Here is a 46,169-nt window from a genome sequence, read left to right on the forward strand (position 1 = left end):
GGGTACCGGCTCAGGCCCCGGCGGGGCTCCGACCGGAGCCGGCGGCGCGGCCGGCACCGTCGTCGGCGGGCCCCACGGGATGGTGATACCGGGAGCGATCTCCAGCGTCGGCTGGATCACCGTCTCCGAGGCCGGCGGCGGGGGCTCGGTTTCGGTTGGCGAAGGCGGCGGTGGCGGCGCCTGCGGCACCCCGGCGTAGCCGCCGATCTCCTCGGGCTTGGGGAACGACTCGTCGTCGGTGCCCTCGAGCGCACCGTCCATCGTGGCTTTCCAGATCTGCCCGGGCAGCCCCGAGCCGTACACCGACGAACCCGACGCGGTCACGAGGGGCTTGGTGCCCTCGGTGGTGCCGACCCACACCGCGGTCGACAGCGACGGCGTGAAGCCGACCATCCACGCGTCGCGGTTGGCGCCGGTGTCACCGAGCTGGTTGGTGCCGGTCTTGGCGGCCGACGGGCGCCCGCCCGCCAGCGACCTACCGGAGTACCCGGCGATCGGCTGCATGGCCGCCGTGACGTTGTCGGCCACGTTCTTGTCGATGCGCTGCTCGCCGGAGTTGTCCTCCTGGCCGGCGTCGAACAGCACGTCACCCTCGGCGTTGACGACCTTCTGCACGAAGTGCGGCTTGTGGTAGACGCCCGAGGCGGCCAGCGTCGCGTAGGCCGACGCCATGTCGAACACCCGGGACTGGTACTGACCCAGCACGATGCCGTTGTTCGGCGGGCCGCCCTGACCGTCCTCGGACAGCGTGTGCTCCACCCCCGGGAAGCTCTCCGCGATACCGGCCTGGTGCGCGGCGTCGGCGACGTCCTGCGGCCCGTTCTCCAGCTGCAGCATCAGCCGGTAATAGCTGGTGTTCAGCGACCGCTTCAACGCCTCGGCGATGTTGCAGGTACCGCAGCCACCGCCTTCGACGTTGGTGATCTCGATGCCGTTGACGCTGACCGGCGAGCTGTCCACCTGATAGCCCAGCCCCATGCCCTGCTGCAGCGCCGCGACCAGCGCGAACACCTTGAACGACGAGCCCGTGGGCAGGCCGGCCTGCGCGAAGTCGAAGCCGGTGGCGTCCGACCCGCCGTAGTAGGCCTTGACGCCGCCGGTCCTCGGATCGATGGACACCACCGCCGAACGCATGTCGGGGTCCTGCCCGTCCAGGTACTCCTCGACCGCGTCCACCGCGGAGGCCTGCGCCTGCGGATCGATCGTCGTGGTGATCTGCAGCCCCTCGGTGTTCAGCGTCTGCTCGTTGATGTTGAAGATCTCGAGCAGTTCGTCGATCACCTGCCGCTCGATCAGACCGTTGGGTCCGGTGGTCTGGTTCTGCATGCTCGCCAGGTCCGGTCCGACGGTCGGCGGGTACACCTGCGCGTCGCGGTCGGCCTGCGACAGCGCACCGATCTCGACCATGCCGTCGAGCACCCAGTTCCACCGCACCGCCGACGCTTCCGGATCCACGGCGGGATCCAGCACCGACGGCCGTTGGATGAGCGCGGCCAGCAGCGCGCCCTCGGCGACGTCGAGCTCCTCGACCGGCTTGTCGAAGTAGGCCCGCGACGCGGCCGCCACCCCGTAGGCCCCGCGGCCGAAGTAGATGATGTTCAGATACGACTCCAACACCTGGTCTTTGGACCAGGCGCCGGCCATCTTGGTGGAGATCACCAGTTCCTTGGCTTTGCGGACCAGGCCGCCGACGCCGGAACGGGCGTCGCCCACCAACGCGTTCTTGACGTACTGCTGGGTGATCGTCGACCCGCCCTGCAGATCCTCGCCGAAGATGTTGTTCTTGGCGGCGCGCAGGAACCCGGTGAGGGAGAAGCCCGGGTTGGAGTAGAAGTCCCGGTCCTCGGCGGCCATCACCGCGTCACGCACGTGCACCGGGATCTGGTCGATGTTGACGTCGATGCGGTTGCCCTCGGGCGGAACGATCTTCGACAGCTCGCTGCCGTCACTGGCCAGAATCGTCGACACCTGCGCGGTGCGGATGTCGCCCGGCTTGGGGACGTCGACGATCATGTAGGCCATACCGAAGGTCAGCAACGGCAGCACGATCAGCACGACCACCGCGGCGGCCAGACCGCGTCGAACCCACTTCCAGTTCACCTCACGGCGATGACCCGGGGGTTGGTCTGATCCGCCCCCGGTCGGTCCACCGCCGCCGGGCGGGCGGCCCGGTGGCGGCGGCTGCTTGGGCGGAGAGCCGTCGAGCGCACGCTTGACGGCATCGATCGGGTCTCGCAGATGCGCCGGGGTGCCTTCCCGTACCGGGGGCAGGATCGCGGTCTTCCGGTCGTCGGGGGCGCGGTGGTGTGGACGGCGCGGCGGTTCCTGTGCCGACGGGCGCGGTCTGCCACCCTCGGCAGGGCCTCGAGGCGGACCGGCGTCCCGGTGCGGGGGTCTCGCGCTCACGCCTTCAGCCATCTGCGCCTTCCGGGCGTCGTCGGCTGACCGGTCGTGGCGCCCTTCGCTATTCACTGGCCGTGCGCGCACGACCGCGCGCCGCCTGGGTGCCTCGCGGTCCGCGCGAACCCTTCGGGGGTGGCACTTCTCCGAGCTTGTACGACTTGACCAGATGGTTCCAGCTGCAGGTGCGGCACACCTCCACCACGTGGACGGAGAACTCGTCGTAACGGGTTGCCAGCATCACCAGCTCCTCTGCGGTGCGCGCCGAACCGGAGACCGCACCCAGGTGCTCACCGAACACCCAGGACACCAAGGTCAGCTGTTCCTTTCGGCAGATCGGGCAGATCACCGAGCTGGGCTTGCCGTGGAACTTCGCGGCCCGGAGCAGATACGGATTGGCGTCGCAGACCTCCGTGACGCCGGTGCGCCCCGAATAGACCTCGGCCAGCAGGGACCGCCGCCGCAGGGCGTAGTCCACCACCTGTCGCTGCAGTCGCACGAGGACCAGAGTACGTCGACCCCACAACCACCGAGGCGTGACGTGCGTCCCGGGAGCGCGGCGATCCAGTTCGTCGACGGTCCAGATCGCGCCTGGCCTGCGCAGTCGCCGGGCGAACTCCTACGATCATCGGCGTGGCTCCGGGCAGCTCGACACGGCGGACATCGTCGACGCGCGCAAAAGACAGCGACCGCAACGACACGTGCCAGATCCTCGACACCGCGCTGGCGGAAGGCCAGCTGTCCATGGCCGAGCACGGCGAACGGGTGAAGGCCGCGACCACCGCCGCGGCGCTGGGCGAACTGCAGCACCTGGTCGCCGACCTGCAGACCGCCGCCTCGCCCGTGCAGTTGCCCGACCTGAGCAGCCGCCGGCTCCCCACGATGCCGGGCGGCTGGGGATTGCGCGCCGCAGCCGCCGGGGTGCTGGTGGTGCTGGGCATCGCCATCGGCTGGGGGTTGGACGGCAACACCCCGTCACCGCTGAACTTCACCTCCGACCCGGGCGCGAAGTCGGACGGCATCCCGGCCAAGGTGCTCACCCCACCCCGGCAGCTGCATTCGCTGGGCGGTCTCAACGGTCTGTTCGAGCAGATGGCCCAGAAGTGGGGCGACACCATGGGGTACTCGCTGACCGTCTACCCGGACTACGCATCCCTGGAGCGTCCCGATCCGGACGACGAACGGCGGGTGTTGCGTTACGTCTACCGCGGTGGCTGGGGGGACCCGTGCTCGTCGACCTGGCGGCCTTCGACGTGCCGACGATCGTGGGGATCATGCGCGGAGCACCGGAAACGCTCGGCATCAAAGCCGTCGACGTGGACAACGTCTACCTGTCGATCGATCCGAGCAGCGATCAGACGGCCGCTCCCGGGACCGTCGGCCTCGCCGTCCATGTGTCCAGTGAGTTCGGCAGCGGCTATCTCGAGATGAATCCCGACGGGACCCTCAAACACGTCAACTACCCCAGCAACTGAGCGTCGCCGGTGGTGCACTGGTGGCACCGATGTAGCGGCGAATATATCGGCGCGATACACTTGCCCGACGTGTTGAGCTGTCGTAGCGACAGCCCGGTTGTGCGAGGAGGTGGCCCGAATGCTCGAACTTGCCGTTCTGGGTCTGCTGCTCGAATCCCCGATGCACGGCTATGAGCTGCGGAAACGGTTGACGGGCCTGCTCGGTGCGTTCCGCGCCTTTTCCTACGGCTCCCTCTATCCGGCGTTACGGCGGATGCAGGCCGACGGCCTGATCGCGGAAGACTCAGCCCCGGAGGGCACCGTCAAGGTGCGCCGGGCCCGCCGCGTCTATCAACTGACCGACGCCGGCAAGCAACGCTTCACCGAGTTGGTGGCCGATACCGGGCCGCAGAACTTCTCCGACGACGGCTTCGGGGTTCACCTCGCGTTCTTCAACCGCACGCCCGCCGAGGCGCGGATGCGGATTCTCGAGGGGCGCCGTCGTCAGGTGGAGGAACGCCGAGAGGGCCTGCGCGAAGCAGTCGCACGGGCAAGCAATTCGTTCGATCGGTACACCCGTCAGCTCCACCAGCTCGGGCTGGAGTCCAGCGAGCGGGAAGTCAACTGGCTCAACGATTTGATCGCGGCCGAGAAGTCGGCACAGGGACGTGCAGAGCAGACCTGAGCACGTCGGCAAGCACAGCAGTGAGCAGTACCAAACAGCAGTCGGAGTAGGACAAGAGGAGAAAACGTCATGACCGCAAGCAATGACGTCCGGGTCGCGATCGTCGGCGTGGGCAACTGCGCGTCCTCGCTCGTGCAGGGCGTGCAGTACTACAAGGACGCAGACGAGAACGCCAGCGTTCCCGGCCTGATGCACGTCAAGCTCGGCCAGTACCACGTGCGCGACGTGAAGTTCGTCGCCGCGTTCGACGTGGACGCCAAGAAGGTCGGCTTCGACCTCTCCGAGGCCATCTTCGCCTCCGAGAACAACACCATCAAGATCGCCGACGTGCCGCCGACCGACGTCGTGGTGCAGCGCGGCCCGACGCTCGACGGCATCGGCAAGTACTACTCCGAGACCATCGAGATCTCCGATGCCGAGCCGGCCGACGTCGTCAAGGCGCTCAAAGACGCCGAGGTCGACGTGCTGGTCTCCTACCTGCCGGTGGGCTCCGAAGAGGCCGACAAGTTCTATGCCCAGTGCGCCATCGACGCCGGTGTGGCGTTCGTCAACGCGCTGCCGGTGTTCATCGCCTCCGACCCGGTGTGGGCCAAGAAGTTCGAAGACGCCGGCGTACCGATCGTCGGTGACGACATCAAGAGCCAGGTCGGCGCCACCATCACCCACCGCGTGATGGCCAAGCTGTTCGAGGACCGCGGCGTGCAGCTCGACCGCACCATGCAGCTCAACGTCGGCGGCAACATGGACTTCCTCAACATGCTCGAGCGGTCGCGGCTGGAGTCCAAGAAGATCTCCAAGACCCAGGCCGTCACCTCGAATCTGCAGCGCGAGTTCAACACCAAGGACGTCCACATCGGCCCGTCCGATCACGTGGGCTGGCTCGACGACCGCAAGTGGGCCTACGTCCGCCTGGAAGGCCGCGCCTTCGGCGACGTGCCGCTGAACCTGGAGTACAAGCTCGAGGTGTGGGACTCCCCCAACTCCGCCGGGGTGATCATCGACGCCGTCCGCGCCGCGAAGATCGCCAAGGACCGCGGTGTCGGCGGCCCCGTCGTCGCCGCCTCGGCCTACCTGATGAAGAGCCCCCCGCAGCAGCTGGCCGACGATGTCGCGCGCACGCAGCTGGAAAACTTCATCGACGGCAAGTAGTCGTTTCCGCCGGAACTGTATTCCAGCACAGCCTCTCTCGAGGTTCTTCGCCTGGAATACAGGTCCGGCGAAGAGCTAGCTAGCTAGAGCTAGAAGCCGTAGCCGAGCTCTGCCGGGACGTCGGCGGCGAACGCCGCATCCAGAGCGGTCACCACAGCAGAGTCGCTGCAGCGCAACCGTTCCGCGGTCCCGAACGCCGAGGCCCGATGCGCGCCCATGTACAGGCTGCCGAGCACCGACAGATCCAGGTGCGCGTCGGCGGGGGCGTCGGTGGGCACACATCGGGCCCGGCCACCGCTGACCTCCAGCGCGAACCTGCCGCCACCGCCCAGCACCCCGTCGGAGACATCGAGCACCACGGACAGTTCCGCTGAATAGCTGCGCGCCTGCAGCACCGCGGGGATGTCGAGCATCCGCAGCCACAGGGCGTCCTCGACACCGGTGGTGCGCACCAGCCTCTGATCGGTCAGCAGGTAGGGCAGCACGTCGTCTCGAGTGGTCACGACGTTGATCGTCGCCATCAGGTCCATTCCGAGAAGGGCGCGCCACAGCGCGATGTGGGCCTGCGGTGTCACCGCGGTGAGCTTGGTGACCTCCACCGTGCTCTTCTGATCACCGCTGTGTACTCGGTACATCGCGAAACCGTCGGCGTGCAACAGACAGAAGTACGCGCTGCCGCCGCCACGGAAAGCCTCCCGATCGGCCAGCACCTCGTCCCACAGCGCGCGCGGGCTGTGCAGACCGCCGGGGGTCTGCAGCCGCCACCGCTCATAGATCTCCTCGAGTCGGTCACGGTGCTCGGCTGTGTGGACGACGCGCACACCCCCGGGGTCGGGCACGCCGTGGTGGAAGCCGGCGGCACTCCGGTCGACGGACCGCCGGTGCAGCACCGCCGTCGGCCCGTAGCCGAACCGGCCGTAGATTCCGGCCTCGCTGGCCTCCAGGCCGGCCAGCGGGTACCGCTTCGCCGCCATGCGGACATGCAACTCCTCGAACATCTTTCGCAATGCCCCGCGCCTGCGATGGGTGGGCAGGACCGCCACCCAGGAGACCCCGGCCATCGGCAGCACCGCCCCGCCCGGCACCGTCACGCGCAGGTCCAGGAACAGCGCCGTCCCGACGACGTCGGGACCGTCGCACACGACGACGGCACTGTCGGGCGGCATCATGCTGCGCCACGCCTCGACGGCCTCCGGCGGTTGCCGTACGCCGAAACACGTTGCGGCGACCAGCGCCATCGCCGGCCAGTCCGCCTCCTCGGCGCTGCGGACGGTCAAGTCGTTCTGAGTTCGGGAGGTGTGCGAGGTGTCAGCCACACCCCAGACGGTGACACAGAGGTGCGCTCACCGCACCTGAGTTCCCCCGGTAGGGTCGCACCATGGACGATGCCGACGACGAGCTGGCCAGCCTCTCAGAGTTCATCTTTCTCAAGGAGAACGCCCGCCAGGCCGATGTCACCGGGCCGCTGCCGAGTGCGACGCGGGTCGACGCCGGCCCGGTGAGCGCGCTGAAGTTCGGCGACGACGCACCCCGCGCGGTCTTTTTGCACGGCGGCGGTCAGAACGCCCACACCTGGGACACCGTCGTCATCGGCCTCGGGCTGCCCGCGTTGTCGGTGGACCTGCCAGGGCACGGCCGCTCCGCGTGGCGCGAGGACGGCGACTATGGGCCGCACCTCAACGCGGTCGCCGTCGAACCGCTGATCCGGGAGCTGGCACCGGACGCGGAACTCGTCGTGGGCATGTCGCTGGGCGGACTGACCGCGCTGCGTCTGGCCGTCTCCGCGCCCGAGCTGGTGCCAAGGCTCGTCCTCGTCGACGTCACCCCGTCGGCGCCGGAGCGGCACAACGAGATGACCGACGCCCAGAAGGGCACCGTCGCCCTAGTCCAGGGTGACCGCACCTTCCCCACTTTCGACGCGATGCTCGAGGTCACCGTCGCGGCTGCTCCGCATCGCGACCGCGAGTCGTTGCGGCGCGGTGTCTTCCACAACGCCAAGCGGCTGGATGACGGGACCTGGACCTGGCGGTACGACACGATCCGCAAGGGTGAGGGCTTCGAGGGCCTCTGGGACGACGTCCCCAAGCTCACCACGCCGACCACGTTGATCCGGGGCGCGAACTCGTTCTTCGTCAATGACGACGATGCGCGCGAGTTCGCCCGCATCGCGCCGGGCTTTCAGGGTGTGCACATCGTCGAGGAGTCCGGGCATTCGGTGCAGAGTGACCAGCCGCGCGCGCTGGTCGAGCTGCTGCGGGGAGTGCTTGCCGACTGAGTCGCTCAGCGCCTGGCGGACAGTGTCTTTCGTCGCCGCAGTCCGACGAGGAGCAAACCGCCGAAAGCCGCCGCGTACGGCGGTGATTGAGGCATGGCGACGTTGTAGCCGAGATCCTCGAGGATTCCGAGCTCTATCGCATTCAGCACCCGAACACCCGGCCCGGTGCCCGCCGCCGCGTTCATCAGCATCTGGTTGTCGCCGGTGAAGGTGTCGTCATCGAGGTGACTCATCGAGCTGCCCTGCGACCAGGGGTCGGGGGTGAACAGCGGAACGAGCCCGCCGTAGGCGGCGATGGCGTTGGCGCCCCCGAAGAACAGCCCGCCGTCGTCCCCGATCAGCTTGGGGTCATCGGAGCTACGCCACCGGTAGAAGGCGCCGATCGGCCTGATGCCCTCCTCGGTCACGAGGAATCTGTCGAAGAACGCCCAGTTGCGTTCGGTGTTCTCACCGGGCGGTTCCGCGTGCGACAGGAACCCGAACGAATGCAGTAGTTCGTGAATGGCAGTCGATACGAAGTCGTACTCTTCGCTTCCGACCTCGTCACCAAGGCCCCACGAGTAACCCGACCAGTTCCAGTCGATCTCGCCGTCGGCTTTCGCACCGTTGGAATCGATGCCTGTCACCAGCTTGTTCTGCACCACCGTCCGCCAGTAACCCGCCGCTGTGCTGACCAAGTCGCTTCCTGCGCTGGCGAGAACGCCGTCGCGTTCGTCCAGACCGACGGTGTAGGTCAGCGTTACCGGGGACGTCACGACGAAGTACTCGGTCATCTGATCGGCCAACTCGCGAAGAACCAGCTGACGCTCTGGCGTCCAGCCTGCTCCGCCGTCGGCGAACGTGAAGTCGAAACTGATGGCACGCTGGTTGATCAGCGAGTTCGCGCTCGTCCCGAGCGGCCGGAACAGATCGAGCAGGTTGATGTGCAGGCCGGCGTCGATCGCGACGACGCGGAAGGTGTCGACGCCGTCGAAGTGGAATCCGGTGTGTAGGTGTAGGTGCCGTCCTCGTTGAGCATGAGCGAACCCGTCTTGGGTGCACTGGTCAGCCGGTAGACGAGTCGGTCGCCCTCGGCGTCGATCGCACCCACCGTGCCGGTGATGGGGCCGGTGAGCCGGCCGCTGATCTGGATCGGCGCCACGGTCGGCGCCTGGTTGAAGAACGTCCGCCGAAGTGCCAGGAACGAGGCTTCCAGCTCAGCCTTGCGCTCGTCGTCGACGTCCAGTGAGTCGATCCACGCCTGGTTCCTGGCAGCCCACTCATCCATGCCCTGGGCGACAACCTCGTCCCAGCTGCGCCGCGGCGCCAGCGCCGCCGGCACCGGAACCGGTTCGGCAACCGTCTCGACTGTCGACGTGGTCGATTGCGGTGCCTGCAACGGGCGGGGGCTGTCGATGACGGGCTGCTCGGCCGTCGTGGAGTCGGCGACATCGGATTCGCCAGCGCGGGTGTCGGGTTCGGCGTCGTCGGTGTCGATCTCGTCGGCATCGGCGTCCTGGGCGTTTGCGTCGTCGTCAAGGTCGACGTCGGCGGCGGCGGCGTCATCAACGTCGTCGGGCGCGTCGGAGTCGTCATCAGCGTCGTCGTCATCGGCGTCGACACTCGGTGACCTCTCCTCGCCTCCAGGCGAACGCTTCGCGGCTCCCGAGGACACCCCGGCGTCCGAACTCGATTCACTCGACGAAGCAGAGGCTGACTCCGACCTGTCGGCGGTCGCGACTGCGACCTGCGGTCCCGCCAGTGACAGCCCCCAGAGTGCCGCGCCCATTCCCGCCGAAGCCACGCCGAGCTGCATCCATCGCCTGACGGCAAAACCCTCTGCCCGACGTCCGCGCTTCGAAGCCCTCTTCAACGCTGCAGCCACTATTAGCTCCCCCGTAAACGCCGCCGTTTGCAGCAGACTACGCGCGCGCACCGGTTTGCTGAGCAAATCTGCCGAGGAACTTTTTGTGCCAACGTGTGCGGTCAGACCCCGTTCATCTGTTGGTCGCCTAATGCTCGCCCTGCTGCCGTAGCTTTCCGCTGGTCTGGCCGACAGCCCCGGCCGGGATCGACCGTGGAAGGAATCGGACCGTCATGTCGCTTGTGCCGCTCAACCTGTTCGTCAACCACAACGGAAAATCCAAGCGACAGCACATCACCTGCGTGTACAAGTGCGGCGACGCCTGCTCGAGACCGGCGCCCAACCGCAGCGACAACGAGTACTTGGGTGACGTCGCCAAGGCGGTGTCGAGGCGGTCGATGCTGCAGGTCGGTGGTGTGGCTGTGCTGGCAGTCGGCGCGGGATCGGTGCTGGCCGCGTGCTCGTCGGACACGCAACCCGCCGAAACCTCGGCGTCGTCCGCCGCGCCCGCCGAACCCCCCGCCGGCATGAACTTCGCCTCGGTCGCTCCGAACAGTGAAGACCTCGTGGTCGTTCCGGAGGGTTACGAGCAGGCGGTGGTGATCGGCTGGGGCGATCCGGTGCTGCCCGACGCACCGGAGTTCGATGTGGCGGCGCAGTCCGCCGCCGCGCAACGGCGACAGTTCGGCTTCAACAACGACTTCGCGGCCCTGCTGCCGGTTGACGGTGCACCGAACCGCTTCCTGTTGGTCGTCAGCCACGAGTACACCACCGAGCAGTTCATGTTCCCCGGATACGATCCGGACGCGCCCACCCGCGAACAGTTCGACATCGCGATGGCGGCGCACGGACTCAGCGTGGTCGAGGTCGAGCGCACTCCCGCGGGTCTCGAGCCCGTGATGGGTCGCTACAACCGGAGAATCACCGGCGATGCCCCGTTCACCCTGGTAGGCCCTGCGGCCGGCAGTGAATTCGTCAGGACCGAGGCCGACCCCGCGGGCCGCGCCGTGGCAGGCACCCTGAACAACTGCGCTGGTGGCGTTACCCCTTGGGGCACCGTGCTTTCCGGCGAGGAGAACTTCAACCAGTACTTCGGGGTTCCCGAGGGGACGCCGGAACCGTCCCCGACTGTTGCTGACCAGATGGATCGCTACGGCATCGCCTGGGAGGCCAGTGAACGCGACTGGGAGGGCTTTGATCCTCGCTTCGATCTCTCGGCTACACCCAACGAACCCAACCGGTTCGGTTACATCGTCGAGGTCAATCCCTGGGATCCCGCGTCGACGCCGGTGAAGCACTCGGCGATGGGCCGGTTCAAGCACGAGGGTGCCACGCTCCATGTCACCGACGACGGCACCGTGGTCGCCTACATGGGCGACGATGAGCGCTTCGACTACATGTACAAGTTCGTGTCGTCCAAGAAGATGCAGCCGGGAACAGACCCCGCGGCGATGGCGCACAACATGACGATCCTCGACGAAGGCACCCTGTACGTGGCCAAGCTCTCCAGCGACATCCCGGCCGCGGAGATCGACGGCTCGGGAGAGCTTCCGGCAGCTGGTTCGTTCACCGGAAGCGGCACCTGGATTCCGGTGCTGCGCAGCGGTCCTGACGGCCAGGGTGAATCCCTGGTGGCCGGGATCACGGCGCAGGAGGCCGCCGTCTTCACACGCTTCGCCGCCGACAAGGCCGGCGCGACGAAGATGGACCGCCCCGAGGACTTCGAAGCGAACCCGACGACGGGCAAGGTGTACCTCGCCCTCACCAACAACAGCAAGCGCGGTGCGTCCGGTGAGCCCGGACCCGACGCCGCCAACCCGCGCAACGACAACAAGAGCGGACAGGTGCTCGAACTCACCGATGACCATGCGGGCACGGCCTTCACGTGGGATCTGCTGCTGGTGTGCGGGGACCCCGCCGCTGCCGACACCTACTACGGCGGATTCGACAAAACGAAGGTCAGCCCGATCTCCTGCCCGGACAACCTGGCCTTCGACAGCCACGGCAACCTGTGGATCTCCACCGACGGCAACGCCCTGGACTCCAACGACGGCTTGTTCGCGGTAGCGCTGGAAGGGCCGAACCGCGGCGAGACCAAGCAGTTCCTGACCGTGCCGATCGGTGCAGAGACGTGTGGACCCATCATCACCGACGAACTGGTCACCGTCTGCGTGCAGCATCCCGGTGAGAACGACGACAGCAGCATCGACAACCCGCAGTCGCGCTGGCCCGAGGGTGGCAACGGAACGGCGCGGCCGGCAGTGGTGGCGGTGTGGAAGAACAGCGGTCAGATCGGCGTCTGAGCGCTTGCGCGAAGACGAAACAGCCGCAAGCAGGTTTCGGGATACGTTGAGATCATGACTTCCTCCACCCGCTGCATCCGGATCGGCGTGCAACTGCAGCCCCAGCACGCACCTGTGTACACCCACCTGCGCGACGCGGTGCGTCGCTGCGAGGACATGGGCGTGGACATCGCCTTCAACTGGGACCACTTCTTCCGTTCACCGACGCCACGACCTACCCGGCCAAGGCCGAGGTGCTCGATCGCCACTGCGCCGACGTCGGCCGCGATCCGGCGGAGATCGAGCGCTCGTCCGGAGTGCCCGAGCGCAGCGTCGATCGCCACTGCGCCGGCGCGGATTCGCTCGTCGGCCTGGGCGTGACGCTGCTGACGGTCGGCGTCAACGGACCCGACTACGACCTGACCGTCGCGCAGGCGCTGTGCCGAACAGCTCCACCAGGTGCGGCAGCCGTGAGACACTGGCGCCGCCATGCCCAAGAAGTACGGGGTCAAAGAGAAGGATCTCGTGGTCTCTCACGTGGTCAATCTCGTCCTGACGGGGAAGCTGCGGTCCGGAGATCGGTTGGACCGCCACGAGATCGCGCACGAGCTCGGGCTGAGCCGGGTGCCGGTGCAGGAAGCGGTGATCCAGCTCGAGCACGACGGCATCCTGTCGACCCGATATCACCGTGGCGCCTTCGTCGAGCGGTTCGACGAATCCGCGGTCCGCGAGCACCACGAGCTCTACGGGTTGCTGAGCGGGACTGCGTCGGCGCGGGCGGCCGCCGCCACGGACCCGTTGATCGTCTCTGAACTCGACAGTGTGTTGACGCTGATGCGCAACGGCAAGGACTCCCGGGTCTTCGACGCGCAGGCACGGCGGTTCCGCGCGGTCGTCAACGCCGAGTACGCGGGACCCCGGCTGCAAGCGGCGATCGACTCCTCGCAAACCTTGATCCCCCGGCCTTCTGGGCCGGCTACCGCGAACACCACGACGCGTTGCTGCCCTCCTACGAAGACGAACTGGCCGCGATCCGCGCGGCCGAGCCGGAATCGGCGCGGGCGGCGTGCATGCATCGCGCCGAGGTGATGGCCGGAATCCTGACGTCGGAGCCGGTTCGACGCGGCGTGCTGTGCGCCTCACGAGCGGATTGATCAGGGGTCGCAGCCGCGGCGGAGATTCCCGGCAAGTTTCTGACGCCATAACTGTCGTCCACGCAACTTGCAGCTTCAGACAGGTTAGACTGGCTGAATTATGGGGACTGAACCGCAGGTCAGCGAGCTGGCAGGGGAACTGCAGCGCGTGCTGTCGAAGGTGCTGTTGGTTCTCCGTCACACCGGCAGGACCTCGACCTCCGGCGACCTCACCCTGGCGCAGTTGTCCATCCTGTTGACGCTGTTGGACCAGGGCCCGATCCGGATGACCGACCTGGCCGCCCATGAGCGGGTCCGCACCCCCACGACCACGGTGGCGATCCGCAGGCTCGAGAAGCTGGGGCTGGTCAAGCGTTCCCGTGACCCGTCGGATCTGCGGGCGGTCCTGGTGGACATCACTCCCGAGGGTCTGGCACAGCACCGGGATGCGTTGGCCTCCAGGCAGGCTCATCTGGCCGCACTGCTCAGCAAGCTCAGCGAAGAGGAACTCGATGCGCTGGCCGAGGCGCTGGCCCCGCTCGAGCGGATCGCCGAATAGCGCTCAGCCCAACCAGTCCAGCACCGCGGCCGCGGTCCACGACTGTTGCATGCTGCCCAGCGGTTCGCCGGTGAACGGCTCGTAGTACTCCGCGAAGGTCCCGTCGCTGGCTTGGCGCAAACCTTCGCGGCGCAGGATCGACGAGCGCTCGGCCCAGCCCCTCCTGGCGAAGCACCAGGAGAACAGCCAGGTCATCACCGGCCACACCGGTCCACGCCAGTACTCGCGCGGCCTGAAGTCGCGCGACACCGGCGACGTCGACGGGATCAGCGCGTAGGCGAGATCGGGGTGACCGCAGAACCGCGGGCCCTCCAACAGTCGCAGCAGCGCCCGCTCCCGGTCGTGGGGCAGGCCGCCGCACAGCAGCGGCGCGAACTGCGCGACCGTCTCGGTGGCGATCCACCGTCCCCCACGAACGTCGTAATCCTTTGCCGCACCGGTGCGTTCGTCGGTCGTCGCGATGACACCGCCGCGGAACCGATCGGCCCACCCGTACAGGTCCTTCACATCGGCATGCGACCGCTTGTGGTCCTCGCCGATCTCGGCCAGCACCTGACAGGCCACCGACAGGATTGCCGAGACGAACACGTCCTCCACGGCGAAGCTGACCGCCTTGGGCAGCAACTCGTCGTCGTAGCGGGCCGCCTTCATCTCCTCGACGAGCCAGAGGTAGCGGTCGTACTCGACGTCGCTGGGCCGCTGGGTGGCGTCGGTGTTGATCTTGTTGTCCTCGCGCTGGTACTCCGGTACTTCGCCGGGCTTCACGTTGGCGTAGGCGCTGTCCCACCGTGGCGAGTTGTCCATCCCCGACTCCCAGCCGTGGTACACCGTCACCCGGCCGTTGCCGTTCTGGTCCCGGCACTCGGCCAGCCAGCGGTGCCAGCGCACCAGATCGTCCCAGCGCCGGTCCAAAAATGACTCGGCGACCGCGCGGGTCGAGCGGCCGCGGGTGCGCGCATGGTCGAGGATTCGTTGCACCGCGATGGCGTGCACCGGCGGTTGCGTGATGCCCGAGGTGTGGCGAGTTCTCGGAGCGTCCGAAGACAGCGCCGAACACGCCCACCTCGCCGGGCCCGGGAAGTAGCCGTCCACACCGTTGGCGAACACGATGTGCGGAATCATGCCGTTGCGCCACTGGGCAGACAGCAGCGTGTCGAGTTCGACGACCGCACGTTCCACCGACAGCGGGGCCAGCCCGATCGACACGAAGGCCGCGTCCCAACTCCACATGTGCGGGTAGAGCAACGGCGCCGCGGTGGTCATCGCACCGAGGTCGTTGCCGCGCAGCAGGTACGCAGCGCGGGCCGCCAGTTGCGTCGGGGCGAAGCTCGGATCGGGGGGCATCGCATCAATGATGCGACCTTCGCGCCCGAAATGCAGGGTCGGTAGGGTTCCAGTGTGCCCACCGCCATGATCACCGGGGCCTCCGGAGGGCTCGGAGCCGCCCTCGCCGACGCACTGGCCCCGACGCACACGCTGTTGCTCGCGGGCCGGCCGTCATCACGGCTCGACGCCGTCGCCGAGCGTTTCGGCGCCACCACCTGGCCCATCGATCTCGCCGATCCGGACGCCATCGCCGCCGTCGTCGAGCCCCTGGTGGAACTCGACGTGCTGATCCACAACGCCGGAGTGGCCTACCCGGGTCGGGTGGCGGAGTCCTCTGTCGACGAGTGGCGGTCCTCCATGGCCGTCAATGTGATTGGCGCGGTTGCTCTCACACTCGAGCTGCTGCCCGCGCTACGCGGCGCGGGCGGGCATGTGGTGTTCATCAATTCCGGATCCGGGATCAAACCGTCCCCAGGTCTGGCGTCGTACTCGGCGAGCAAGTTCGCGTTGCGGGGGTTCGCCGACGCGCTGCGCAACGACGAACCGGCGCTGCGCGTCACGTCGGTGCACCCGGGACGAATCGCGACCGCGATGCAGGAGGATCTGGTCGCCTACGAGGGCCGTGAGTACGATCCCCAGCAGTTCTTGAGTCCGCAGACCGTCGCGCAGGTGACCGCCGACGCGATCAACGCGCCGCGCGACGCCCACATCCACGAGGTCATAGTCCGCCCGCGGTGATTCAGCTCCGGTCGGGTTCAATCCGCGGGCCGAACCCCTCCGGGGACTCCCCTGCTGTAGCGTGCCGCCCCACGTGAGCCTCCGCGCGCATCCGACCGACCATGTGCGGAAACCAGAAGTAGATGCCACCGAAGGTCGCGAACACGATCGTTCCGAACAACACGTAGTGGAAATGCGCCACCACGAAATACGTGTCGGTGACGTGGAAATCCAGCGGCGGGCTGGCCAGCAGGATGCCGGACAGGCCCCCAAGAAGGAACGTCACCAGGAAGCCGACCGACCACAGCATCGGTGTCTCGAACGTCAACTGGCCCTTCCACATCGTGCCGATCCAGTTGAAGAACTTGATGCCCGTCGGCACGGCGATCAGGTACGTCATGAACGCGAAGAACGGCAGCAGTACCGCGCCGGTGGCGAACATGTGGTGGGCCCAAACCACGACCGAGAGCGCGCCGATGCCCAGGGTGGCGTACACCAACGTGGTGTAACCGAAGATCGTCTTGCGGCTGAACACCGGGATGATCTCGGTGACGATGCCGAAGAACGGCAGCGCCACGATGTAGACCTCCGGATGTCCGAAGAACCAGAACAGATGCTGCCAGAGGATCGCGCCCCCGTTGGCGGCGTCGAAGACGTGCGCTCCCAGATGGCGGTCCGCGGCCAAGCCGAACAACGCCGCGGTCAGGATCGGGAATGCCATCAGCACCAGGATGGAAGTCACCAGGATGTTCCAGGTGAACATCGGCATCCGAAACATCGTCATCCCTGGTGCCCGCATGCACACGATCGTCGTGATCATGTTGACCGCCCCCAGAATGGTGCCGAGACCGGCGACGATGAGCCCCGCGATCCACAGATCACCGCCGGCCCCCGGCGAATGCATCGCGTCGCTCAGCGGCGTGTACGCCGTCCAGCCGAAGTCGGCGGCACCGCCCGGGGTGATGAACCCCGCGATCGCGATCAGCGCACCGAACAGGAACAGCCAGAAAGACAACGAGTTGAGCCGCGGAAACGCGACGTCGGGGGCGCCGATCTGCAGGGGCAGCACCAGGTTCGCGAATCCGAACACGATCGGCGTCGCGTAGAACAGCAGCATCACCGTGCCGTGCATGGTGAACAACTGGTTGTACTGCTCGTTGGACAGGAACTGCAGTCCCGGCACCGCCAGCTCGGTCCGGATGAACAGCGCCATCAGCCCGCCGATCAGGAAGAAAGCGAAGCAGGCGACCACGTACATGATGCCGATCAACTTGTGATCGGTGGTGGTGATCAACTTGTAGATCAAATTGCCCTTGGGGCCCAGCCGCGCCGGGAACGGCCGGCGCGGCGTGATGTTCACGAGGTTCGGCGTTTCGACAGCCATGGACGCTCCTCAAACAGCCGGCGGCGGCCCGCCACGCGTAGGACCGGGCGCTTGCCGGGTGCGCGCGCTGATACCCGCGACGAGCGCTGTTAAACGTCCGCCGGTTGCGGACGGCGTCGCGGCGTCAGAGGACCACGTTGACGAGCCGGCCCGGGACGACGATCACCTTCTTCGGCGTCCGCCCGTCGAGGAACCCGAGGACCTTCTCGTCCGCCAGGGCCGCCGCCTGCACCGTGTCACCGACCGCGTCGGCCGCGACGGTGACCCGACCGCGCACCTTGCCGTTGACCTGTACCGGGTACTCGACGGTGTCCTCGACCAGGTACTGCTCGTCGGCGACCGGGAACGGCCCGTGCGCCAGCGACGCCTCGTGGCCGAGACGGGACCACAGCTCCTCTGCCAGGTGCGGCGCCAGCGGCGCCACCATCAGCACCAGCGGCTCCAACGCCGCCCGCGCCGTCACCGACTGCTTCGTCAAATAGTTGGTGTACTCGATCAGCTTGGCCGCCGCCGTGTTGTTGCGCAGCGCGGCGTAGTCCTCGGCCGCGCCGGCGATCGTGCGGTGCAGCAGCCGCAACGTCGCGTCGTCCGGCTCGTCGTCGGTGGCTACCGTCGCTCCGGTCTGTTCGTCGACGACCAGCCGCCAGACCCGCTGCAGGAACCGGTGCGCGCCGACGACGTCCTTGGTGGCCCACGGCCGCGACGCCTCCAGCGGGCCCATCGACATCTCGTAGACACGCAGTGTGTCGGCGCCGTAGTTGTCGCAGATCTCGTCGGGAGACACCGAGTTCTTCAGGCTCTTACCGATCTTCCCGAACTCCTGGTTGACCTCGATCTCACCGTCGGGGCCGGGCCAGAAGAACGTGCCGTCACGCTCGACGACCTCGGCGGCCGGGACGTAGGCGCCGCGGACGTCGGTGTAGGCGAACGCCTGGATGTAGCCCTGGTTCACCAGGCGCCGGTACGGCTCACGGGAGCTGACGTGGCCCAGGTCGTAGAGCACCTTGTGCCAGAACCGCGAATAGAGCAGATGCAGCACCGCGTGCTCGACGCCGCCGACGTACAGGTCGACGCCACCGGGATCCTGCGGGCCGTGCTCAGCCGGCCGGGGACCCATCCAGTACGCCTCGTTCTCCTTGGCGCACAACTGTTCCTTGTTGAACGGGTCGGTGTAACGCAGCTCGTACCAGGAACTGCCCGCCCACTGCGGCATCACGTTGGTGTCCCGGGTGTAGGGCTTGAACCCGTCACCGAGATCGAGTTCGACGTTCACCCAGTCGGTGGCCTTCGCCAGCGGCGGCGACGGCTCGCTGTCGGCGTCCTCGGGGTCGAACAACACCGGCGAGTAGTCCGGCACATCCGGCAACTCGACAGGTAGCAGCGCCTCCGGCAGCGCCTGCGCGCGGCCGTCGGCGTCATAGACCACCGGGAAGGGTTCCCCCCAGTACCGTTGCCTGGCGAAAAGCCAGTCACGCAGCTTGTATTCGACGCGCTCCCGGCCGCGGCCGTCGGCGGTCAGCCGCTCGGTCATCGCGCGCTTGGCGGCGGTCACGTCCATGCCGTCGAGGAAGCCGGAGTTCACCATGACCCCGTCACCGGTGTAGGCCTCCTGCGAGATATCGCCTCCGGCAACCACTTCGATGATGGGCAGGCCGAACTCGGTCGCGAAGTCCCAGTCCCGCTGGTCCCCACCGGGCACCGCCATGATCGCGCCGGTACCGTAACCGGCCAGCACATAGTCGGCGATGAACACCGGGATCTGTTGCCCGTCGGCGGGATTGGTGGCGTACGCGCCCAGGAACACGCCGGTCTTGGACTTGTTCTCCTGGCGCTCCAGGTCGGACTTGGCCCTGATCGCGCTGCGGTAGGCGGCGACCGCCTCGGCCGGTGTCGCCGCGCCGAAGGTCCAGCGGGGATCCACGTCAGACGGCCAAGCCTCCCCGACCAGGCGGTCCACCAGGTCGTGTTCGGGAGCCAACACCATGTACGTCGCGCCGAACAGCGTGTCCGGGCGCGTGGTGAACACCTCGATGTCGCCCGCGTCGGGTCCCGAACCTGCGGCGAAGAACACAGTCGCGCCCGTGGAGCGGCCGATCCAGTTCCGCTGCATGGTCTTGACCTTCTCCGGCCAGTCCAGCACGTCCAGGTCTTCGAGCAGCCGGTCGGAGTAGGTTGTGATGCGCATCATCCACTGCCGCAACCGTTTCCGAAACACCGGGAAATTGCCGCGCTCGCTGCGACCATCCGAGGTCACTTCCTCGTTGGCCAGCACCGTGCCCAGACCCGGACACCAGTTCACCACCGAATCGGCCAGGTAGACCAATCGGTGTCCGTCGACCACGTCTGCCCGGCCGCCGCTGTCCAGGTCCGACCAACTGCGCCCGTCGCCGACGGATCGGGTCCCGGCGTCGAACTCGGCGATCAGTTCGGCGATGGGGCGGGCCCTGCCCGCGGCCGGGTCGAACCAGGCGTTGTAGATCTGCAGGAAGATCCACTGGGTCCACTTGTAATAGTCCACGTCGGTGGTGGAGAAGCTGCGCCGGGAGTCGTGGCCGAGTCCGAGGCGCCCGAGCTGGCGCCGGAAGTTGACGATGTTGGCCTCGGTCCGGCTCCGCGGATGCGTGCCGGTCTGGATGGCGTACTGTTCGGCGGGCAGCCCGAAAGCATCGAAGCCCAAGGCGTGCAGGACATTACGACCGGTCATCCGGTAGTAGCGGGCGTACACATCCGTGGCGATGTACCCCAACGGGTGGCCGACGTGCAGCCCCTCCCCCGACGGGTACGGGAACATGTCCTGGACGAACATCTTGTCGGCGGGCACCGGGGCGCCGTCTGCGGGCGCCAACGAACCGACAGGATTGGCCACGTCGAAGGTCCCCGACTGCACCCAGCGCTGCTGCCACGCCTGCTCGATCTGGCCCGCCATTTCCGCGGTGTAGCGGTGCTGCGGGATGTCGGCGGCAGCGGCGGGCTGTCCAGTCGGCGTTTCGGTCACGCCACCAGGGTATAAGCCGCCCGATCTCCGATTTCCCGGCCTCGGCTTGGTCTCGGTTCCGTTGCGGATGAGTCAGGGGTTGGTTCCAGGTCGATCCCGGGCCTGGCAGCGACACGTCCGCCGTGGATACATTCGTCGCCTGACGCGGGACCGACATTCCCGGACGGTCGGGAAGAGGATTCGGAGGACTTCAGTCGATGAGCGAAATCGCCCGCCACTGGCGGGTTCTGGCAGTTGGCATCGGCGCCACGGCAGTCGGCGCGGCCGGCGTGCTGGGCTTTGCGGGTACCACCGCGTCGGCCCAGCCGATCGTCCCGCCGCCGCCGCAGCCCGCCCCGGCCACCGTGACGCAGACCGTCACGGTAGCGCCTAACGCCACCCCACAAGCCGTCGGCCAGCCCAGTGTGACGACCGCCACCGGCCCGGCCGCGGTCCCTGCCGGCGTCACTGCCGCAGTGCCCGCCGCGCCCGCCCCGCCGACGGTCACCATCACCCCGGCCACCTCCGGAACGCTCACCGAGTACTTCGCCTCCAAGGGCGTCACGATGGAGCCCCAGTCCAGCCGGGACTTCCGCGCCTTGAACATCGTGCTGCCGATGCCGCGGGGCTGGGAGCACATCCCCGACCCGAACGTGCCGGATGCGTTCGCGGTGATCGCGGACCGGGTCGGCGGCAACGGTCTGTACTCCTCCAACGCGCAGGTGGTGGTCTACAAGCTTGTCGGACAGTTCGACCCCCGAGAGGCCATCAGCCACGGCTTCGTCGACAGCCAGCAGCGGCCGGCCTGGCGATCCACCGACGCGTCGTTCGCCGACTTCGGCGGCATGCCCTCGTCGCTGATCGAAGGCACCTACCGCGACAACTCCCTGACGCTGAACACGTCCCGGCGCCACGTGATCGCCCCGTCGGGCCCCGACCACTATCTGGTGTCGCTGGCGGTGACCACCAGCGTCGACCAGGTGCTGCCCGCGGCGGACGCCACCGACGCCATCGTCACCGGCTTCAAGGTCAGCGCGCCTTCGGCGGCCCCGCCGGCACCACCGGCACCGGAAGCCGCCCCGGCGGTGGCAACGCCCGGTCCGCCGGCACCCCCAGCTCCCGCAGTCCCGCTGATGGCCCCGCCATCACAGCCCCCGGGACTGCAGGGATAAGACGACGTCCCCCGGGCGAAGCCTGGCGCCCGGGGGGCGCCCCAATCCGCAGGACGTATTCTGTGGCCCATGTTGGTCGCCGCCGTCCTGTGTCTGGTCGCGGCGGTCGTGACCGCCGCGCAGGGCGTGTGGTCGCTGACGCGCCCGCCGTCGGCGGACTACGTCCGACAGGTGTTGCGCGCCGTGGCGCCGGTCCAGGTGGCCGCGGCCGTCATGCTCGCCGCAGGCGCGCCGGTCGCACTGGCCGCAGCGCCTCCGGTGTCGACGCTCGTGTTGATCGTCTGCGTCGTCGGGGCGGTGGGCACAGTGGCGGCGGGCTGCTGGCAGAGCGCCAAGGCCGTGCTGCGCGAGGAGCAGCGCACGCTGGCGGCCGCCGACCCGTCGAGCTGCGGCGGCGGCGCCTGCGCGACGTGCACGCTGTCCTGCGGGAGTTAGTTCCGGCTGATGTCGATCGGGTGGGTGGCCCGCAGCGACAACGGCATCGGCTGGCGCCGCAGCACCTTGGACCACAGATCGACGCGGGGTTCGACCAACACGTCAGCGGGCAACGCCGACAGCACGATCCAGTCGTCCCGCTCGATTTCGCCTTCGAGCTGGCCGATCGTCCAACCCGAGTAGCCGGCGAAAATCCGGACCCCCTCGACCATCGGCGCGATCGTGTCGGGTTCGGCGTCGAGGTCGACCATCGCAATGCGGCCCTGCACATGCCGCAGCCCCGGCATCTCGCCGGGGTCGATGCCGACACGCAACGTCGCCAGGCACAGCGCCGCGTCGCGCTTGACCGGACCTCCGATGAACATCGTCTTCGGCTTGGTGGACAGCTTGGCCCACTGCGGCAGGACGTTGAAGACCGCCGTCTCGCTGGGCCGGTTCAGCACCACACCCAGGGTTCCGCCGTCATTGTGCTCGACGACGTAGATGACGCTGCGCCGGAAGGTGGGCTCCAGCAGGTCGGTGTTGGCCAATAGCAGTGTGCCGGCACGCACCCGGTGCGCCGCGGGCGCGACTCCCTCTCTGAAGTCCTCCGGATCCTCTGGGTGAGCCACCCGACCATCATGACACCACCGCTGCTCGATGGTGGCGAACAAGCGCCGCCTGCCCCGATATTTGTACTGTGGGTCGGTCCCGCAGCTCCTCACCCCAGGACGTGAATTCCGTGGCCGACGCCCGTGCACCCGTTGCGTTGTGGCGCACCGTGCGGGCCATGCCCGAGTTCTGGCGGCTGCTGGAACTGCGTGCGGTCAGCCAGTTCGGCGACGGCCTGTTCCAGGCCGGGCTGGCCGGTGCCATCCTGTTCAATCCCCAGCGCGCCGCCGACCCGTGGGCGATCGCCGCCGCCTTCGCGGTGCTCTTCCTGCCCTACTCGGTGTTGGGCCCGTTCGCCGGTGCGCTCCTGGACCGCTGGGACCGACGGCTGGTTCTGATCGGCGCCAACAGCGGACGGTTCGTGCTGGTGGTGGGTGTTGCCGGGTTGCTTGCCGCCGGCGTCGGTGATCTACCAATCCTGTTGGGCGCGTTGATCGTCAACGGCTTCACCCGGTTCGTCTCCTCCGGCCTGTCCGCCGCGCTGCCGCATGTGGTGCCCCGCGCACAGGTGGTGGCGATGAACTCGGTGGCCACGGCCACCGGGGCCGCGGCGGCGTTCTTCGGCGCCAACGCCATGCTGCTGGCCCGCTGGATGTTCGGGGCCGACGACTCCGGTGCTGCCACAATCATTTTCATCGTCACGGCGCCGGTCGCGCTGGCGCTGTGGCTGGCGGTGCGGTTCCCGTCGCGGTCACTCGGGCCCGACGACACCGCGCGCGCCGTGCACGGGTCCGTCGCCTATGCCGTCGCCACCGGCTGGGCCCATGGCGCCCGCACCGCGCTCGCCGTGCCCACCGTCGCAGCCACGCTCGCAGGACTGTCGGCACACCGGATGGTGTTCGGCATCAACACGCTTCTGGTGCTGGTCATGGTGCGCCACAGCGACACCGCGGCGGTCGCCGGCCTGGGCACAGCGGTGCTCTTCGTCGCCGCCACCGGCTCGGGGTCGTTCCTGGCCACCGTGGTGACGCCTGCGGCGGTCAAGAGGTGGGGCCGGTATGCGGCCCCGAACGCGGCGCTGGCGTTCGCCGCTGTGGTCCAGCTCTTCGGCGCGAGCCTGGCGCTGCCCGTGATGGTCGTCTGCGGGTTCTTCCTGGGCGCCGCCGGCCAGCTGGTCAAGCTCTGCGCCGACGCCGCGATGCAGGTCGACGTCGACGATGCGATGCGCGGGCACGTCTTCACGGTTCAGGACGCGCTGTTCTGGATGGCCTTCATCACCGCGCTCGCTGCAGCGGCGGCGGTCATCCCGCCGGACGGTCACGCCCCGGCACTCGCGGTCGCCGGCACCTGCATCTACCTCGTGGGGCTGACCGTGCACGCAACTGTCGGGAGGCGATGAGCGCTCGCGCGAAGAGCAGATGGCAGCGGTGACGACGGCGCCGATAGGGTGCTCGCATGGCCGGAGCAGCCCCCGTGGTCGACGATCTGCGCGCCGAGAGCGATGACCTGGACGCATTGGTCGGCGAGCTGTCGTCGGCGCAGTGGGCCACCGCCACCCCCGCGCCGGGGTGGACCATCGCCCACCAGATCGCACACCTGCTGTGGACCGACCGGGTCCGACCGCGAGCGCGACGTTTTGTACGTCCGATGCGGCGCGGCGACGCACAAACACGCGCGCTCGCGCTAGAGGGTCGCGGCGCTGTCGGCTCGGCCGTCGCCGTCGCTGTCGGCCAGCCGGACATCCCAGCGCCCGTCGCCGTCGGTGTCCACCCACGCCGTCCCGGCTCCCAGTGCCCGGTCCGCCAGACCGTTGCCGTCCACGTCGACAAGCTGCTCCGCAGCCGTCCCGTCACCGTCGAGATCAACCGGCACCGCCGGACCCGCACCCGGATGTTCGGTGCCGTCGAGCCCGAACCAGCGCAACCCGCCACCGCGATCCGCGCTGACCGCCCAGGTGCCCGTGCCGTCGTCGCTGAAGAAACCCTCCGGCAGCCCGTCGTCGTCACCGTCGAGCAACACGTGGTCAGCCACCCCGTTCCCATCGAGGTCCAACAGCGTGTCGTCGGTGAGTCCATCACCGTCGACGTCGACGCCCGCGACCTGTGGACCACCGTCGACCGTCCAGATGGTGGCCGATCCGTCGGGTTCCCCCAGGCAGTACTCCATACCTGATCAGACGCGCGGTGTGCCCTTCTCGTTCCACCACTTGAGTAGTTCCTCGACGGCCTCGTCATGGCCGAGCGGCCCGCGGTCCAGCCTGAGCTCCTTGAGGTGGCTCCACGCGCGCCCGACCTGCGGACCGGCCGGGATGCCGAGGATCCGCATGATCTCGTTGCCGTCGAGGTCCGGGCGGACGCGCGCGAGATCCTCCTTGGCGGCGATCTCGTCGATGCGGTGCTCGAGGTCGTCGTAGTTGGCCTGTAACCGCGCCGCCCGGCGCTTGTTGCGGGTGGTGCAATCGGCACGGACAAGTTTGTGCAGCCGAGTCAACAGCGGGCCGGCATCGGTGACGTAGCGGCGCACCGCCGAGTCGGTCCACCTGCCGTCGCCGTAGCCGTGGAATCGCAGGTGCAGGTAAACCAGCTGCGACACGTTGTCGACCATCTGCTTGGAGTACTTCAGCGCCCGCATCCGCTTGCGGGTCATCTTCGCCCCGACCACCTCGTGGTGATGAAAGCTCACCCCACCGTCGGGCTCGTGCCTGCGAGTCGCGGGCTTGCCGATGTCGTGCAGCAGCGCTGCCCAGCGCAACACCAGGTCCGGCCCGTCGCCGCCCTCCATGTCGATCGCCTGGCGCAGCACCGTCAGCGAATGCTGGTAGACGTCCTTGTGCTGGTGGTGTTCGTCGATCGCCATCCGCATCGCCCCCACCTCGGGCAGCACCACCCCACCCAACCCGGTCTGCACCATCAGATCGATCCCAGCGACCGGATCCGCGCCCAGCAGCAGCTTGTCCAGCTCCTGGGCCACCCGTTCCGCGGTGATGCGGCCCAGCGCCGGCGCCAGTTCCTCGAGCGCGCGGCAAACGCGTGGCGCCACGGTGAACTCCAGCTGGGAGACAAACCTGGCCGCGCGCAGCATCCGCAGCGGGTCGTCGCCGAAAGACACCTCCGGCGCAGCGGGGGTGTCCAGCACCCCGGCCCGAAGAGCCGCCAGGCCGCCGAGCGGGTCCAGGAACTCCGCGGGCCCGCCCGGGGTGATCCGCACCGCCATCGCGTTGACGGTGAAGTCCCGGCGCACCAGATCCTCGTCGAGGCTGTCCCCGAAGCGCACCTCGGGATTGCGCGAGACCTGGTCATACGAGTCGGCGCGGAAGGTGGTCAGTTCCAGCCGTTCCTGATGTCCCGGGGCGCCCTTGCCGACACCGATCGTGCCGAACTCGATGCCGGTATCCCACAGCGCGTCCGCCCAACCGCGAAGGAACCGCTGCATCTGCTCGGGGCGTGCATCGGTGGTCAGGTCGAGATCGGTGCCCAGCCGGCCGAGCAGCGCGTCGCGCACACTGCCACCGACCAGATACAGCTGGTAGCCGTTGTCGGCGAACAACCGGCCGAGCGAGCGCAGCACCTCGCTGTGCCGGTTCAGCGACACCTGCGCAGCGGCCAGCAGTTCGGCTGCGTCTTGCTCGGATGTGGGGTCAGGCACGTCCGAAGACCCTACTGGTCACAGCCGTGTCACCGACCGGCGAGTGCGGCGAGTGCTGCTGTTCATGCCAGCTACTATCGCTTGGGTGTCGGACGGCGAGCAGCCCAAACCCCGACGGCGCCGCGGCCGGCGCCGCGGCCGACGCGCGGCAGGCCCACCCGAGGCCGCCGGTGACCAGTCCGGCACTCATGGGAGACATCCTCCGCCGAACAGCTCCGGTGACCAATCCGCTGCGACCCCCAAACCCCAGAGATCGCGTCCCCGGCGCCCCCCGGAACGGCTCCGCACCGTGCACGAGACGTCGGCCGGGGGCCTGGTCATCGACGGTATCGACGGCCCGAAAGACAGCCAGGTCGCGGCCCTGATCGGGCGTATCGACCGGCGCGGACGGATGCTGTGGTCGCTGCCCAAGGGCCACATCGAGATGGGTGAGACCGCCGAACAGACCGCGATCCGCGAGGTCGCCGAGGAGACGGGGATCCAGGGCAGCGTGCTCGCGGCGCTGGGCTCCATCGACTACTGGTTCGTCACCGAGGGCAGGCGCGTGCACAAGACCGTGCACCATTACCTGATGCGGTTTCTCGGCGGTGAGCTCTCCGACGAGGACATCGAGGTCAGCGAAGTGGCCTGGGTGCCGCTGAAGGAGCTGCCGTCCAAGCTGGCCTACGCCGACGAACGGCGCCTCGCCGAAGTCGCCGACGACTTGATCGACAAGCTGCACACCGACGGACCCGAAGCCCTGCCGCCGCTGCCCCGGACGACTCCACGGCGGCGTGGCCAGACCCATTCGCACACGCGCAAGCACCGAACCGACCCCACCGCTCAACCACAGCCCGGCCGGCGGACGAACGGCTGCGGACCCGGGCCGTGACCGGCCCGCACGTACGGCTTCTTGTTGCGGTCGTCGCGATGCTGCTGGCCGTCGCGCCCGGCGCCGCTCCCTACGTCGCCGACGCCCAACCGGGATCCACCCAGTTCCTGCAGGTGCAGATCGACAGCGTCACCCCCGACATCGTCACCACCACCAGCGAGCCACTGGTGACCGTCACCGGGGAAGTCCGCAACGTCGGCGATCGCCCGGTACGCGACGTCGTGGTGCGGCTCGAACGTGCCGCGGCCACCGCGACCTCGAGCGAACTGCGCACCGACCTCGCCGGCAATGTCGACCAGTACCAACCGGTCGCGGACTTCATCACCGTGGCGCCGGAAATGGCTCGCGGACAAGCGGTTCCGTTCCGGCTCGCGTACCCGCTGCGCTCCGCCGACCAGCCGTCGCTGGACATCGAGGCTCCCGGCGTCTTCCCGGTCATGATCAACGTCAACGGCACCCCCGACTACGGTGCGCCCGCCAGGCTGGACGACTCACGTTTCCTGCTGCCCGTGCTCGGCGTGCCACCGGTCGAGGGTGCGGAATCCACCGCCAGCGAGGCGCTCGACTCCGCCGTGCCGCCGGACACCACCCGACCCGTCGGGCTGACGATGTTCTGGCCACTGGCCGACCGCCCCCGACTGGCCGCCGGCGCCCCCGGCGGCACCACCCCGGTGCGGCTGATCGACGACGTCCTGGCGACGTCGCTGGCCCCCGGCGGGCGCCTGGACACGATGCTCTCCGCTGTCGACTTCGCGACCGGCCCCGAGGTCGACCCCGGCGGCGAGCTCACCCGCGCCCTGTGTCTGGCCATCGACCCCGACCTGCTCGTGACCGTCACCGCCATGACGAACGGCTACGTCGTCAACGACGCCTCCGACGCCGGCCCGGGCACCCCCACCCACCCGGGCGCAGGCCAGCAGGCCGCCATCGACTGGCTCAACCGGCTCAAGGCGCTGACCCAGCGGATGTGCGTGGTACCGACCACCTACGCGCAGGCCAACCTCGACGCGCTGCGCCGCGTCGCCGACCCGGGCCTGTCGGCGATCGCCACCAACGCCGGCGACATCGTCGACCAGATCCTCGGCATCACCTCCGTCCGCGGCGTCAGCCTCGTCGGCGACGGGCCCTTGACCAGCCCCGCCGCTCAGCTGCTGTCCGATCAGGGACCGACCGTGGCGATCGGCGCAGCCGACCTCGCCGCGCCGGGCGACTCCGCCGACGGCGCACCCGAGTCCGCCGACACCACGCCGGTGCGCTACACCCCCAACGTCGTCGCAGCGCCGTTCGACCCGGCGGTGGGAGCCGCGCTGGCCGGCGCGGGCACCGCCCCGGAGTCGCCGTCCTACCTGGAACCGTCCCTCGATCTGGCCCTCAAACAGGATTCCGAGGTCGCGCGGCGCCAGGACGCGCTCGGGTCGCTGCTGTGGCGCAGCCTGAACCCCGACATCGAGCCCCGCACCGAGATCCTGATGCCGCCGCTGATGTGGAACCTGACACCACAGGATGCGCAGGCGATGCTGACCACGGTGGCCACTGGCATCCGGGCCGGTCTGGCCGTACCCCGGCCAGTCCCGGCGGTGATCAGCGAGGCCCGCGCTGCGGCCCGACCCGAGCCGCTGCCCGAGGGACCGCTGGGCAACCCGCGGGGACGGTTCGACGACGGCGTGGTGTCGGGCATCGCAACGGTGACCGCCCGGCTCTGGGGTCTGACCGCCGCCCTGACCACCGACGAGCGCACCGGGCTGACCGGTGGGCAGTACACCGCCCCACTACGTGAGGATCTGCTTCGCGCACTGAGCCTTTCGGTGCCGCCCGACGCACGCAACGGGCTCGCTCAGCAGCGCCTCACGACGGTGGGACGCACGGTGGAGAACCTGTTCAACGCCGTGTCCATCGTCAACCCGGGCGGCTCGTACACGCTGGCGACCGAACGCAGTCCACTGCCGCTGGCGCTACGCAACGACCTGCCGGTGCCGATCCGGGTACAGCTCGACATCGACGCTCCCCCCGGCATGACCGTCACCGACATGGGAGAGATCGTGCTGCCGCCCGGCTTCCTGCCGCTCAAGGTGCCGATCGAGGTGCACTTCACCCAGCGGGTTGCCGTCGACGTCACGCTGCGCACCGCGGACGGTCTGCCACTGGGTGAACCGGTGCGGTTGTCGGTGCACTCCAACGCGTACGGCCAGGTGCTGTTCTTCATCACGCTGTCCGCGGGCGCGGTGCTGATACTGCTGGCGGGCCGACGGCTGTGGCACCGATTCCGCGGTCAGCCCGACCGAGCCGATCTGGACCGTCCCGACCCGATCGAAGTGGCACTGTCCTACCGCGACGAGGAGGCCGCCGCCGACAAGCCCGCGCCGCGGCGGACCGATCCGGTGACCCGCGGTGGACATGACTGACCGCGGCCGACGGGGCGGCCCGGCACCCGCCGTGCCCCCCCTGCCGGTACCCCGACAACCCACCCCGCGCGCCGAACTCTCGGACTCGGCGGTGGTGTCCCGGTCGTGGGGGATGGCGGTGGCCACGCTGGTCAGCAGGCTGACCGGGTTCGCCCGGATCGTGCTGCTGGCCACCATCCTCGGCGCAGCGCTGTCCAGCGCGTTCACCGTGGCCAATCAGTTGCCCAACATGATCGCTGCGCTGGTGCTCGAGGCGACGTTCACGGCGATCTTCGTCCCGGTCCTCTCCCGAGCCGAACGCGACGACCCGGACGGTGGAAGCGCCTTCATCCGGCGCCTGCTCACGTTGGTGGTGACGCTGCTGCTGGTGGTCACCATCACCTCCACGCTCGCAGCACCGCTGCTGGTCGACCTGATGCTCGGTTCCGACCCCATGGTCAACCGCTCGCTCACCGTCGCGTTCGCCTTCCTGCTGCTGCCGCAGATCATCTTCTACGGGCTGTCATCGGTGTTCATGGCGATCCTCAACACCCGCAACATCTTCGGACCCCCGGCGTGGGCGCCGGTGGTGAACAACGTCATCGCGATCCTGACCCTCGCGGTGTACGTCCTGGTACCGGGCGAACTGTCCGTGGACCCCGTCGAGATGGGCAACACCAAGCTGCTGGTGCTCGGTGTCGGCACCACGCTCGGCGTCGTCGCCCAGGCCACGGTGCTGTTCGTCGCGATCCGGGCCGAGCGGGTGAGCCTTCGCCCGCTGTGGGGCATCGACGACCGCCTCAAGAAGTTCGGGATGATGGCGCTGGCGATGGTGCTCTACGTCGTGGTCAGCCAGATCGGCTTCGTCGTCGGCAACCAGATCGCCAGTGGCGCAGCCGCATCCGGACCTGCCATCTACAACTACACCTGGCTGGTGCTCCAGTTGCCGTTCGGCGTCATCGGCGTCACCGTCCTGACCGTCGTGATGCCGCGGCTGTCGCGCAACGCCGCCGCCGACGACGGCCCCGCGGTGTTGGCCGACCTGTCCTTGGCCACCCGGCTGACGATGGTGACGCTGATCCCGATCGTGGCGGTGATGACGGTCGGCGGGCCGGCGATCGGCACCGCGCTGTTCGCCTACGGCAACTTCGGTGAGGTCGACGCCGGCTACCTCGGCATGGCGATCACCCTGTCGGCGTTCACCCTCGTCCCCTACGCCCTGGTGCTGCTGCAGCTACGGGTGTTCTACGCACGCCAGGAGCCCTGGACTCCGATCGTGCTGATCGTCGTCATCACCACGGTCAAGGTCGCAGCATCGCTGGCCGCCCCCTATGTGGCCGACGACCCGGAGCTCGTCGCAGGCTATCTGGGCATGGCCAACGGACTGGGTTTCCTGGCCGGCGCGGTCGTCGGCTATCTGCTGCTGCGCGCCCGGCTCGACCCGCCCGGCGGACGGCTGATCAGCCTGGACGTGGTCCGCACCATCCTGGTGACCATCGCGGCGTCGCTGGCCGCCGGCCTGACCGCCCACGTCATCGACCAACTCGTGGGACTCGAGGAGCTGACCACCAGTTGGGGTGGCGCCGGCTCGCTGCTGCGGTTGGCGGCTCTCGGCCTGGTGATGGTGCCGATCATCGTCGCCGTGCTGCTGGCCGCCGACGTGCCCGAGGCCAAGGCCGCCGTTGCCGCGGTTCAGCGACGCCTGCAGCGCAGGCACCCGGTAGCCGCGACGCCACCGAGCCCCTCCGACCGGCCACGTCCCACCCGGGGCCTCACGTACCCTGATCACAGGGATTCGTCTCCGTCACACCGGCTACAGCCTTCCACGCCGGTGCGGCGGGGCAGATCGGCCGAGGTTGCCGACGATGGGAGGGGGAAAGGAGCTGCCGTGAGCGACAAATCCACTGGCGGTTCCCCCCGGGACTCCGAATCCGCGGCCACCACCCGCTTCGAACGCCCGTCCGGTTCTGATTCGACGGCTCCGCCGTCCGGATCCGATTCGACGGCTCGGCCGTCGGCTGACGACTTCCACCCCGACGTCCCCGAGACCCCCGCACCGTCCGAGCGGGCCACCGTCCAGACGCCGCGACCCGACTCGGCAACCCGGCCGCTCAAGTCCGACTCGGCGGCTCGGCCGCCGTCCGAATACGGGGGCGACCCCTCCCGCGAACCGCTGGCCTTCGATCCGCCCCGAGAACCGGCTCTCGAGACGGCCGTCGCCGCCGAGGACGCGCACCTGATCCCCGGAGCTCTGATCGCCAAGGGCCGCTACCGGCTCCTGGTCTTCCACGGCGGACCTCCCCGCCTGCAGTTCTGGCAGGCCCTCGACACCGCGCTGGACCGGCAGGTGGCCCTGACGTTCGTCGCCCCGGACTCCGAACTGCCCGAACGGCAAGTGAAGGAGATCCTGGACCGGACCCAGCGACTCAGCCGCATCGACATGCCCGGCGTCGCCCGCGTCCTCGACGTCGTGACCAGAGGTTCCGGCGGACTGGTGGTCTCGGAATGGATCCGGGGTGGTTCCCTGGCCGAGGTCGCCGACACCACCCCCTCACCGATCGGCGGGGCCCGCGCCATCCAATCGCTGGCGGCCGCGGCCGAGGCCGCCCACCGAAGCGGGGTGGCGCTGTCGGTGGATCACCCCAGCCGGATCCGCGTCAGCATCGAAGGGGACGTGGCACTCGCGTTCCCCGCGACGCTGCCCGACGCCACGCCCGACGACGACATCCGCGGGATCGGCGCGGCGCTGTATGCCCTGCTCGTCGATCGGTGGCCGCTACCTGAATCCGGGGAACCCAGCGGCCTGTCCCCCGCCGACCTGGACGCCGCGGGACAGCCCGTCGAACCCCGATCCGTCGACCGCGACATCCCGTTCCAGATCTCGGCCGCCGCGTCGCACGCCGTCCAGGAAGGCGGCGGCATCCGCAGCGCGCCCACCCTGCTGAACCTCTTGCAGCAGGCGACTGCCATCGCCGACCGCACCGACCACATCGCACCCGTCGAGGAGGTAGCTCCCGACACCCGCACCGGCGGCTGGCTGGGTACTGCCGCCGATCCCGAGGCCGAAGCGCGCCGGCGCAAGGGACTCATCGTCGGGCTGACGGTCGCCGCGGTGGTCGTCGTCGTCGCGGTGGTCCTGCTCGCGTCGGTGCTCGGCCGGATCTTCGGCGACGTCGGCGACGGTCTCGGCGGCGACGAACTCGGCCTCAACGCACCTTCCTCCTCCGAGGAAGCCGACACCGGCACAAGTGGCGGCGGCTCGGTCATCGATCCCGTTCGCGCAACGGTCTTCTCACCTGAAGGCGAGGCCGATGCGCCAGAGCTGGCCGACCTGGCCATCGACGGCAACCCCACAACCGTCTGGCCCACCGACACCTACTCCGACGCGGTGCCGTTCCCCAACTTCAAGAACGGCGTCGGGTTGATGTTGCAGCTGCCAGAACCCGTCACTCTCGGGTCGGTCAGGATCAATCTCAACAGCACCGGTACCGAGGTGCAGATCCGGTCGTCGTCGACCGCCACGCCGTCGACGTTGGCCGATACCACCGCCCTCACCGAGCCCACCACGATGCGGCCCGGTTCCAACACCATCGAGATCGACGACGCCTCACCGACGTCGAACGTCCTGGTCTGGATCTCCACGCTGGGCTCGGTCGGCGGCGAAAGCCGCTCCGACATCGCCGAGATCAGCCTCGAAGCCGCGTCCTGAGGCGTCATCCCCAGACGTTCCCGCACGTTGTCCCACGTCCGGCTGCCCGCCCGAAACTGGTGTCCGACACCCCCCGCAGCGCCGCTTAGTGTTCGCCTGTGGGGATTTTCGGGGGGACTCGAGGGGACAGCGAACGCCGGCGCACCGATGCCGAACTGCTCGCCGCGCACGTCGCCGGTGACCGCTACGCGTTCGAGGAGTTGTTCTATCGCCACCACCGCCAGCTCTATCGGCTGGCGGTGCTGACCAGCCGTGACCCCGACGACGCCGCCGACGCCCTCCAGGATGCGCTGCTGTCCGCGCACCGCACCGCACCCGCGTTTCGGAACGACTCGGCGGTGAGCAGCTGGTTATACCGCATCGTCGTCAATGCCTGTCTGGACCGGTTGCGCCGCAACAAGACTCATGCCTGTGACGAGTTGGACGACCAATTGTGCCGGGCCGCGGATCCCACCGGTCGGGTGGACACCGCGATCGTGGTCGAGCGCGCCCTGATGCGCCTTCCCGTCGCCCAGCGCGCGGCCGTCGTCGCGGTCGACATGCAGGGGTACTCGGTGGCCGAGGCCGCCCGCCTGCTCGGGGTCGCCGAAGGCACGGTGAAAAGCCGATGCTCGCGCGCTCGCAGCAGGCTCGCGCAGTCGCTGGAGTTCTTCGCCGCCGGAGCCGCCACCGTCGAGTGAGCCGCTCGGATAACCTCGAACGATCTCAAGGGCGACGACCGGCGGGGGCAGCGATGGACAGCGGCGCGGGCGCGCAGCCTGACTCCGATCCGGTCCCCGATCCGCCGCAGCTGACACCCGAATTGCTCGCCGATCTGCAGGCAGGCCTGCTCGACGACGCCACCGCCGCACGGCTCCGCAGGCATGCCCGCAATGATCCGGAGGCGGCGCGGGTGGTCGCCGGTCTCGACGCCGTGCGCCGCGAGCTGGCCCACCTGGGCGCCGACGAAGAGTCCGCACCTGCGGTACCCGCGCCCGTCACCGCCATGGTGGGCGCCGCGCTGCGCACCGCCCCGCCTCCAGCCCCCACCGCGCCAGGCAGGACCCGGCCCCGCCTCACCGGCCTACAGCGGGCCGGCCTGATCACCGGGCTGTGCGCGGCAGCTGCCGCCGTCGTCCTGGGCGTTGTCCTGCTGGCACAGGACCCCGGACCGGCGATCTCCGTCGGTCTCACCCCAGCCCAGATCACCGCGGCGACACCCGACGGCTTTCCGGTGCCTGCCGGGCAGCTGCGCGCCGCACTGTCACAGCCGCAGAACCTGGGCTCGTTGACCGACCCGCAGCGACTCTCGTCCTGCCTGACCGGCCTGGGCCACTCCCCCGCCCCCGCGGTGCTGGGTGGACGTCGCGTCGAGGTGGCCGGCCGTCCCGGGCTGTTGCTGCTGCTTCCCGGCAGCACCCCGGAGCAGATCAACGCCGTGGTGGTGGCGCCGACGTGCAGTGCCGTGCACACCGGCCTGGTCGCCGAGACGGTGCTGGCGCGGCGGTGAGCTCGTCGGCGGGGAACAGCGCGGCTTACCCTGGTGTTCTAACAACGCGGTCGTATGAATGCTTGCCGCAGGCAGAAAGGCTCCCATGACCTCATCCACCGTCCATGACGTCATCGTCATCGGTTCCGGCCCGGCCGGCTACACGGCGGCCGTGTACGCAGCCCGGGCCCAGCTCACGCCGTTGGTGTTCGAGGGCACCCAGTTCGGCGGTGCGCTGATGACCACGACCGAGGTCGAGAACTATCCGGGGTTCCGGGACGGCATCACCGGGCCGGAGTTGATGGACCAGATGCGTGAGCAGGCGCTGCGCTTCGGCGCCGACCTGCGCATGGAGGACGTCGACGCCGTCGACCTGGCCGGACCGGTCAAGACCGTCACCGTCGGCGACGAGACCTACCAGGCGCGCGCGGTCATCCTGGCCATGGGCGCAGCGGCCCGCCACCTGGGCGTGCCCGGCGAGGACACCCTGCTCGGCATGGGCGTGAGCACCTGCGCCACCTGCGACGGCTTCTTCTTCCGGGACCAGGACATCGCCGTGGTCGGCGGTGGCGACTCGGCGATGGAGGAGGCCACCTTCCTGACCCGGTTCGCGCGCAGCGTGACGCTGATCCACCGGCGCGACGAGTTCCGCGCGTCGCGGATCATGCTGGAACGGGCGCAGGCGAACGACAAGATCCGGTTCCTGACCAACACCGACGTGGTCGCCATCGAGGGTGGTCCCAAGGTCACCGGGCTCCGGCTGCGCAACGCCGTCACCGGCGAGGAGTCCGAGATGGCAGTGACGGGTGTCTTCGTCGCGATCGGCCACGACCCCCGTTCCGAACTGGTGCGCGGCCAGGTGGAACTCGACGCTGCAGGCTACGTACAGGTCCAGGGCCGCACCACCTCCACCTCGATCGAGGGCGTGTTCGCCGCAGGCGATCTGGTCGACCACACCTACCGGCAGGCCATCACGGCGGCGGGCAGCGGTTGTGCGGCGTCCATCGACGCTGAGCGCTGGCTCGCCGAAACCTCTTCCATCTCAACGGATGACAGTCTGATTGGAGCACAACGATGAGCGCTGCGGGTTCGTCTGAAACGTCTGGATCGTCAACAGTTGCGGTGACCGACGACTCGTTCTCCCAGGACGTGCTGTCGAGCAGCACACCGGTGCTGGTCGACTTCTGGGCAACCTGGTGCGGCCCCTGCAAGATGGTCGCCCCGGTACTCGAGGAGATCGCCGCCGAGAAGGCGGGCGCACTGACCGTCGCCAAGCTCGATGTCGACGAGAATCCGGCGACCGCCCGCGACTTCCAGGTGGTGTCGATCCCGACGATGATCCTGTTCAAAGACGGTGAGCCGGTCAAGCGGATCGTCGGTGCGAAAGGTAAGGCTGCGCTGCTGCGTGAGCTCTCAGATATTGTCTGACGTGCTCTGACTTCGCATTTCAACGCCTCCACACCTGCCTGGGGTTTTCCGGATTTCGCCGTCGGTCTGAGACAATGCTGGCTATGTCGAGTCTGCGTCGCGGTGACCGCGGGGGTGCGGTCACCGAAATCCGGGCGGCTCTGGCCGCGCTGGGCATGATCGACGATCCGGATGAGGAACTGTCCACCGGCAAGCACGTGGCGGTGGACATGTTCGACGGTGAACTCGACCACGCCGTCCGGGCTTTCCAACAGCACCGCGGTCTGCTGGTGGACGGAATCGTCGGCGAAGCAACCTACCGCGCCCTCAAAGAGGCCTCCTACCGGCTCGGCGCACGTACTCTCAATCACCAGTTCGGTGCGCCGATGTACGGCGATGACGTGGCCACATTGCAAGCGCGACTTCAGGATCTGGGGTTCTACACCAACCTGGTGGACGGCTACTTCGGGTTGCAGACCCACAACGCACTGACCTCCTACCAACGTGAGTACGGACTGTATCCGGACGGGATCTGCGGTCCGGAAACGTTGCGGTCCTTGTACTTTCTCGGTTCCCGGGTCACCGGTGGATCACCGCACGCGATTCGTGAGGAGGAGCTGGTCCGCAGCTCCGGCCCGCTGCTCTCCGGGAAGCGGATCATCATCGATCCGGGCCGCGGCGGTGACGACCACGGTCTGATCATGAACGGGCCTGCCGGCCCGATCAGCGAAGCAGAGCTGCTGTGGGACTTGGCCAGTCGACTCGAAGGCCGGATGACTGCCATCGGCATGGAGACGTTCCTGTCCCATGCCGCCATCCGGGCGCCCTCGGATGCGGAACGCGCCGCGACCGCCAACTCCGTGGGCGCCGACCTGATGATCAGTCTGCGCTGCGCAACCCAGACCAGCCCGTCCGCCAACGGCGTCGCCTCGTTCCACTTCGGCAACTCCCATGGCTCGGTGTCCACCATCGGACGCAACCTGGCGGACTTCATCCAACGAGAAGTGGTGGCGCGGACCGGTTTACGAGATTGCCGGGTGCACGGTAGGACGTGGGATCTGCTCCGGTTGACCCGGATGCCGACTGTTCAGGTCGACGTCGGCTACGTCACCAACCCCGGTGATCGCCACACCCTGGTGTCCCCGGACTCGCGTGACTCGATCGCCGAAGGCATCCTCGCAGCCGTCAAACGGCTGTACCTGCTCGGCAAGAACGACCGCCCCACAGGTACTTTCACGTTCGCCGAGCTACTCGCCCACGAGCTGTCCGTCGACCAGGCCCGCCAAGGCTAACTGCAGGGGTTCGATCCCGCTCCGACCGGCTGTTGTAGCTGGGCGCTCTGCAGCAGTCGTTCCAGTGCCGCCTCGACATCGGCTTTCCATCCGAGACCCTGCTCGAGTTCCAACCGCAGCCGCGGGAAGTAGGTGTGGTGCGACACCACCTCGAACCCGACGTCGAGCAACAGCTGGGCATCGAGCACGCACTGCTCGACCGAACAGTCGCCCAATGCTTCGAGTACCGGCGCGGCATCGGTCGGCACCTTGGCCGGATCGGAGAGCCCGGTGACCTCAGGGGTCCGGCCGAACGCCTCCAGGGCGCGCACCCCGCGACGGACCAGATCGGCGACCACCGCGGCGATCAATGTCCTGGCCATGTCCTGGCTTCCCGGTCCGGGCTCGACACCGAGTGTGGTCAGCAGCACGGCGTCGGCGCTGACCGGGCCGGTCGGGAATCGGCCCGCCCGCGGCACACTGCGCGGCGGCGCGTAGAACACGTACCCGAGGCACGGGTCATCGGTGGACTCCGGCGCCGAGTCCACGAAGTCCGCGCCGTCCCGGCAGTCGACAGCCAACTGGCCGCACGACCCCCACTCGAGCATGACCATCGACAGCCACGCTTCCTTCTCGAATTCCGGATCGGAGAGATGATCGTCGGTTCCCACGGTCGGCGGGTCGACCTCCCAGTACACACAGCGCCGGGCGTGCTTCGGCAGCTGCTCGAATGCTTCGAGCCGAAGAGGCGTGATACGTGCGGCCACTACACTCCCCTGGGTCCACGCCGCGCTGGAAGGCCCGGCTGCCCTTCCAGGATAGAAGGCTCCGCCGGCACCGTCGCCGCCTGGCCGCCGAAAGGCGTCCGCGCCGGGCCGACGGCCGAATTCGATTGCGGGACAGGGAGTTTCCCCGCGCAGCGACGTTTCTGGCCGGCTGCGGAGCCAGCTGTGTCACAGTGACGTAATTCGCCGGTATGACCGTTCACTGCGCGGACGTGTTCATGAGCTCCACAATCCGCTGTAGATCATCCACCGACCCGAACTCCACGACGATCTTGCCTTTGCGCTTGCCCAAGCTGACCGTCACCTTCGTATCGAAGGCGGTGGACAGTTGTTCGGCGACATCCTGCAGACCGGGCATCTGAATGGGCTTGCGGCGGGGTGCCGAGGGCGTCGCTCCGCCGTCTCGGTTGGCCAGCGTCACCGCCTCCTCGGTCGCGCGCACCGACAGGCCCTCCGCCACGATGCGCGCGGCGAGCTCTTCCTGGACTTCGGCCCCTCCCTCGAGCGAGAGCAGCGCGCGCGCATGACCGGCCGACAGCACGCCGGCCGCCACCCGCCGCTGCACCGCGATCGGCAGTCGCAACAGGCGGATCATGTTCGTGATCAACGGTCGCGACCGCCCGATGCGGGCGGCGAGTTCATCGTGGGTGACACCGAACTCTTCCAGTAGCTGTTGATAGGCGGCCGCCTCTTCGAGCGGGTTCAGCTGCACACGGTGGATGTTCTCCAGCAACGCATCACGCAGCATGTTGTCGTCGGCCGTCTCACGGACGATCGCAGGGATCGTGGTCACGCCGGCCTGCTGAGCCGCCCGCCACCGCCGCTCCCCCATCACCAGTTGGTAGCGCGGTGAATCGTCACCTTCGGCAGCCGGCGCGGCGCGCACCACGATCGGCTGCATCAGTCCGAACTCACGGATGGAGTGCACCAGTTCGGCCAGCGCCTCCTCGTCGAACGACTGGCGCGGCTGGCGCGGGTTCGGATCGATCTTCGACGGGTCGATCTCCCGGTACACCGCACCCACCGAGTTCTCTTCCGCCGGCGGCGTTGTTGCCCCCGTCGACAGTCCGCCGAAGACGGCGTCCGCGGCCGCGGCACCCATCCGCGGACCCATGTCGGCCGAATCCCCGCCGTCGCCGTCGGCCGGGCCCGTCGGGATCAGGGACGCGAGGCCGCGGCCCAATCCACTCCGCTTGCGTGCCGCGTTGTTCATCGATTCCCTCTTCTCGTCGTGCAGATCCGCGCCGGGCATGCGCTCATCGGGCCTGTCCCTCGAGCCCCCGGTGCGCCAGCTCCCGGCTTGCATCCAGGTAGCTCATCGCCCCACGGGAACCGGGGTCGAAATCGATGATCGTCATCCCGTAGCCCGGGGCTTCGGACACCTTCACACTGCGGGGAATGACGGTGCGCAACACCTTGTCGCCGAAGTGCGCGCGGACGTCCATGGCGACCTGGTCGGCCAGCTTCGTCCGTCCGTCGTACATCGTCAGCACCACGGTCGTGACATCCAGCTCGGGGTTGAGATGGGACTTGACCATCTCGATGTTGCGCAGCAACTGACCCACGCCTTCGAGGGCGTAGTACTCGCACTGGATCGGGATCAGCACCTCGGGTGCGGCGACCAGTGCGTTGATCGTCAGCAGACCGAGGGAGGGCGGGCAGTCGATGAAGACGTAGTCGAAGTCGTGGTGCTTCAACTCGGCCAGCGCAGTCCGCAGCCGGCCCTCCCTGGCGACCATGCTGACCAACTCGATCTCGGCACCGGCAAGGTCGATGGTGGCGGGGATGCAGAACAGGCGCTCGCTGTGCGGGCTGCGCTGCAGCGCGGTCTCGACCGGGATGTCACCGATCAAGACTTCGTATGACGACGGGGTGCCCGGCCGATGTTCGATGCCCAACGCGGTGCTCGCATTCCCTTGGGGATCGAGGTCGATGACAAGAGTGCGCAATCCCTGCAGCGCCAGCGCCGCAGCAATGTTCACCGCGGTGGTGGTCTTGCCGACACCGCCCTTCTGGTTGGCGATGGTCAGGATGCGCTGATGTGCCGGCCGTGGCGGTTGGCCCTGGGTGGCCGCCTGCATCAATCGGACCGCCCGTTCGGCTTCCGCGCCGATGGGCGTATCCGCGTCCGGTGCGTTCCACGTTTCACGTGAAACATCCGCTGGGCCGTCCTCGGGTTCCCGGCGTTCGGGAACTGACATCATCTGCGTTTCCTTCCCGGCGGCCGTTGGCTCCGCGGTGTTCCCTGCAACCCTACGACCACCGTCACGGGTGGATCCACGAATTGAGCGCCACATTTCTCTACCCTTACCTCGGTCACGCCCAGTCCCGTCATTGCCCGGCGATGTTCTTGGATCTCTTCCCCCGCACGCTCCCCTTTGATGGCCAGCATGCGGCCCCCCGGCCGCAGCAGGGGCGTACACCACTTGGCCAGCTTGTCCAACGAGGCGACCGCCCGTGATACCACTGCGTCCACCTCCCCGACCTGACTCCGGACCGCACGGTCCTCCGCTCGGCCGCGCACCACTGCACACTCGAGACCGAGGGCGTCGATCACCTCACGGAGAAAATCGCTCCGGCGCAGCAGCGGTTCGACGAGTGTCAGTGAGAGGTCCGGGCGGGCCAACGCCAACGGTATCCCGGGCAGGCCCGCACCACTACCGATGTCGGCGATCCGCTCACCGCGCCCCAGCAACTCGGCCACCACCGCGCTGTTGAGCACGTGTCGATCCCACACCCGATCGACTTCGCGGGGGCCCAGCAAGCCGCGTTCGACACCGGCGCCTGCGAGGATCTGGGCGTACCGGTGAGCGCGCTCCGCGGCGTCGCCGAACAGCACTGCGACGGCGTCAGGGGGCGGGGGTACTTCCGCGTGTTTCACGTGAAACATCCTCCGAACATCCGCGGCGGAACCACCACGACTCCGAACGAACTACATGGATGTAACTCCGGGTCAGTCAGCGAGGACCACGACGCGACGCGACGGCTCCACGCCCTCGCTCTCGCTGTGCACGCCCTGCACTGCGGCCACCGCGTCGTGCACGATCTTCCGCTCGAACGGGGTCATCGGCGACAGCTCTTCGCGCTCCCCCGTCTCCAGAACTCGACGAGCCACCTTGTCCCCCACGGCCGCCAGTTCCTCACGACGTCGCTTACGCCACTGGGCGATGTCCAGCATCAGTCGGCTACGCTCGCCCGTCTTCTGGTGCACGGCCAGCCGGGTCAGCTCCTGCAGCGCGTCGAGTACCTCGCCTTTGTGCCCGACCAACTTCGTCAGATCTCCGCCTCCGTCGATACTGACGATGGCACGGTCGCCTTCCACGTCGAGATCGATATCGCCGTCGAAGTCGAGCAGATCCAACAGCTCTTCCAGATAGTCGCCGGCGATCTCGCCTTCGACGACCAGTTTCTCCTCGAGATCCTCGCCACCCTCGGCCGCGGCACCTTCGGTGCCGGCCTCGATCGGGTCGGCGTCCTCACTGCGTTCGGCGGTCTCGGCCGGGGCAGCAGTCTCCGAATTCGTCATGCAATCACCTCTTCTTCTTTCGCGGTCGCCCGCGCGTCAACGTTTGCGCTTCTTCGGCCGAGCGCCGGGTTTCGGGGTGCGGTTGACGGCCCCGTTGCTCGCGGCCGGTTTCGGCTTCCCCGCACCTGACGACGAATCCGGTCGGGTCGTGCCCGCGTCGGTGGAGCCGTTCGTCTCGAATCCGTCCGGCGCTGTCTCGGCCTCGGTGGCGGGAGCGACCGGGTCGCCGTCCGGGTCCGTGGCGGCGTCGGCGGCCGCCTTCTTCTTGCGGCTGGGCTTGGCTCCGGGTGCCGGTGCGTTGGCCGCTCGGCGTTCGAGGGCCTCGAGCTTTTTCTGCTCTTCTTCTTTCTCGATCTTGCCGAACACGTAATGCTGCTGGCCGAACGTCCAGATGTTGTTGGAGAGCCAATACATGATCACCGCGAGTGGCAGGAACGGTCCGCCCACCACGACGCCGAGCGGGAAGACGTAGAGCGCCAGCTTGTTCATCATCGCCGTCTGCGGGTTGGCGGCGGCTTCCGGGCTCTGCCTCGCCACCGACGCTCGGCTGTTGAAGTACGTCGCGATGCCCGCCGCGATCATGATCGGCACACCCACGGCCACCACCGCGGGTCGGTGGAACTCGGTGTAGGCGTCAAGGCCGTGCTGCTGGATCATCGTCGCGCTCAGCGGCGCACCGAACAGGTTCGCGTCGAGGAAGTTGCGGACGTCCTCCGCGCTGAACACGTAGTTGCCCAGCTGAGCATTCTCCTCAACGGACAGCCCCAGTCGGCCGATACCGGTCTGCGTCCGGTTGAACGACATCAGCACGTGATAGAGCCCGAGGAACACCGGGATCTGGGCCAGCATCGGCAGGCATCCGAGAATCGGGTTGAACCCGTGCTCCTTCTGCAGCTTCTGCATTTCCAGCGCCATCCGCTGGCGGTCCTTGCCGTACTTCTTCTGGAGCGCCTTGATCTGGGGCTGCAGTTCCTGCATCTGCCGGGTGGTGCGGATCTGCCGGACGAACGGCTTGTAGAGGATCGCGCGCAGCGTGAACACCAGGAACACCACCGACAGCGCCCAGGCGAAGAAGTTCGACGGCCCCAGCAGGAAGGCGAAAGCCTCGTACCAAACCCACATGATCGCCGACACCGGGTAGTAGATGATGTCAAGGCTCAACCAATTAAACACGCGTCTGACTCTCTCCTTGGTGCACCGTGCTGGTCCGGTGCTCGGCTACGTCACAGGCACCCTCGGCGGCTTGGCCACGGTGCTCCGCGCGGTCGGTCTTTTGATCGGGTATCGGATCCCATCCTCCGTTATGCCATGGTCCACATTTCAGGAGGCGAACGGCTGCCAGCCATCCGCCCCGAATCAGTCCGAACTCGGTGAGCGCCTCGACGGCGTACTGGCTACAGGTGGGAGTGAACCGACAGGTCGGCAGCCGCAACGGCGAGATGGTGTGGCGATAGAGCTGGATCACGAAGACCACCGCCCGTGCACCGGCCGATCGCGACGTCACTTCGATTCTCCCGAGCGCATCCTGATCTTCTGCAGCGCGGTGCGTAGCTCCAGCTCCAGGCGCGGCGAGATCGCGTTCCGACTGCTCGGCAACGCGCGGATCACCACTCTGTCCTCGGGATCGAGCTCGGCAAGTATCGTGCGCGCGGCGTGCCGAAGACGACGCGACACCCGATGCCTCTGTACCGCATTACCCACAGCTTTCGACACGACCAGCCCGATTCTCGGCCCGGGGTCACCGGCCTTGTCGGCGCGGGTGTACAGAACCAGGTCCGGTTGTGCGGCTTTGATGCCGCGACTCACCGTGACGCCGAACTCGGCCGACCGCGTCATCCGGTACTGCGCCGGAAGCACCGCGTCAGACCTTGCGCCGCATCACGCAGTCAGTGAGCGACGGCCCTTGCGGCGCCGGTCCGAGACAATGGCCCGGCCGGCGCGCGTACGCATCCGCAGCCGGAACCCGTGCACCCTCGCCCGACGGCGATTGTTGGGCTGAAAGGTCCGCTTGCCCTTGGCCACGGCTGTCACTCCTTGTTGCGTCTGGCCCCCGCGGTCCCGCCCCATGAACCCTCATGACAGGCGTGTCGCAGTCGGCCGTTGGTAAGTTCGTCCGTCTATCGTTGCTAACCGGCGCGGCCTCCGGCAGTACCGGATCGCAGCCGTATCGCCACGTGCGGGCGACTGTTCGAGGGTACTGACGAGGATTCGCTGGGTCAAACCTGCGGAAATCCGCCTGCGGCGGGGCGAACACCACCACACTAACCACATCAGTCACGCTCATCAGGAACTATTGAGCCACTACCGAATCGGCACAAGATTCGGGTCTCCGCAATGTTGCAGAACTGTTGGCACTCGGAGAGAAAACTGTTAGCTTCTGGCAATGCCGATTCCACGCCGGAACGGCGAAAGACAACGAAGCGAGGCTGTCCGCTCAGTCGCGAGCCCACTGGAAATGCAGGTGTGCACCTGCCCAATGACGAGCTCCGGCCAGCGGCAGTCACGCCGGTAGACAACCAGACGGCGATGAACGTCCTTTCTCCACAGCCTGGGGATAACTTTGTGGACAGTTCGTTTCCGTCCTTTTGGCCGTCCCTGGGCCGGCCGCAAGGGGGTGCGGGTCGTTGACAACTGACCCCGATCCACCCTTCGTCGCAATCTGGAACAACGTCGTCGCCGAACTCAACGGTGTCGCCGGCGCGGCCAACGGGATTCTCACGCCACAGCAGCGGGCCTGGCTCAAACTGGTCCGGCCGCTGGTCATCACCGAGGGGTTCGCACTTCTGTCGGTGCCGACCGCTTTCGTCCAGAACGAGATCGAACGCCACCTCCGCGAGCCGATCGTCACCGCGCTCAGCCGCCAGCTCGGACAGCGGGTCGACCTGGGTGTCCGAATCGCCGACCCCGGCCCCGACGACACCGACGACAGCCATCCGGTACTCCGCGAGCCCGCGGACGTCGACGATGCCGAGGACGACGTCGACGAAGACCAGGCGGCGCGCGCCAGCGCCGAAGAGAGCTGGCCGTCGTATTTCTCCAAACGCGCCGCCACCTCACCGGCCGACGACACCGTCACCCTCAACCGGCGCTACACCTTCGAGACCTTCGTCATCGGCGCCTCCAACCGGTTCGCACACGCGGCATCCCTGGCCATCGCCGAGGCACCCGCCCGTGCATACAACCCACTGTTCATCTGGGGCGAATCCGGGCTGGGCAAGACACACCTGCTGCATGCCGCCGGGAACTACGCGCAGCGGCTATTTCCCGGCATGCGGGTCAAGTACGTCTCCACGGAAGAGTTCACCAACGACTTCATCAACTCGCTGCGCGATGACCGCAGGGCCTCCTTCAAGCGCACCTATCGCGACATCGACGTGCTGTTGGTCGACGACATCCAGTTCATCGAAGGCAAAGACGGCATCCAGGAAGAGTTCTTCCACACCTTCAACACGCTGCACAACGCGAACAAGCAGATCGTCATCTCCTCCGATCGACCGCCCAAGCAGCTCGCCACCCTGGAAGACCGGTTGCGGACGCGCTTCGAGTGGGGGCTGATCACCGACGTCCAGCCACCGGAACTCGAAACCCGAATCGCCATCCTGCGCAAGAAGGCTCAGATGGATCGGCTCGACGTTCCCGACGACGTGCTCGAGTTGATCGCCAGCCGGATCGAGCGCAACATCCGCGAGCTCGAGGGCGCGTTGATCCGGGTCACCGCGTTCGCCTCGCTGAACAAGACGGCGATCGACAAGTCACTGGCTGAGATCGTGCTGCGTGATCTGATCTCCGATGCCTCCACGATGCAGATCAGTACCGCTGCGATCATGGCGGCCACCGCCGAGTACTTCGAGACCAGCATCGAGGAGCTGCGCGGTCCGGGCAAGACCCGCGCGCTGGCCCAGTCGCGCCAGATCGCGATGTATCTGTGCCGTGAACTCACCGACCTGTCCCTGCCCAAGATCGGGCAGGCCTTCGGCCGCGACCACACCACCGTCATGTACGCGGAGAAGAAGATTCGCGCCGAGATGGCCGAGCGCCGTGAGGTCTTCGATCACGTCAAAGAACTCACCACCAGGATCCGTCAGCGCGCCAAGCGCTGACATCTCCCTGACGCAACCGGTACGAATGTGGCTCCCTGCTGCCGTCTCGACGACGAATCCCGAAAAAACTTCCGCACCGGACGTCACACCCGCCACAGGATCTGCCTGTGCACCGACGTGTGCACAACCTCCGGTCAATCATCGATCGAGCGCCGGATCGGTCCACAGCGCCGGCGTCATCCCCAACCGGGCCCAGGTTGACCACCGGGTATCCACAATGCGCCAACACCCCCTCAGGCCCGCCTGCCTGCGACGAACCACCGCTATCCCCAGAGTCCACAGGACCTATTACTGTTGCTCTTCTCTATCTATAGATTTCTTCTAGAAGAAGGCAGCTGGGGAAACCCCGAACTTTCGTGCCCCGCCGGTCGTTACCCGCCCAGATGTCAGCCCGATCGATTAGCTTTCAAGTTGGGGCCGAAAGCTCTACGGTGGTTCATCGACAGCCGTTTCAGTCGTCGTAGCGCGTCCGGAGCGACGCGGCATGCGACGCCGGTAAACCGCTGATTATGGCTTTTGTCGGGGTGTGCATCGAAGGGACGCTATGAACGTGGCGACGGCAGGTCTCACGGATTTGAAGTTTCGGCTGACCCGCGAAGACTTCGCTGACGCGGTTGCCTGGGTGGC

The 46,169-nt window shown here is 67.9% G+C and carries 37 protein-coding genes and 5 pseudogenes; 22 read left to right on the forward strand and 20 right to left on the reverse strand.

What is annotated here, in order from left to right; genetic code table 11:
* Positions 1 to 2,418: transglycosylase domain-containing protein (locus WA944_RS08310; protein ID WP_526646713.1), on the reverse strand; the 2,418-nt coding region annotated here is incomplete at its 3' end.
* 46 nt (positions 2,419 to 2,464) lie between these two features.
* The gene (locus WA944_RS08315) at positions 2,465 to 2,899 is read right to left on the reverse strand and encodes a DUF5318 family protein (protein WP_526610295.1); all 435 of its coding nucleotides are present in this window, start codon (positions 2,897 to 2,899) and stop codon (positions 2,465 to 2,467) included.
* A 134-nt stretch (positions 2,900 to 3,033) separates the two neighbouring features.
* On the opposite strand from WA944_RS08315, the pseudogene WA944_RS08320 reads away from it, so the two are divergent.
* From WA944_RS08320 to WA944_RS08330, 3 genes and pseudogenes are all read left to right on the forward strand, one after another.
* Positions 3,034 to 3,875: pseudogene (locus WA944_RS08320) on the forward strand (DUF1707 domain-containing protein).
* A 118-nt stretch (positions 3,876 to 3,993) separates the two neighbouring features.
* Positions 3,994 to 4,539, forward strand: coding sequence for a PadR family transcriptional regulator (locus WA944_RS08325; RefSeq protein WP_163887428.1), 546 nt, complete (start codon positions 3,994 to 3,996; stop codon positions 4,537 to 4,539).
* A 69-nt stretch (positions 4,540 to 4,608) separates the two neighbouring features.
* Positions 4,609 to 5,688 carry an inositol-3-phosphate synthase gene (locus WA944_RS08330; RefSeq protein ID WP_526646715.1) on the forward strand — a complete coding sequence of 360 codons (1,080 nt, stop codon included), beginning with the start codon at positions 4,609 to 4,611 and terminating at the stop codon, positions 5,686 to 5,688.
* 89 nt (positions 5,689 to 5,777) lie between these two features.
* Here the strand turns inward: WA944_RS08330 and WA944_RS08335 are convergent, their stop codons facing one another.
* A complete protein-coding gene (locus WA944_RS08335) occupies positions 5,778 to 7,004 on the reverse strand; it encodes an enhanced intracellular survival protein Eis (protein ID WP_526369342.1) in 1,227 nt (408 codons plus the stop codon).
* A 62-nt stretch (positions 7,005 to 7,066) separates the two neighbouring features.
* Between WA944_RS08335 and WA944_RS08340 the strand changes: the two genes are divergently transcribed.
* Positions 7,067 to 7,963, forward strand: coding sequence for an Rv0045c family esterase (locus WA944_RS08340; RefSeq protein WP_526369340.1), 897 nt, complete (start codon positions 7,067 to 7,069; stop codon positions 7,961 to 7,963).
* A gap of 5 nt (positions 7,964 to 7,968) precedes the next feature.
* Here WA944_RS08340 and WA944_RS08345 read toward each other — a convergent pair whose 3' ends face one another.
* On the reverse strand, positions 7,969 to 8,748 hold the full coding sequence (locus WA944_RS08345) for a hypothetical protein (RefSeq protein WP_526608488.1): 780 nt from the start codon (positions 8,746 to 8,748) through the stop codon (positions 7,969 to 7,971).
* Between the two features lie 86 nt (positions 8,749 to 8,834).
* Positions 8,835 to 9,746: an Ig-like domain-containing protein gene (locus tag WA944_RS08350; RefSeq protein WP_526369336.1), complete on the reverse strand. Its 912-nt coding sequence runs from the start codon at positions 9,744 to 9,746 to the stop codon at positions 8,835 to 8,837.
* 293 nt (positions 9,747 to 10,039) lie between these two features.
* Here WA944_RS08350 and WA944_RS08355 point away from each other — a divergent pair, with 293 nt between their 5' ends.
* From WA944_RS08355 to WA944_RS08370, 4 genes and pseudogenes are all read left to right on the forward strand, one after another.
* Positions 10,040 to 12,109, forward strand: a complete 2,070-nt coding sequence (locus tag WA944_RS08355) for a PhoX family protein (protein ID WP_526646717.1) — start codon at positions 10,040 to 10,042, stop codon at positions 12,107 to 12,109.
* Positions 12,110 to 12,163: 54 nt separating this feature from the next.
* Positions 12,164 to 12,534 (forward strand): annotated as a pseudogene (locus WA944_RS08360) (LLM class oxidoreductase); the annotation flags it as partial.
* A 43-nt stretch (positions 12,535 to 12,577) separates the two neighbouring features.
* A pseudogene (locus WA944_RS08365) lies at positions 12,578 to 13,242 on the forward strand (GntR family transcriptional regulator).
* A gap of 100 nt (positions 13,243 to 13,342) precedes the next feature.
* Positions 13,343 to 13,780, forward strand: a complete 438-nt coding sequence (locus WA944_RS08370; protein ID WP_526369332.1) for a MarR family winged helix-turn-helix transcriptional regulator — start codon at positions 13,343 to 13,345, stop codon at positions 13,778 to 13,780.
* Positions 13,781 to 13,783: 3 nt separating this feature from the next.
* Here the strand turns inward: WA944_RS08370 and ggh are convergent, their stop codons facing one another.
* Complete coding sequence (ggh, locus tag WA944_RS08375) at positions 13,784 to 15,124, reverse strand: glucosylglycerate hydrolase (RefSeq protein WP_526369330.1); 1,341 nt, start codon at positions 15,122 to 15,124, stop codon at positions 13,784 to 13,786.
* Between the two features lie 54 nt (positions 15,125 to 15,178).
* Between ggh and WA944_RS08380 the strand changes: the two genes are divergently transcribed.
* Entirely contained in the window at positions 15,179 to 15,844 is a 666-nt protein-coding gene (locus WA944_RS08380) for an SDR family oxidoreductase (RefSeq protein ID WP_526369328.1), read from the forward strand.
* 79 nt (positions 15,845 to 15,923) lie between these two features.
* Here WA944_RS08380 and WA944_RS08385 read toward each other — a convergent pair.
* Both WA944_RS08385 and leuS read right to left on the reverse strand, forming a co-directional pair.
* Positions 15,924 to 17,207: pseudogene (locus tag WA944_RS08385) on the reverse strand (cbb3-type cytochrome c oxidase subunit I); the annotation flags it as partial.
* 124 nt (positions 17,208 to 17,331) lie between these two features.
* On the reverse strand, positions 17,332 to 20,202 hold the full coding sequence (leuS, locus tag WA944_RS08390) for a leucine--tRNA ligase (RefSeq protein WP_526608483.1): 2,871 nt from the start codon (positions 20,200 to 20,202) through the stop codon (positions 17,332 to 17,334).
* 197 nt (positions 20,203 to 20,399) lie between these two features.
* Between leuS and WA944_RS08395 the strand changes: the two genes are divergently transcribed.
* Together WA944_RS08395 and WA944_RS08400 are read left to right on the forward strand one after the other, a co-directional pair.
* Entirely contained in the window at positions 20,400 to 21,353 is a 954-nt protein-coding gene (locus WA944_RS08395) for an LpqN/LpqT family lipoprotein (protein WP_526646719.1), read from the forward strand.
* 69 nt (positions 21,354 to 21,422) lie between these two features.
* On the forward strand, positions 21,423 to 21,788 hold the full coding sequence (locus WA944_RS08400; protein WP_526611679.1) for a hypothetical protein: 366 nt from the start codon (positions 21,423 to 21,425) through the stop codon (positions 21,786 to 21,788).
* On the opposite strand, the gene WA944_RS08405 is transcribed toward WA944_RS08400, so the two are convergent.
* Complete coding sequence (locus WA944_RS08405; RefSeq protein ID WP_526373040.1) at positions 21,785 to 22,399, reverse strand: YqgE/AlgH family protein; 615 nt, start codon at positions 22,397 to 22,399, stop codon at positions 21,785 to 21,787. The genes WA944_RS08400 and WA944_RS08405 overlap by 4 nt on opposite strands.
* Positions 22,400 to 22,509: 110 nt before the next feature.
* Between WA944_RS08405 and WA944_RS08410 the strand changes: the two genes are divergently transcribed.
* Together WA944_RS08410 and WA944_RS08415 are read left to right on the forward strand one after the other, a co-directional pair.
* Positions 22,510 to 23,778 carry an MFS transporter gene (locus WA944_RS08410; protein ID WP_526373041.1) on the forward strand — a complete coding sequence of 423 codons (1,269 nt, stop codon included), beginning with the start codon at positions 22,510 to 22,512 and terminating at the stop codon, positions 23,776 to 23,778.
* A gap of 56 nt (positions 23,779 to 23,834) precedes the next feature.
* Positions 23,835 to 23,996: pseudogene (locus tag WA944_RS08415) on the forward strand (maleylpyruvate isomerase N-terminal domain-containing protein); the annotation flags it as partial.
* A gap of 66 nt (positions 23,997 to 24,062) precedes the next feature.
* On the opposite strand, the gene WA944_RS08420 reads toward WA944_RS08415, so the two are convergent.
* Entirely contained in the window at positions 24,063 to 24,545 is a 483-nt protein-coding gene (locus WA944_RS08420; RefSeq protein ID WP_526373043.1) for a pullulanase, read from the reverse strand.
* Positions 24,546 to 24,551: 6 nt separating this feature from the next.
* Positions 24,552 to 26,024, reverse strand: coding sequence for a CCA tRNA nucleotidyltransferase (locus tag WA944_RS08425; RefSeq protein WP_526373044.1), 1,473 nt, complete (start codon positions 26,022 to 26,024; stop codon positions 24,552 to 24,554).
* Between the two features lie 85 nt (positions 26,025 to 26,109).
* Here WA944_RS08425 and WA944_RS08430 point away from each other — a divergent pair, with 85 nt between their 5' ends.
* The 8 genes from WA944_RS08430 to WA944_RS08465 all read left to right on the forward strand — a co-directional run bounded on the left by WA944_RS08430 (position 26,110) and on the right by WA944_RS08465 (position 37,152).
* Positions 26,110 to 26,895, forward strand: a complete 786-nt coding sequence (locus tag WA944_RS08430) for an NUDIX hydrolase (RefSeq protein WP_526646721.1) — start codon at positions 26,110 to 26,112, stop codon at positions 26,893 to 26,895.
* Entirely contained in the window at positions 26,892 to 29,297 is a 2,406-nt protein-coding gene (locus tag WA944_RS08435) for a DUF6049 family protein (RefSeq protein WP_526646723.1), read from the forward strand. Before WA944_RS08430 ends, WA944_RS08435 begins: the two co-directional genes overlap by 4 nt.
* A complete protein-coding gene (murJ, locus tag WA944_RS08440; protein WP_526373049.1) occupies positions 29,290 to 32,985 on the forward strand; it encodes a murein biosynthesis integral membrane protein MurJ in 3,696 nt (1,231 codons plus the stop codon). Before WA944_RS08435 ends, murJ begins: the two co-directional genes overlap by 8 nt.
* 98 nt (positions 32,986 to 33,083) lie before the next feature.
* Entirely contained in the window at positions 33,084 to 33,665 is a 582-nt protein-coding gene (gene sigM / locus WA944_RS08445) for an RNA polymerase sigma factor SigM (RefSeq protein WP_526373050.1), read from the forward strand.
* A 53-nt stretch (positions 33,666 to 33,718) separates the two neighbouring features.
* Entirely contained in the window at positions 33,719 to 34,474 is a 756-nt protein-coding gene (locus WA944_RS08450) for an RsmA family anti-sigma factor (RefSeq protein WP_526608638.1), read from the forward strand.
* A gap of 85 nt (positions 34,475 to 34,559) precedes the next feature.
* Positions 34,560 to 35,531, forward strand: coding sequence for a thioredoxin-disulfide reductase (trxB, locus tag WA944_RS08455; protein ID WP_526372665.1), 972 nt, complete (start codon positions 34,560 to 34,562; stop codon positions 35,529 to 35,531).
* Positions 35,528 to 35,881, forward strand: coding sequence for a thioredoxin (gene trxA, locus WA944_RS08460; protein ID WP_163887453.1), 354 nt, complete (start codon positions 35,528 to 35,530; stop codon positions 35,879 to 35,881). The genes trxB and trxA overlap by 4 nt, the downstream gene beginning before the upstream one ends.
* Before the next feature lie 83 nt (positions 35,882 to 35,964).
* Positions 35,965 to 37,152 (forward strand): N-acetylmuramoyl-L-alanine amidase, encoded by a 1,188-nt coding sequence (locus WA944_RS08465; protein ID WP_526372666.1) that lies wholly within the window; start codon positions 35,965 to 35,967, stop codon positions 37,150 to 37,152.
* On the opposite strand, the gene WA944_RS08470 is transcribed toward WA944_RS08465, so the two are convergent.
* From WA944_RS08470 to rpmH, 9 genes are all read right to left on the reverse strand, one after another.
* Positions 37,149 to 37,898 carry an acetyltransferase gene (locus WA944_RS08470; protein ID WP_526372667.1) on the reverse strand — a complete coding sequence of 250 codons (750 nt, stop codon included), beginning with the start codon at positions 37,896 to 37,898 and terminating at the stop codon, positions 37,149 to 37,151. The genes WA944_RS08465 and WA944_RS08470 overlap by 4 nt on opposite strands.
* A gap of 217 nt (positions 37,899 to 38,115) precedes the next feature.
* Positions 38,116 to 39,129 (reverse strand): ParB/RepB/Spo0J family partition protein, encoded by a 1,014-nt coding sequence (locus WA944_RS08475; RefSeq protein ID WP_526372674.1) that lies wholly within the window; start codon positions 39,127 to 39,129, stop codon positions 38,116 to 38,118.
* A gap of 43 nt (positions 39,130 to 39,172) precedes the next feature.
* Positions 39,173 to 40,120 (reverse strand): ParA family protein, encoded by a 948-nt coding sequence (locus tag WA944_RS08480; RefSeq protein ID WP_526372668.1) that lies wholly within the window; start codon positions 40,118 to 40,120, stop codon positions 39,173 to 39,175.
* Positions 40,117 to 40,797 (reverse strand): 16S rRNA (guanine(527)-N(7))-methyltransferase RsmG, encoded by a 681-nt coding sequence (gene rsmG / locus WA944_RS08485; RefSeq protein WP_526372669.1) that lies wholly within the window; start codon positions 40,795 to 40,797, stop codon positions 40,117 to 40,119. The genes WA944_RS08480 and rsmG overlap by 4 nt, the downstream gene beginning before the upstream one ends.
* Before the next feature lie 72 nt (positions 40,798 to 40,869).
* On the reverse strand, positions 40,870 to 41,442 hold the full coding sequence (locus WA944_RS08490; protein WP_526372670.1) for a Jag family protein: 573 nt from the start codon (positions 41,440 to 41,442) through the stop codon (positions 40,870 to 40,872).
* 36 nt (positions 41,443 to 41,478) lie between these two features.
* Positions 41,479 to 42,564 carry a membrane protein insertase YidC gene (gene yidC, locus WA944_RS08495; RefSeq protein WP_526372675.1) on the reverse strand — a complete coding sequence of 362 codons (1,086 nt, stop codon included), beginning with the start codon at positions 42,562 to 42,564 and terminating at the stop codon, positions 41,479 to 41,481.
* 43 nt (positions 42,565 to 42,607) lie between these two features.
* Positions 42,608 to 42,946 carry a membrane protein insertion efficiency factor YidD gene (yidD, locus tag WA944_RS08500; RefSeq protein ID WP_526372671.1) on the reverse strand — a complete coding sequence of 113 codons (339 nt, stop codon included), beginning with the start codon at positions 42,944 to 42,946 and terminating at the stop codon, positions 42,608 to 42,610.
* The gene (gene rnpA, locus WA944_RS08505; RefSeq protein ID WP_526372672.1) at positions 42,943 to 43,299 is read right to left on the reverse strand and encodes a ribonuclease P protein component; all 357 of its coding nucleotides are present in this window, start codon (positions 43,297 to 43,299) and stop codon (positions 42,943 to 42,945) included. Before rnpA ends, yidD begins: the two co-directional genes overlap by 4 nt.
* Positions 43,300 to 43,320: 21 nt before the next feature.
* Positions 43,321 to 43,464: a 50S ribosomal protein L34 gene (rpmH, locus tag WA944_RS08510; protein ID WP_014818477.1), complete on the reverse strand. Its 144-nt coding sequence runs from the start codon at positions 43,462 to 43,464 to the stop codon at positions 43,321 to 43,323.
* 602 nt (positions 43,465 to 44,066) lie between these two features.
* Here rpmH and dnaA point away from each other — a divergent pair.
* Positions 44,067 to 45,542 (forward strand): chromosomal replication initiator protein DnaA, encoded by a 1,476-nt coding sequence (dnaA, locus tag WA944_RS08515; protein WP_526372673.1) that lies wholly within the window; start codon positions 44,067 to 44,069, stop codon positions 45,540 to 45,542.
* Positions 45,543 to 46,169 lie beyond the last annotated feature (627 nt).

It is taken from the genome of Mycobacterium sp., assembly GCF_049683355.1.
Taxonomy (GTDB): domain Bacteria; phylum Actinomycetota; class Actinomycetes; order Mycobacteriales; family Mycobacteriaceae; genus Mycobacterium.

Coding starts and splice junctions, on each gene's coding strand:
- WA944_RS08330 (WP_526646715.1), top strand. CDS start 4,609: ATGACCGCAAGCAATGACGTCCGGGTCGCGATCGTCGGCGTGGGCAAC.
- WA944_RS08465 (WP_526372666.1), top strand. CDS start 35,965: ATGTCGAGTCTGCGTCGCGGTGACCGCGGGGGTGCGGTCACCGAAATC.
- WA944_RS08490 (WP_526372670.1), bottom strand. CDS start 41,442: ATGACGAATTCGGAGACTGCTGCCCCGGCCGAGACCGCCGAACGCAGT.
- WA944_RS08475 (WP_526372674.1), bottom strand. CDS start 39,129: ATGAACAACGCGGCACGCAAGCGGAGTGGATTGGGCCGCGGCCTCGCG.
- WA944_RS08340 (WP_526369340.1), top strand. CDS start 7,067: ATGGACGATGCCGACGACGAGCTGGCCAGCCTCTCAGAGTTCATCTTT.
- WA944_RS08400 (WP_526611679.1), top strand. CDS start 21,423: ATGTTGGTCGCCGCCGTCCTGTGTCTGGTCGCGGCGGTCGTGACCGCC.
- WA944_RS08370 (WP_526369332.1), top strand. CDS start 13,343: ATGGGGACTGAACCGCAGGTCAGCGAGCTGGCAGGGGAACTGCAGCGC.
- murJ (WP_526373049.1), top strand. CDS start 29,290: ATGACTGACCGCGGCCGACGGGGCGGCCCGGCACCCGCCGTGCCCCCC.
- WA944_RS08325 (WP_163887428.1), top strand. CDS start 3,994: ATGCTCGAACTTGCCGTTCTGGGTCTGCTGCTCGAATCCCCGATGCAC.
- WA944_RS08450 (WP_526608638.1), top strand. CDS start 33,719: ATGGACAGCGGCGCGGGCGCGCAGCCTGACTCCGATCCGGTCCCCGAT.
- WA944_RS08395 (WP_526646719.1), top strand. CDS start 20,400: ATGAGCGAAATCGCCCGCCACTGGCGGGTTCTGGCAGTTGGCATCGGC.
- ggh (WP_526369330.1), bottom strand. CDS start 15,124: ATGCCCCCCGATCCGAGCTTCGCCCCGACGCAACTGGCGGCCCGCGCT.
- yidC (WP_526372675.1), bottom strand. CDS start 42,564: ATGTGGGTTTGGTACGAGGCTTTCGCCTTCCTGCTGGGGCCGTCGAAC.
- WA944_RS08480 (WP_526372668.1), bottom strand. CDS start 40,120: ATGATGTCAGTTCCCGAACGCCGGGAACCCGAGGACGGCCCAGCGGAT.
- WA944_RS08420 (WP_526373043.1), bottom strand. CDS start 24,545: ATGGAGTACTGCCTGGGGGAACCCGACGGATCGGCCACCATCTGGACG.
- trxB (WP_526372665.1), top strand. CDS start 34,560: ATGACCTCATCCACCGTCCATGACGTCATCGTCATCGGTTCCGGCCCG.
- WA944_RS08355 (WP_526646717.1), top strand. CDS start 10,040: ATGTCGCTTGTGCCGCTCAACCTGTTCGTCAACCACAACGGAAAATCC.
- trxA (WP_163887453.1), top strand. CDS start 35,528: ATGAGCGCTGCGGGTTCGTCTGAAACGTCTGGATCGTCAACAGTTGCG.